This window comes from Rathayibacter sp. AY1F4, assembly GCF_002931775.1.
GTDB lineage: Bacteria > Actinomycetota > Actinomycetes > Actinomycetales > Microbacteriaceae > Rathayibacter.
Window position 1 is genome coordinate 110,080 of the sequence record NZ_PSVE01000006.1, and the last position, 57,671, is coordinate 167,750.

Here is a 57,671-nt window from a genome sequence, read left to right on the forward strand (position 1 = left end):
GTCGACCGCACTCGACACGGCCAAGCAGGCCATCGGCGGCTGATCGCCCCACCCACCCGAGCGGCCCGGCGCCTCGCGCGCCGGGCCCCTCCCCCCTTTCTCGACGGAGGTACTCCCGTGTCAACGGTGACAGCAGCACCACCCCGCAAGCAGCGCAAGCAGCCCAGCGCGCCGGTCCAGAAGGCCGCGCGGATCCGCAACTCCCTCTCGGAGCGGATCGCCCCCTACGCGTACGTCGCGCCCTTCTTCATCATCTTCATCGTCTTCGGGCTCTTCCCGCTCCTGTTCACGTTCTACGTCTCGCTCTTCGACTGGAACCCGATCGGCGAGCAGACCTTCGTCGGCATCGCGAACTTCCAGCAGCTCTTCGCCGACTCCCGGTTCTGGAACGCGCTGGTCAACACCTTCGGCATCTTCATCATCTCGACGGTGCCCCAGCTGCTGTTCGCCCTCTTCCTCGCGCACCTGCTGAACCACGCCCGCCTCCGCTGGGCGAACTTCTTCCGCATGGCGCTGCTGGTGCCCTACATCACCTCCGTCGCGGCGACCGCGATCGTGTTCGCGCAGATCTTCGACAAGAACTTCGGCCTGATCAACTGGTTCCTCGGCATCTTCGGACTGCCGTCGATCAACTTCCTCGCCACGAACTACGGCTCCTGGATCGTCATCTCGACGATGGTCTTCTGGCGCTGGTTCGGCTACAACACGCTCCTCTACCTGGCGGGCCTGCAGTCGCTGCCCCGCGAGATGTTCGAGGCGGCCTCCGTCGACGGCGCGTCCAGCTGGCAGCAGTTCCGCCACCTGACGATCCCGGCGCTGCGCCCGATCATCGTCTTCACCGTGATCATGTCGACCATCGGCGGTCTGCAGATCTTCACGGAGGCGCTCCTGGTGGCTCCCGAATCGGGCCTCACCTGCGGCGCAGGCCGGCAGTGCCAGACGCTGGCGCTCTTCCTCTACGAGCAGGGCTTCGGCCAGTTCAAGTTCGGCTACGGATCCGCCATCGGCGTCGTGCTGTTCGTGATCGTGGTCCTCGTCTCCCTCCTCAACTTCTACCTCTCCACCCGCACCCGGAAGGAGGCCGTCTGATGTCGGATGTGATCGACCAGGCCGTCCCGCAGACGCTGGCCCCCACGGTCCAGAAGGCACAGCTGCCGAAGCGGCGCGGGAAGGGCGGCGGAGTCGGCTGGCCGACCTACGTCTTCCTCGTGATCGCGGTGCTCGTCTCGATCTTCCCGCTCTACTACATGTTCGTCGTCGCGTCGGTCGGAGCGACCGCCGTCACGTCGATCCCGCCGCGCCTGTACCCGGGCACGAACTTCATGTCGATCGCCGAGAAGGTGTTCGACACCGTCCCGTTCGTCGCCTCGATGCTGAACAGCCTCATCGTGTCGCTGAGCATCGCCGTCATCTCGGCGATCCTCTGCGCGATGGCCGGCTTCGCCTTCGCGAAGCTGCAGTTCCCGGGCCGCAACGTGCTGTTCCTGATCGTGCTGCTGACCATGACGGTGCCGGCGCAGCTGAGCATCATCCCGCAGTACCTGATCGTCTCGGCGCTCGACTGGGTCGACACCCTCCAGGCGATCATCGTGCCGGGCCTGGCCAGCGCCTTCGGCATCTTCTGGATGCGGCAGCACATGTCCACGACGGTCAGCGACGAGCTGATCCAGGCGGCCCGCATCGACGGCGCCAACTCGTGGCAGCTGTTCTGGCGCATCGCCTTCCCGGTGGTCCGCCCCGCGGCGTTCGTCCTCGGACTGATCACGTTCACGGCGGTCTGGAACGACTTCATGTGGCCGTTCATCGTCCTCAAGTCGCCGGAGCTGTTCACGGTGCAGATCGCGCTGAAGCAGCTGCAGGCCAACCGCTCGATCGACGTCGCCCTGGCGATGGGCGGATCGTTCATGGCCACCCTCCCGCTGCTGATCGCGTTCTTCTTCGTCGGCCGCCGGATGGTGTCCGGGATCATGGACGGGGCGTTCAAGGGCTGATGCACGACGCTTCCCCAGCACTGCCCGGGACGGACGCCGCGCGTCCTCCCGGGCGGGACTGGCGGGACCGCGCTCTGCCTCCGGCCGAGCGCGCCCGCCTCCTGACCCAGGAACTCACCCTCGAGGAGAAGGCGGCGCAGCTCGGCTCCGTCTGGCTCACCGACTCCGCCGACGACTTCGCTCCGAAGCTCGACGACGGCCCCGCCGCGGGCGACGACCTCTTCACCGGCGGCCTCGGCCAGCTGACCCGCGTGTTCGGCACCGAGCCGGTCACCGTCCCGGAGGGCGTCCGCCGGCTCCGCGAGCTGCAGGAGCGCGTGGTCGCCGGCAGCCGCCTCGGCATCCCGGCCATCGCGCACGAGGAGTGCCTCACCGGCCTGGCCGCGTACGGCGCGACCGCGTTCCCCACTCCGCTCGCCTGGGCGGCCACCTTCCACGAGGAGCTCGTGGGCGAGATGGCGGAGGCGATCGGCTCGGACATGCGCGCCCTCGGCGTCCACCAGGGCCTCGCCCCGGTCGTCGACGTCGTGAAGGACTACCGCTGGGGCCGCGTCGAGGAGACCCTCGGCGAGGACCCGTACCTCGTCTCGCAGCTCGGCGCCGCCTACGTGGCGGGGCTGGAGGGGACCGGTGTCGTCGCGACGCTGAAGCACTTCGCCGGGTACGCCGCCTCCCGCGGCGCCCGCAACCACGGACCCGTGAGCATGGGGCCGCGCGAGCTCGCCGACACGGTGCTGCCTCCGTTCGAGGCCGCGCTGCGGCACGGCGGCGCCCGCAGCGTGATGACCTCGTACACCGACATCGACGGCGTGCCCAGCAGCGCCAGTCGGCACCTGCTGACGACGCTGCTCCGCGACCGCTGGGGCTTCGAGGGCACGGTCGTCGCCGACTACTGGGCGGTGCCGTTCCTCCAGGCCATGCACCACGTGGCGGTCGATGCGGCCGACGCGGGGCGCCTGGCGCTGCACGCGGGGGTCGACGTCGAGCTGCCGCAGACGGCGGCGTACGGCGAGCTGCCGCGCCTGATCCGCGAGGGCGTCGTCGACGAGGCCGACCTCGACCGCTCCGTCGCCAGGCACCTCCGCCACAAGTTCGAGGCGGGCCTGCTCGACGGCGGCCCGCTGGTGCCCGAGGGGGCCGAGGACGTCGACCTCGACAGCGCCCGCAACCGCGCGATCTCGTCGCGGATCGCGGAGGAGTCGGTCGTGCTGCTGCGCGACGAGGACGTCGCGGGGCTGCTGTCCTCCGGCTCGCTCGCCGTCGTGGGACCGGCCGCGGACCAGTTCCGCAGCCTGGTCGGCTGCTACGCGTTCCCCAACCACGTGCTCTCCAAGCACCCCGGGCACGACCTCGGCCTGTCGATCCCGACGGTGCTGACGGCACTGCAGGAGGAGTTCGGAGCGTCGCGCGTGCGCTTCGCGGAGGGCGGCTCGATCACCTCCGCGTCGACGGACGGCGTGCAGGAGGCGGTGGACCTCGTCCGCGGCTCCGACGCGGCGGTCGTCGTGGTCGGCGATATCGCCGGGCTCTTCGGCGACGGCACCTCGGGCGAGGGATGCGACGCGGCCGACCTCCGCCTCCCCGGAGCGCAGGAGCCGCTGGTGACGGCCGTGCTCGAGACCGGCGTGCCCACCGTGGTGGTCGTCCTCTCGGGCCGGCCTTACGCGCTCGGGGCGTTCGGAGCGGCGCGCGGACTCGTGCAGGCGTTCTTCCCGGGAGCGGACGGGGCGGCCGCGGTCGCCGGCGTGCTCTCGGGCCGCGTGGCTCCGACCGGGCGCCTGCCCGTGCAGATCCCGCGACTCCCGTCCGCGTCGACCACGTACCTGCAGCCGTCGCTCGGGCTCTCGAACCCCGGGATCACGGCGCTGGACGCGACTCCGCTCTACCCGTTCGGCTACGGGCTGACCCGCGGCGCGGTGACGTATACGGAGCTGGCGACGGCGGCGGAGCTGCCGGTCGGCGGATCGCTCGACGTGGCGGTATCGCTCCGGAACGACGGCGCCGACACGGTCGAGGTGGTGCAGCTCTACGCGGGCTACCCGACCTCGGCGGTGGTGCGGCCGGTCGCGCAGCTGATCGGCTTCGCGCGCGTGCCGATCGCGGCGGGCGAGACGCTGACGGTGCACTTCCACGTCGACGCGGCCCGGCTCGCGGCGACGGGGGAGGACGGCCGGCTCGCCGTGGACCCGGGGCCGCTGCGGCTGACGGCCGGCGCCTCGGCGGCGGACGCGGCGGTGACGGCGGAGGCGTCGATCACGGGGGAGCGGCGGCTGCTCGCCGAGCGGGCGCTGCGGACCCCCTGGTCGGTGGCGCGGGACTGAGCGGTCGGCGCCTCAGGGGGGAGGCGCCGGCCGCTCGCGGGGGCGGGCCGGCGGTGCCGGCTCGCGACCCCGCGGAAGTCGCGGTACTCGCGCGCGAGTCCTGCGACTTCCGCGGGGTCGTCCGCCGGGAGCGCGACGGCCGCGTAGCACCGCAGGCGCCAAGCGCAAGGGGCCCGCGCGAGCCGGAGGCCCGGCCTAGCGTGGAAGGAGCGGCGCCGCCGGTGGCGGCCCGCGGAGAAGACCGATGCAGAGGAGAGTCATGCCCGCCCTGACCGACACGTTCACGCTGTCCAACGGAGTCGCCATCCCGAAGATCGGGTTCGGCACCTGGCAGATCCCCGACGGCCCCGAGGCCTACGACGCGACGACCGCCGCGCTCGAGGCCGGCTACCGCCACATCGACACCGCCCGCGCCTACGGCAACGAGGCGAGTGTCGCCCGGGCCCTGCGCGACAGCGGCGTCCCGCGCGACGAGGTGTTCATCACCACCAAGCTCCCGGCCGAGGTGAAGGACTACGAGGGCGCGAAGGCGAGCTTCGAGACCACCATGGCGGCGCTCGAGCTCGACCACGTCGACCTGTACCTCATCCACGCCCCGTGGCCCTGGCAGGACATGGGCTCCGACCACCGCGAGGGCAACATCGCGGCGTGGAAGGCGATGGAGGAGATCCTCGAGGCCGGTCGCTCGCGCGCCATCGGCGTCTCGAACTTCCAGGTCGCCGATCTGGAGTCGCTGATCGCGGCGACCGACGTGGTGCCGCACGCCAACCAGATCCGCTGGTTCGTCGGCAACACCCAGGACGAGACGACCGCGTACTGCAAGGAGCACGGCATCCTCGTGGAGGGATACTCGCCGCTCGCGACGGGCGGCCTGCTCGACAACTCCGACATCGGCGAGATCGCCGCGAAGTACGACAAGTCGGTGGCGCAGCTCTGCATCCGCTACCTGCTCGAGAAGGGCGTGCTGCCGCTGCCGAAGTCGACGACGCCCTCGCGCATCGTCGAGAACGCCGACGTCGACTTCGAGATCTCGTCCGAGGACCTCGCGCACCTCGATTCGCTCGTCGACACGGAGTCCTGACCCGCGGGCGCCCGCTCCTGACGGGCCGGAGGCCGTCGCACTCGAGCTCGAGCGCGACGGCCTCCGTCGTCTCGGCGCGTCCTGCGCCGCCTCCGCTCGCGAGTGTGCAGGAGTCGTCGCACTCGACGTCGAGTGCGACGACTCCTGGCTTCTCGCCGAGGCGAGGCGGGCCGAGGCGGGGCGAGGCGGGGCGAGGCGGGCCGGGGCGGGCCCCGCCCGCCCCGCCCGGCGCCCGCGCGTCAGGCCAGGCGCAGCAGGCGGCAGCCGTGCGGCTCGAGCTCGAGCTCGACGGCGCCGCCGACGATCGGCAGGTCGGCGCTGCTCCAGACGTCGACGGCTGAGGTCGCGCCGGAGCAGCCCAGGTCGGCCAGGTGCGCGGAGTAGGACCGCGCCGACGAGCCCAGCCAGAACACTCCGCGCCACTGCTCGTCGCCGCGCCACGCCGACCACACCACCAGGTCGCCGTCGCGGACGATCTCGCGGCTGCCGTCGCTGCCGAGCAGCGCGAGGACGTCGTCGTTCGTCAGCAGCGCCAGGGTGTCGGCGGGCGTGTCCGGGAGGTGCCCGCCCATCATCAGCGGCGAGCGGAGCAGGCACCACAGCGTCACGAGCGTCCGCTGCTCCGCGGGCGTGAACCGCGAGAGCCGGTCCTCGCCCACGTGCGCGCGCACGCCGATCCGCCCCAGCGGCAGCATGTCGGCGTCGGCCCAGGCGCCGGGGCGCTGGTGCGGCGCCCAGCGCGCGGCCCGCTGGAACTGCTCGTGGAGGTGCGCCCAGTCGTCCCAGAAGTCGTCCGAGATCCGCCACATCTGCGCGGTCGACCGCAGCAGCTCGAGGTTCTCGAGCGAGAGCTGCTTGCCGGGGGAGAGGCTCAGCACCATCGGACGGCCGGTCGCGTCGATCGCGCGCGAGAGGGCGGCGATCTCCTCCGCCTGGATCGGCGGGTAGAGCACGTCGTCGAGCTTCACGAAGTCGACGCCCCACGAGGCCAGCTGCGCCATCACGGAGTCGTAGTACTGCTGCGCGCCGGGCGCGCTCATGTCGACTCCGTAGTTGTCCGGGTTCCACGGGCAGACGTTCCCGCGGTCGGCGATGTCGGCGCAGGTCGCCTCCGCCCCGAGCACCGGCAGGCCGAGCTCGGCCGCTCGGCGGGGGACGCCGCGCATCAGGTGCACCCCGAAGCGGAGGCCGAGGGCGTGCACGCGCGCGGCCAGCGCCGTGAACCCGCCCGTCGCCGCGGAGGGGAAGCGTCCGACGGCGGGCTGCGGGCGTCCCCAGTCGTCGAGCACCGGCTCCGACACCTCCTGGTAGTCGCTCGTGCCGGGATCGGGCTCGTACCACTGGATGTCGACGACGACCGTGTCCCAGCCGTGCGGCAGGAGGTGCTCGGCGAGGTACTCGGCGTTCGCGAGCACCTCCTCCTCCGTCACCGAGGCGCCGAAGCAGTCCCAGCTGTTCCAGCCCATCGGCGGGCGGAGGGCGGCCTCCGTGCGCGCGGCGATCACGAGAGCTCCAGCGTCACGGTCGCGAAGGAGTGCGCGGGCAGCGTGACGCGCAGGCCTGTCGCCGTGGTCTCGATGCCCTCGAGGGCGACGGGGCTCACCTCGTCGGCGGCGCCGGGCCGGTTGTGCGCGTCGGGGCGGTCGGCGGTGAGGAGGCGGCCGGTCGCGCCGGTCACGGTCCCGCCGCGGAAGTCGAGGGAGACCTCGAGCGGCTCCTCCAGGTCGACGTTGGTCAGCGAGACCAGCACGCGGCCGTCCTTCGTGGAGGCGGAGGCGGAGGCGACGGGGATCTCGCGTCCGTCGACCGCGTGCGTCGGGCCGGCGACCGTGGTCGGCAGCACCGTCGCGTCGTGGTGCCCCTTGTTCATCTCGAACACGTGGTATGTCGGCGTGCGGACCATCTCGCCGCCGTCCGGGTCGGTCAGCAGCATCGCCTGCAGCACGTTCACCGTCTGCGCGATGTTCGCCATCGTCAGGCGGTCGGCGAAGCCGTGGAAGACGTCGAAGTGCCAGGCCGCGACCATCGCGTCGCGGATCGTGTTCTGCTGGAAGAGGAAGCCCGGGTGGGTCCCCGGCTCCACGTCCCACCAGGTGCCCCACTCGTCGAGCACCATCCCGTACTTCTTCTCGGGGTCGTGGACGTCCATCACCGCGGCGTGCGAGCGGAGCAGCTCCTCGATCCCCTGCGCGGCCACGATCGTGCTCCAGTAGGTGTCCGCGTCGAAGTCGGTCGCGCTGCCCTTCGCGTGCCAGCTGCCGCCGATCGTGTAGTAGTGCACCGAGACCGACTCCCACGGCACGGAGGAGAAGGGGTGTCCCTCGATCTCCGGGATCACCTCCATCAGCGTCTGCGTCCAGTGGGTGTCGGCGCCGTCGGCTCCGGCCGCCACGCGGTAGAGCGGAGTGTCGTTGCCGCTCTGCACGAAGGTCCCGAACTGCCGCGCCAGGTCGGCGTAGGCGCCGGCGCGCATGTTGCCGCCGCAGCCCCAGGTCTCGTTGCCGAGCCCCCAGAAGCGGACGGTCCACGGCTCCTCCCGGCCGTGGGAGCGGCGCAGGTCGGCCATCGGCGACTTGCCCGCGCCGGTGAGGTACTCGGCCCAGTCCGCCATCTCCTGCACGGTGCCGGAGCCGATGTTGCCCGAGATGTAGGCGTCGGCGTCGAGCAGCTCGCAGAGCGCCATGAACTCGTGGGTGCCGAAGGAGTTGTCCTCCGCGACTCCGCCCCACTGCGTGTTGATCAGGCCGGGGCGCTCCTCGCGCGGGCCGATGCCGTTGGTCCAGTGGTAGCGGTCGGCGAAGCAGCCGCCGGGCCAGCGGAGGTTGGGGATGTCGAGGGCGCGGAGGGCTTCGACGACGTCCAGGCGGATCCCGCCCTCGTTCGGGACGGGCGAGTCCTCGCCGACCCAGAAGCCGTCGTAGATGCACCGGCCGAGGTGCTCGGCGAAGTGGCCGTAGAGGTGGCGGCTGATGGTGGCGCCGGGGCGGTCGAGGTCGACGGTGACGGTGCTGTTCACGGGGTGCTCCAGAGTGGTGGCGGACGGATCGGCAGCGGTGGCGGCGGTGTCGAGGACGCCGGGGTCGGCGGCGGTGCTCACGCGGTCTCTCGGACGAGCCGCAGGACGATCGCGCGGTCGGCGTGGAAGGTCGGCAGGTCCAGGCCCGCCTCGCCCAGCAGACTCCCCGAGTAGGCGGGGGCTGGGGCGTCGGAGTCCAGCGGCACCGTCGACTCCAGCCAGTGCGGGCTCTGCCAGGGCGGGCCGAGCGAGCCGGGGCGCGCGGTCTCGATCCGGTAGCGCGCCCGCGGATCCAGGCCCGGGAGGCGGACGCGGCGGCGCGAGTCCGCGGTCAGCGCGGGCGTGACCAGCGTGTACAGCGCCTCCGAGCCGTCCGGCGCGACGACGCCGCGCAGCGACGGCGCGTCGGGGTCGGAGTCGTCGCCCCCGACGACCCGGCCGGTCGCGATCAGGCCGCGGTGCTCGCGGTACGCCGCGATCCAGCCCGCCAGCACGGGCTCCTCCTCCGCGTCCAGCTCGCGGAGGTCCCACTCGATCCCGAAGTGGCCGAGGAAGGCGATCGCGCAGCGGGTGTGCAGGTCGCTGGTGCGACCGGTGACGGAGTTGACCGGCGAGGCGACGTGCGAGCCGAGCATCTCCGGCGGCACGAGCAGCCCGGTCCAGCGCAGCATCCGCGAGCGGTCCAGCGGGTCCTGGTTGTCGGAGGTGTGCACGCGGTCGGTGCGCTCGAGGATCCCCAGGTCGACCCGGCCGCCGCCGGAGGCGCAGCTCTCGATCTCGAGCTCCGGGTGCCGGGCGCGCAGCTCGTCGATCAGCCGGTACAGCGCCAGCGTCTGCTCGTGCACCGCGGCCGTCCCGGTGGCGGGGTGGCCCGCGTCGATCAGGTCGCGGTTGTGGTCCCACTTGAGGTACGCGACGCCGAGGTCGGCGACCAGGCCGTCGAGCACGCCGAGGATGTGCGCGAACGCGTCGGGGTTCGTCAGGTCGAGCACCTGCTGGAAGCGGAACCGCGGCGGCAGCTCCTCGCGGGCCCGCAGGATCCAGTCGGGATGCGCGCGGGCGAGGTCGGAGTCCTCGTTGATCATCTCGGGCTCGACCCAGAGGCCGAACTCCATGCCCAGGCCGCGGACGTGCTCGGCGAGGGGGAGGAGGCCGTCGGGCCAGGCGACGGGGTCGGGCGTCCAGTCGCCGAGGCCGGCGCGGTCGTCGCTGCGGCCGAGGAACCAGCCGTCGTCGAGCACGTAGCGCTCGACCCCGAGGGCGGCGGCGCGGTCGGCCAGCTCGGCGAGGACGGCGAGGTCCTGGTCGAAGTAGACCGCCTCCCAGACGTTGAGCGTCACCGGGCGCGGCCGGCGCGAGGAGCGGGAGACCCCGCGGAGGTGGGCGTGGAAGCGTGCGGCCGCGGCGTCGAGGCCGTGGCCGAAGCTGCCGGAGATCCAGGGGGAGGAGTAGCTCTCGCCGCTCGCGAGGCGCACCTCGCCGGGCAGGAGCAGCTCGCCGCCGCGGAAGGCGAGCCAGCCGTCGCCGCGCTCCACCGCGTGCTCGTGGTTGCCGCCGATGCCGACGTGGCAGAGCCAGACCCGGCCGTCGGCGGAGTCGAAGCCGGGGGTGCCGACCGCGACGACCGTCGTCGCGTCCAGGCCGGTGCGGCCGCGCCGCGAGGAGCGGGAGTGGGTGCCGGTGACGACGGGGTGGCGCTGGGGGATCTTCTCGGTGCCCCAGCGGCCGGAGAAGTCCAGGATCTCGCGGGCCTCGGTCGGGATCCGGAGGGCGGGGTCGACGCCGATCACCTCGAGGTGCCCGGCGCCGTCGTTGCGGACCGAGACGCGGGTCCTGAGCAGTCCGGCAGGAGAGAGAACGATCTCTAGGACGACCCCGATCCGGGCCTGCGCGTCGTGCGCCTCGACGGTCACGGCGGCGCTGCCGGCCTGCGCGACCGCGCCCTCCGCGAGGGCCTCCCCGTCCACCGAGACGGTGTCCACGGTCAGCCTCGGCGACCAGCCGGCGCCTTCCCGGTGCACCCGGAGACCCGGCAGGCCGGCCCAGCCGAAGGTGTGCTCGGGCAGGATCCCGGGCTCGTAGGGGACGTCGGAGGAGCCCTCGATCCCCGTCCGCACGGGAGTTCTTGCGAAAGCTGCGAGGTCGTCGTCGCTCGCGTCGAGTCGCGGACCCCAGTGCAGCAGCACGGGCAGGTCGCCTCCCGACTGAGTGAGGAGGGCGGACACGTCATCGGCGACGAGATGGATCACTCTCGGGGATTGCATGTCCCCATTCCTATCGTCGATCCTGGTCTGAGTACAGCGAGAGATCGATCTCGACCCCCGGTCGGATGGACCACCGCGCGGATCGACCCGCGCCGATCGACCACCGCTCGCACCGCGCACCCCACCACCCACCGCTCGCACCGCGCACCCCACCACCCACCGCCTCGACGAGGAGCACCCATGCCGCTGACCCACCCGGCCCCGCACGAGACCCGCCTGGAGCGCGGGGTGCTCGACGCGCGGCGGCGGCTCAACCGCGACTACCTCCTCTCGCTCACCGACGAGGGGCTGCTGCAGAACTTCCTGATCGAGGCCGGGATCGGCGACCAGGGCTGGCACCTGCACCCCTCGCAGGACTCGCGCGAGGCCCGCGGCCTCGACCGGCACTGGGGCTGGGAGACGCCGGGCTCGCAGCTGCGCGGGCACTTCCTCGGCCACTGGCTCTCCGCAGCGGCCCGCGAGGTCGCGGTCACCGGCGACCCGCTGCTGCGCGTCCGGATCGACTCCGTGCTCGACGGACTCGAGCGCTGCCAGGAGGAGAACGGCGGCGGCTGGATCTGGGCGATCCCGCGCGGCTACCTCGACCGCCTCGCGACCGGCCGCCCCGTCTGGGCGCCGCAGTACGCGATGCACAAGCTGCTGATGGGCCTCGTCGACCTGCACCTCGACCTCGGCGACGAGCGGGCGCTGTGGATGGCGCGGGCCGCCACGGTCCCGCTGCTGGAGTGGGTCCGCGGATTCGACGACGCCGCGTTCCAGGAGATCCTCGAGGTCGAGACCGGCGGCATGCTCGAGGTCTGGGCCGACCTCCTCGCGATCACCGGCGATCCCGTCTACACCGAGCTGCTGGGCCGCTACGACCGCCGCTCCCTCTTCGAGGGCTTGCTCGAGGGCCGCGACGTGCTGACCAACATGCACGCCAACACCACGATCCCCGAGGTGCTCGGCGCCGCCCGCGCCTACGAGGTCACCGGCGACGAGCGCTGGCGGAGGATCGTCGAGGCCTACTGGGAGCAGGCGGTCACCCTCCGCGGCACCTTCTGCACGGGCGGTCAGACCTCCGGCGAGATCTGGACGCCGCCCTTCGCGTTCGCCGCTCGCCGCGGCGAGAAGACGCAGGAGCACTGCGTCGTCTACAACATGATCCGGCTGGCCGACGTGCTGCTGCGCTGGACCGGCGACCTCGCCTACGCCGACTACATCGAGCGGAACCTCTGGAACGGCCTCCTCGCCCAGCAGAACCCGCGGACCGGGATGGTCGCCTACTTCCTGCCGCTCGAGGGCGGCGCCCGCAAGGACTGGGGCAGCCCGACCGAGGACTTCTGGTGCTGCCACGGCACGCTGGTGCAGGCGCACACGCGCCACTCCGGGCTCGTCTTCTACCGCGGCGGCGACGCCGAGCTGACGATCGCGCAGCACGTCGACGCGAGCCTGCGCCTGCCGACCGCCGCCGGCGACGCGGCGGTGCGGGTCGAGGTGCTCGACACCGCCGGCTACGTCGGCCCGGACGCCAACGCGGGTGCCGCGGGCGACGTGCACCGCCCCACCGCCTCGCGGATCCGGGTCGAGATCGTCTCGGAGGAGGGGGTCGCGCTGCACGTGCGGCTGCGGGTGCCGGAGTGGACCGTCGGCGAGCCGGGGGTCGCGGGCGACGCCGAGCGCGTCCGGGCGGGCGACGGCGCGCTCCTGATCGAGCACCCCGGCGGCCGCACGAGCGTCGACCTCGCCTTCGGCACCGTGATCCGCGCCGTGCCGATCCCGGACGAGCCGGGCACGGTCGCCTTCGTCGAGGGCCCGATCGTGCTGGCCGGCCTCGTCGACCGCGAGATCGCGCTGCGGGGGCGCCTCGAGGACGCCACCGCCCTGCTCGCCCCCGACAACGAGCGGCAGTGGACCCAGTGGCTGCGCGGCTACCGCGCCGTCGGCCAGCCCGCCGCCGTCCGCTTCCGGCCTCTGCACGAGGTCGTCGACGAACCCTTCTCGCTCTACTTCCCGGTCTCGGCCGGGAGCTGATGGACAGGATCCCCTCCGTGACCTGCGCTCCGCGCTCGTGACCGCCTCCACCGCCGTCCGGGCGATGCCCCGCGGCCGCCTCCTGCTGCCGATCTTCGCGATGCTCGTCGGCTTCGGGCCGCTCACCATCGACCTGGTGCTGCCGTTCCTGCCGACGCTGCAGGACGATCTCGGCGTCTCGGTGGCGACCGCCCAGCTGGTCGTCACTGGCGCCACCTTCGGCTTCGCGGCCGGCCAGCTCGTCTCAGGACCGCTCAGTGACGCGGTCGGCCGCAAGTGGCCGCTCGGCGTCTCGGCGGCGCTGCACATCGCGGCGAGCCTCGTCGCGGCGATGACCTCCGACACCGCCGTGCTGCTCTCGGCCCGCTTCGTCCAGGGCGCCGCCTGCACCGCCGCGGGCGTCGTCGTCACCGCCATCGTCCGCGACCTCTACAGCGGCAAGCGGCTCGTCACGATGCTCGCGAACCTCGCCGTGATCGTCTCGGTCTTCCCGATCCTGGTGCCCTCCGTCGGCGCGCAGCTGACCAAGGTGATCGACTGGCGCGGCTCCTTCCTCGCGGTCGCCGCCTGGGGAGCGGTCGCGACCGTGATCGCGCTCCTGGTGCTGCCCGAGACGCTGCCCCGCGAGCGGCGGCACCAGGGCGGGCTCGGCCCGTCGCTGCGCAACTCCTTCGGGATGCTCCGCCGGCCGCGCGTGCTGGCGCTCGCCGCCGCCTCGGCCGCGGGCTGGTCGGTCGGCTTCGCGTATCTCGCGACCGCTCCCTTCCTCTACACGAACGTCTATGCGGTCGGGCCCGACCTGTACGGGCTGCTGTTCCTGGTCACCTCGCTCGTGACGATCGCGGTCGGGCAGACGACGGGACGGGTGATCGTGCCCCGGTTCGGACCCCGGTTCGCGATGTTCGCCTCGGCGATCGTCACGGCGCTCGGCGCCGTCGTGGTCGCGGTGCTCGCGCTCACCGGCACGCAGCCGCTGCTCGTCGTCGTCGGCGCGCTGACGTTCGCGCTGGCCGGCCGCTCGCTCGGCTTCGCCCCGGTGCAGTACCTCTCGCTGCAGGGCCCGTCGAGCGAGGCGGGCAGCGTCACGGCGATCCTCGGCACGGTCAGCTTCACGGCGGCCGGACTGGTGATGCCGGTGATGGGCGCGTGGGCCGAGATCTCGCTGATCCCGTTCGCGATCCTGCTGCTGCTCGCGGGGCTGGTCGAGGGCGGCGTCGCGCTGCTGTTCCGGCCGGGCTCGCGGCGCTTCGATCCGGGGGCGCAGCGGCTCGAGGACGAGCCGGCCGGGGCCGCCCGACCGGCCGGCCCCCGCGCGCACGACGAGAAGAGCTGAGATGACCCTCCGGGAAGGGACCACCGTGGAACTGCGCTCCGGCGACTACACCCTCCGCGTCGAGGCGGGCGGCCTCGAGGTGCTCGCGGGCGAGCGCGTCCTCTACGCGAACGACCGGCCGCTGCGCGTCACGGTCAAGACCGTCGCCGCGATCAGCGAGTACTCCGGCGCGCCCTACGACGACGTCTCGCTGTCGGAGGGGGCGATCACCGCGAGCGGGACGATCACCGTCCGCTCCGGGTCGGCCTTCGCCGTCACCGACGTCTGGCGCGTCGCGGGCGACGGCTTCTCCGTGCACCGCGACGTCGAGGTGCTGGCGGCCGGCGGCGACCTCGGCTTCTCCACCGCCGTCTCGCTCGGGCTGACCGGGTCCGACGACCTCCGCGACTACGAGTGCTTCGCCCCCGGCGCCTGGTACCGCGACAACGCCTTCGGGCCCGCCGACGCGATGGGCCGCGACCCCGGCAGCGAGTACTTCTGGCGCACCGAGACGCACTACGCGCTGCCGCTGTTCGCCGCGCAGAGCCTCGCGACCGGCGAGACCGTGGCGCTCTCGCGCTGGGCGGCCGACGCGACGCTGCCGCGCCTGGACGTGGTCCGCTCGGAGAACTTCACCGACCCGGAGTGCACCGTCGGCTCGATCGGCCTGAGCCGCCCGCAGGGCACGACGCTGAACTACCTCTACTACGGCTTCGGCGTGCGGACCCCGCTCGACGTGCCGCCCGCGGGCCTGTCGATCGACTACGTCCACCCGGGCGCCGACGGCGAGCGCCCGATCGACAACCCCTACTCCGGCCTCGACTACGACGCCGCCCCGAAGGCCCTGCAGCGGGTGAACCACCCGGTCGAGGTCGGCTTCCGCCAGCGCTACGCGGTCGCGGTCGACCTCGGCCGGCACGACGATTTCGCGACGATGATGCGCGCCACCTGGCGCAGCACCTACGCCCGGCTCCGCGACGACCTGTTCGAGGTCGACAACGAGCGGCACTTCCACCACGGCATGGCGATCCTCCAGCGCCTCACCCGCCGCTACGGCGACTCCTGGGGCCTGCCGTTCGCCTGTCAGCTGCCGGACCTCGACGTCTCGAGCGTCTCCTTCCAGTTCGGCTTCGTCGGGCAGCAGCCGGGCATCGGCTACCAGCTGCTGCGCTACGGCGACCGCGAGGGCGTGCCGGAGGCGTTCGAGCAGGGCGTCGGCATCGTCGACTTCTGGGCGCGGACCGCGCTGCCCGAGTCGGGCCCGCCGCGGATGTGCTTCAACCCCTCGCTCGGCGGCTTCGAGCCGTACCCGCACTACCTGCGGATGCTCGCCGACGGCGTCGAGGCGATCCTCGACGCCTACCTGCACCTGCGCGACCTCGGCGACGAGCGCCCGCTCTGGCTCGAGTTCTGCCGACGGACCGCCGACTGGCTGCTCGAGGTGCAGGACGCCGACGGCAGCTTCCACCGCGCCTACAACGCCGACGGCTCGGCGCGGATGGACTCGCGCTCGAACACCCCGAGCGTGATCCGCTTCCTCGTGCAGCTGCACCTCGTGACGGGGGAGGGGCGCTACCGCGCGTCCGCCGTGCGCGCCGGCGAGTGGTCGTTCGCGAACATCCACCGCACGCTGGAGTACCGCGGCGGCACCTGCGACAACGCCGACATTCAGGACAAGGAGGCGGGCATCTACGGGCTGTTCGGCTTCCTCGCGCTGTACGACCTGACGGAGGAGCCGCGCTGGCTGGAGGGCGCCGTCCGCGCCGCCGACTACACGGAGACCTGGACCTACGCGTGGTCCTTCCCGGTCCGCGCGCCCTGGGCGCATCCCTTCAACCGGTACTCGATCAGCGGACAGAGCATCATCACCCTCGGCGGCGGCGCCGACGTCTACATGGCGGCCTGCTCGTACAGCTACTACCGACTGCACCTGATCACGGGCGACGAGCACTACCTCGATTTCGCCGAGTTTCTGCACCGCAACACCCGCCAGTCGACCGACGTCGACGGCAGCATCGGCTACGCGATGCCCGGCCTCGGCCACGAGAGCGGCGACTTCGCGACCCAGACCCTGCGCAGCCACCACCACTGGCTGCCCTGGTGCACCTTCGTCGAGGTCGACCCGGCCTCGCGCCTGCGCGACACCTTCGGCGTTTACGAGATCGCCGACGCGCAGCGCCTGCCCGCCGCCGAGCGGGCGGCCCGCAACCGCGTCTACGACCGCTACGGGCACTAGCGGAGCTGACCCGACCCACCGCATCCGGCGCGCGTCTCGTTCTCACGTCGACGCGGCCACACGGCGGGTCCGGCGGCCAGCGGGGACGACACCCGGTGCGCTGCTCCGCCTCCGTCGGCGGACCGGAGCTCGTTCCGCGTGCCGCAGCCGGACCCTCCGCAGCGCCCTCAGCCGCGCCACTCCACGTCGACGCGCACCGCCTCCGCACCGAGCTCCAGCCCGCCCGACACCTCGCGCCCGTCGACGCGCAGCACCGCGTCGCGCAGCGTGCGCACCCGCGTCCCGCCCGCCGGTGCCAGCCACTCCGCGCTCGGCACCCGCCGCACCCACAGCGACGCCCGCCCCGGCGACCACTCCAGCCGGTCCACGACCACCCCGCCGCGCGCGCGCAGCCCCGTCACGGCACCCCGCGCCCACGCGGACGGCAGTGCCGGCAGGACCGTCAGCGTCTCGTCATCCGATCCCAGCAGCATCGCCGCCACGAGCCCCGGCAGTCCGCCGCTGGCGTCGAGGTTGAAGATCCGCCCCGCGTCGTGCCGGGTCGTCAGCGTCGGTGACCAGTGCTCGACCGCGAGCCACTCCGCGCAGGTCAGCGCTGCCTCCCCGTCACCCAGCGCCGCCGCCGCGACGCCCACCTGCACCAGCCCGAACGCCATCTCCATCCGCCCGGGAGGAGCGGTCGGCGCCTCGGCCCGCCACGCGATCTTCGCCGCCACCGTCGCCGCCGCGGCGGCCCGCAGCCGCAGCGCGGAGGCGCCGGGGCCCTCGAAGGCCGCGTCGCCCGCGTACCAGAGCGGGTACAGCTGCGACGCGTGCCGGTGCGCGATCTCCTCCGCGAACCGCGGGTCGATCCACTCCGCCAGCGTGCCGTCCTCGGCGACCCGGTACTCCGGCAGCTCCGCGACCACCCGCGCCCAGCGCTCGTCGAGCGAGTCGTCGCCGCGGGCCCGGCCGAGCAGCGCCGTCGCCCGCGCGGCGTCCCACAGCACAGCGACGTCGATCGACGCATCGACCGCTATCGGCGAGCGCGCACCACCCGGTGTGTTCTCGGGGGAGTAGGAGGGGACGATCCGGCGCACCCCGTCGACCACGGTCGTCCCGGTCTCGGCGAAGCGCAGCACGCCCTCGGCCAGCTCCCACAGCCGGTCGTCGACGATGCCGCGGTCCCCCGTGGCCGCGACGGCGTCGGCGGCCAGGCGCAGCACCCAGCCGCCGCAGCCCGTCCAGAAGAGGTGCGGGTAGCTCGCCGCGAAGTGGTCGGCGCGGCCGTGGGTCGACATCCGCGACGGAAGGAGCATCCCCTCGGCCCCGTAGACGAGGCGCGCGTTGTCGCGGTAGTCGTCGAGGTGCGGCAGCACCAGCTCCAGGATCGACAGCGCCAGCTCGGGCGTGCCGGTCGGGATCATCCCCGCCATCGCGCCGTTCTGCACGTTGCCGTTCAGCGTGTAGTCGGCGGACCACGCCGGCCGCCAGGTGCCCTGCCAGACGCCCTGCAGCGTCGGCGGCAGCTCGCCGGTCGACGCGACGATGTTCGCGCGGCCGCTGAGGTACGCGAGCTCGACGACGCGGCGGCGCGCGCCCTCGTCGCCGGCGCGGGCCTCCGCCCAGAGGTCCTCGGTGAGCACCGCGGAGGAGGCTCCGGCGAGATCGAGTGAGGAGGCGCCGACCAGCCGGCCGTGCCCGTGGCGCTGGGCCTCGCGCAGCTCCGCCCAGGAGGCGTCGCCGCCCGTCGGCTCGCCGCCCGCACGCTCCCGGCCCGTCGGCTCGTCGCCCGCCAGCGACAGATCGACGCGGAGGAGCGCGCCCGCCCCGGCCGCGACCGGCACCGTCGAGCGGGTCACGACGCCCTCCACGTCCCACGGCGCCCCGGTCGCCGCGGTGACCGTCGCGCGGATCCGCTCGCCTCCGGTCTCGGCGCTCCCGGTCCCGGCGACGGCCAGCAGTCGCCCGACCGCACCGCCCTCGACCGTCGCCTCGACCACGGCCGACGCGTCCGGCACGCCCGTGTCGAACGAGGTCGCGTCCCCGGCGCCCAGCCCGAGCTCGACCGTGCTCTCGCCGTCGCGCTCCGACTCCACCCGCAGCCGGACGCTCTCGCCCCCGTGCGGAGCGATCAGTCGCACCGCGTGCCGCCCGCCGTCGAGGTCGGTCCACTCGACCGCGACCTCGCCCAGCAGCGGGTCGAGTAGGCGCCGGCTCGACGCGACCCCGCCGGCCGTGCGGATCGACAGCGTCGCGCACAGCCCGAGCGGATCGGTCCAGATCAGGCCGCCGTCGTAGCCGCTCGCCCGCGCCCCGCGCTCGAGCAGGTCGCTCGCCGCGTCGGCGTCCCCGGCCAGCAGGGCACTCCGCAGCTCGTCCCGCACCGGGGCGAGGTCCGGGGCGGCGGGCCGCGCGTTGACGGGGAGGAAGTAGCGCTCGTGCGCCAGCGAGACGGTGAGCGAGTCGGCCGGGCCGTGCACCACGGCGCCGACGCGGCCGCTGCCGACGATCAGGCCCTCCTCCCAGGTCGGGGCCGCAGTGGCGGTGACGAGGGTGGGCGTGCGCGACAGTGCGCCGGCGATCGGGGCGATGATCGGTTCCTTTCGGGCTCGCGGGAGTGCCTGATATGTTGCGTGAACCCTCAAATTACCTCTCCCGGTGCGACGGCGCGCGGGAGTCGAGAGTTAGGAATCCGCGATGACGCGACCGATCACCCTCTTCACCGGCCAGTGGGCGGACCTCCCCTTCGAGGAGGTGGCGCGCCTCGCGGGGGAGTGGGGCTACGACGGCCTCGAGATCGCCTGCTGGGGCGACCACATCGACGTGGCGCGCTGGGACGACGCGGAGTACGTGCAGAGCCGGAAGGACATCCTCGAGCGCAACGGCCTCCAGGTCTTCGCGATCTCGAACCACCTCACCGGCCAGGCGGTCTGCGACGACCCGATCGACGAGCGCCACCGCGACATCCTCAGCGACCGCGTCTGGGGCGACGGCGACCCCGAGGGCGTCCGGCAGCGCGCCGCCCAGGACCTCAAGGACACCGCCCGCTTCGCCGCCGCGCTCGGCGTGACGCAGGTCAACGGCTTCTCCGGCTCGTCGATCTGGAAGGGCGTGGCCATGTTCCCGCCCGCCTCCGACGAGTGGATCGCCGCCGGCTACCAGGACTTCGCCGACCGCTGGAACCCGATCCTCGACGTCTTCGAGGAGGTCGGCGTCCGCTACGCGCTCGAGGTACACCCGAGCGAGATCGCCTACGACTACTGGACCGCCAAGCGCACCCTCGAGGCGATCGGCCACCGCGCCTCGTTCGGCTTCAACTTCGACCCGTCGCACTTCGTCTGGCAGCAGCTCGACAGCGTCGCGTTCGTGCTCGACTTCGCCGACCACATCTTCCACGTGCACGTGAAGGAGTCGGTCACCAACCTCGACGGCCGCAACGGCGTCCTCGGCTCGCACCTGCCGTGGGCGAACCCGCGCCGCGGGTGGACCTTCGTCTCGACCGGGCACGGCGCCGTCCCGTGGGAGCCGGTGTTCCGCGCGCTCAACGCGATCGGCTACACCGGCCCGACCAGCGTCGAGTGGGAGGACGCCGGCATGGACCGCCTCGACGGCGCCCCCGAGGCCCTGGCCTTCGTGCGGAAGCTCAACGCGATCACGCCGCCGGCCGACGCCTTCGACGCGGCGTTCTCGACCTCGCGCGACTGACCGCCCGCCGCACGCCCGCATCCCGGAGGCCGGAAGGACCGACTGCCCGCGAGGGCCGTCCGGGCCTCCCGGCCTCCGTCGTGCTGCGAGCGCGTCCGCAACCGGGGCCGGGACGCTGCAGCGGGCGCCGAACGGGCCGGAGAGGGCGATCCGCCCTCGATCGCCGACGCGATCCAGGCCGGTCTCGGCGGCGGTCCCCCGCCCCGACCCGGCGGCTCGCCGGGAACGACGGACGGCCGGCCCCCCGCAGGGAGCCGGCCATCCGGCCTCGCAGGATCTACAGGCCCTGGGAGAGGCGGTAGTACGTCGCGTTCGAGCGGATGTCGGACTCGAAGCCGCGGAGGGTGGTCGACTCGTCGATCACCAGGAGCTCGACGCCGGCGATGCGGGCGAAGTCCTCCCACGCCTCCAGGCCGATCTGCGTCGTCATCACCGTGTGGTGCGCGGCGCCGGCGGTGATCCAGGCGGCGGCACTGGTGCCGAAGTCCGGGGCGGGCTGCCAGACGGCGCGGCCGACCGGCAGGTGCGGGAGCGTCTGGGGCGGCTCGACGTTCCGGACCGTGTTCGCGACCAGGCGGAAGCGCTCGCGGACGTCGCTCAGGGCGACCACCACGGCCGGGCCGGCGTCGGCGGTGAAGACCAGGCGCACCGGGTCCTCGCGGCCGCCGATGCCCAGCGGGTGGATCTCGAGCGAGGCGCGCTTCGACGACAGGGACGGCGACACCTCGAGCATGTGCGCGCCGAGGATGAGCTCCTCGCCGGGCGTCATGTCGTAGGTGTAGTCCTCCATCAGGCTGGTGCCGCCGGGGAGGCTGGCGCCCATGACGGCGGCGATGCGGATGAGGACGGCCGTCTTCCAGTCGCCCTCGCCGCCGAAGCCGTAGCCGTCGGCCATGAGGCGCTGCACGGCGAGTCCGGGGAGCTGGCGGAGCCCGCCGAGGTCCTCGAAGCTGTCGGTGAACGCCTCGAAGCCGCCCTCCTCCAGGAACGAGCGCAGGCCGATCTCGACCGCGGCGCCGTAGCGGAGCGACTCGTGGCGCTCGCCGCCGGGGAGCAGCTCGGGGACCACGTCGTAGCTCTCGAGGTACTCCGCGACGAGGGCGTCGATCTGCTCGGAGGTGGCGGCGTCGACGCGCTCGACGAGCTCGTTCACTCCCCAGGTGTTGATGCTGACGCCGAGGCGGATCTCGGCCTCGGTCTTGTCGCCCTCGGTGACGGCGACGTTGCGCATGTTGTCGCCGAAGCGGGCGACCTTCATGCTCTGCGAGGCGGACCAGCCTGCGGCCGCGCGCGACCAGGTGCCGATGGCCTCGGTGACGCGAGCGTCGCTCGCGTGGCCGACGACGGTCTTCCGGGGCACGCTCATCCGGCTGAGGATGTAGCCGTGCTCGCGGTCGCCGTGCGCGGCCTGGTTGAGGTTCATGAAGTCGAAGTCGATGTCCTGCCACGGCAGGGCGACGTTCGCCTGGGTGTGGAAGTGCAGCAGCGGCTTGGCGAGCGCGTCGAAGCCGTGGATCCACATCTTCGAGGGGCTGAAGGTGTGCATCCAGGTGATGACGCCCACGACGGAGTCGTCGGAGTTCGCCTCGATCATGGTGCGGCGGATGGCGTCGGAGCTCTTCAGCACCGGCTTCCACTCGACGGTCACGGGGATCGCGCCCGCCTCGTTCAGCTGCGCGACGACGGCCTGCGACTGCTCGGCGACCTGGCGGAGGGTGTCCTCGCCGTAGAGGTCCTGGCTGCCGGTCAGGAACCAGACGGTGCGGGTGGCGAGGTCGGGGATGATGCTCTGGTACACGCTCATGCGATGGCTCCGGTGGGGTTCTGTCCGTAGACGTTCTGGTAGCGGTCGAACAGGGCGTCGATCGACTCCTGCGGGATGGGGACGAGCTCGCCGCCCTGGCGCGCGAGGTGCACGGTGCGGGCGACGTCCTCGGCCATGACGGCCGCCTTGACGGCGTCCTTCGCGTCCTTGCCGATGGTGAAGACGCCGTGGTTCTGCATCAGGACCGCGCGCGAGCGGTGGCCGCTGAGGGTCGCGACGATGCCGCGGCCGATGGAGTCGTCGCCGATGATCGCGAACGGGCCGATGGGGATCTCCCCGCCGAACTCGTCGGCCATCGCGGTGATGACGCAGGGGATCGACTCGGCGCGGGCCGCCCACGCGGTCGCGTAGGTGGAGTGCGTGTGCACGACTCCGCCGACCTCGGGCATCTCGCGGTACACGTAGGCGTGCGCCGCGGTGTCGCTGGAGGGGCTGCGGTCGCTGCCGGGGGTGCCGGGGACGACGTTCCCGTCGAGGTCGCAGAGGATCATGTTCTCGGGCGCGAGGTCGTCGTAGGAGACGCCGCTGGGCTTGATCACGAAGAGGTCGGCGCCGGGCACGCGGCCCGAGATGTTCCCGCCGGTCCAGATGACGAGGCCGTAGCGGACGAGCTCGGAGTGCAGCCGCGCGACGTCCTCGCGGACGCGGGCGATCGCCTCCTCGACGGCGGGGTTCTGGGTGGTCATGCGGTGGCTCCCTGGTTCTGCGGGTCGGTGAGGGTCTCGACGGCGGTCTGCTCGACGGCGAGGCCGGCGCGGTAGCGCTCGAGGTAGGCGGAGAAGCCGGCGACGTCGTCCGCGTCGGGGGCGACGGTCTCGAAGCCGGAGTCGCCGAAGACCTGATCGGTGAGGTACGCGTCGAGCGCGACTCCGCTCTGCAGGCGGTAGGCGGCGAGCACCGCCATGCCCCACGGGCCGCCCTCGGAGGCGGTCGCGGCGACCGAGACGGGGGCGTCGAGCGCGCCGGCGAGGAAGCGCTGGGCGACCCCGGCGGTGCGGAACATGCCTCCGTGCGCGAACATCTCGTCGATCCGGACGCCCTCGCCCGCGAGGACGCGCATGCCCAGAGCCAGCGTGCCGAACACGCCGTAGAGCTGCGCGCGCATGAAGTTGGCGAGCGTGAGCCGCGAGTCGGGGGTGCGCACGACGAGCGGGCGGCCCTCGACCAGCCCGGCGATCGGCTCGCCCGCGAGGTGGTTGTAGGCGAGCAGTCCGCCCGCGTCCGCCTCGCCCTCGAGCGCCTCGGCGAAGAGGGTGCCGTAGACGGCGTCGCTGTCGGAGGGTCCGCCGGATGCGGCGGCGAATCGCGAGAACAGGCCGACCCAGCCGGCGAGCTCGCTGGCTCCGTTGTTGCAGTGGACCATCGCGACGAGGTCGCCGGCGGGGGTTGCGACGAGGTCGAGCTCGTGGTGCACGCTCTCCAGCGGGCCCTCGAGGACGACCATGGCGAAGATGCTGGTGCCGGCGCTGACGTTGCCGGTGCGCGGGGCGACGGAGTTGGTCGCCACCATGCCGGTGCCGGCGTCGCCCTCGGGCGGGCAGGCGGGGGCGCCGGGCCGGAGGGAGCCGGTGGGGTCGAGCAGGAGCGCGCCCTCGGCGGTGAGCGAGCCGGCGTCGGCGCCCGCGGGGAGCACGGCGGGCAGCAGCTCGCGCAGGGGCTTCACGGCGCCGGCCGCGCGCGCGTCGTAGAGGTCGACGACGCGCTGGTCGTAGTCGCGGGTCGCCGGGTCGGTCGGGACCATGCCGGAGGCGTCGCCGACTCCGAGGACCTTCTCGCCGGTGAGGCGCCAGTGCACGTATCCGGCGAGGGTGGTGAGGAAGTCGATCCGCTCGACGTGCGGCTCGGAGTCGAGGACCGCCTGGTGCAGGTGCGCGAGCGACCAGCGCAGGGGGATGTTGGCGCCGAACAGCTCGGTGAGCTCGGCCGACGCGGGCCCGGTGCTGGTGTTGCGCCAGGTGCGGAAGGGGACGAGCAGCCCGCCGTCCGCATCGAAGGGGAGGTAGCCGTGCATCATCGCCGAGACGCCGAGCGCCCCGACGGAGGAGAGCTGCACGCCGTGGCGCGAGGAGGCGTCGGCGACGAGGTCCGCGTAGGCGGCCTGGAGGCCCGCGTGGACGGCGTCGAGGGAGTAGGTCCAGCGGCGGTCGACGAACTGGTTCTCCCACTCGTGGCTGCCGACCGCGAGGACCACGGACGGGTCGGCCGCGTCGACCAGGCACGCCTTGATCCGGGTGGAGCCGAGCTCGATGCCGAGGGCGGTGGCGCCGCTCGTGATCACGTCGGCGGGGGTGGGCCTGCGCTGGTCCATCATGCTCCTCGCTCGGGCGATGTGACCGTTCACAAAGCCCCGGGTCAGCGTAGGCGAAACGGCTCGGGGTCGGCAAGCGAGGGGCCCGCCGGCGGGGTCCGACTGCTCCTCCTCCGCCGCAAGCCCCTTCCGCCGGGGCCGCCCGCTTGGTCGCCTGAGGCATGCGTGAGATCAGACTCGTCAGACTCGTCACCCGCCTCGAGAACGCCGCCGCCCTCGATCTGCTCGTCGGCCGGGTGAAGCGGGCCGTGAACGCGGTGGTCCGGCCGCAGCCGGTGCGGGACGTGCTGCACGGCGTCCCGGTCGGCCACCCCGTCCATCCGCTGCTCGTCCTCGTGCCCACCGGCGCCTGAGTGTCGGCGGCGGTGCTCGACCTGCTGCCGGGGAACCAGCGGGCGGCGCGGACCCTCGTCGGTGTCGGCGTGATCAGCGTCCTGCCGACCGCCGCCTCCGGCTTCACCGACTGGTCGGAGCTGCACGAGCAGCAGACCCGCGTCGGGCTGGTGCACTCGGCGGCCGACGTGGTCGCGACGGGCCTCTACGCCGCGTCGTGGCTGCAGCGCCGCCGCGGGCGCACCACGAGCGGGAAGGTGCTCGGGATGCTCGGGCTCGCCGTCGTCTCGGGCGGCGGCTACCTGGGCGGCCACCTCAGCTACCGGCAGGCGGCGGGGGCGAACCACGCGGAGGACGTGCCGCACCGCTTCCCCTCGGGCTGGCAGGAGCTCGGCGCCCTGGCGGACCTGCCGGAGCGCACGCCGGTGAGGAGGGAGGTCGCGGGCCTCCCCCTGCTCGCCTTCCGCCGGGGCGAGCGGATCGACGTGCTCTCGAACGTCTGCAGCCACCTCTCGGGCCCGCTCGACGAGGGCGAGGTCTCGGCGGACGGCTCGGGGGAGGCGTGCGTCGCCTGCCCGTGGCACGGCAGCGCCTTCTCGCTCGAGACCGGCGAGGTGCTGCGGGGGCCGGCCACCTCGCCGCAGCCGCGGTTCGAGACGCGGGTGCGCGAGGGGCGCGTGGAGGTGCTGCTGCCGCACGCGGGGTGAGGCGGGGGCGGTGCTGCTCAGGCCTGAGCCGTCGACGCCCGCTCCACCAGCACCGGCGGCACCGGGCGGTCGACGGCGGGCTCCTCGCCGCGCAGCTCGGCGAGCACGACGCCGATCGTGCGGCGGCCGACCTCCGCGAAGTCCTGGCGGATGGTCGTCAGCGGCGGCTGGTAGTGCGCCGCCTCGGGCACGTCGTCGAAGCCGACGACGCTGAGGTCCTCGGGCACGCGCAGTCCCCGCTCGGTGCAGGCGTGCAGGAGTCCGAGGGCCATCTGGTCGTTGCCGGCGAACACCGCGGTCGGCAGAAGCGCGGCTCCGAGGAGGCGGAGGCCGGCGCGGTAGCCGGACTCGGCGCTCCAGTCGCCCTCCACGACGGCGACGGGGTCGAGGCCGGCCGCGCTCATCCCGGCGGCGAAGCCCTCGAGCCGCGCCTGCGCCTCCACCCAGTGCTGCGGACCGGCGAGGTGCGCGATGCGGGTGTGGCCGAGGCCGACGAGGTGCTCGGTCGCCAGTCGTGCTCCGGCCGCCTGGTCGACGAGGAGCAGGGAGTCGGCTCCGCGGTCCGTCGCGCCGAGCGTCACCGACGGGACGCCGATCGCGAGGCTCTCGATCGCCTCCAGCGCGCGCTCCTGCGGGGCGAGGACCACGATCGCCTCCACCGACTCCCGCCGCAGGTGGGCGAGGCCGTCGGCCAGCGACTCCGCGTCCGGCGCCGCGTTCACGACCGGGACCCGGTAGCCCGCGTCGCGCGCCGCCTGCTCGATCGCGGCCATCGCGGTGGCGGTGCCGTAGAAGCTGTGGCTCTCGGCGGCGAGGATCCCGATCAGGCCGGAGCGGCTCGTCGCCAGGGCGCGGGCGGCGGCGCTGGGGCGGAAGCCGAGATCCTCGATCGCGGCGAGCACGCGCTCCCGGGTGCGCGGCCGCAGCTGGGGGCTGTCGTTGAGCACGCGCGAGACCGTCTGGTACGACACTCCTGCCCGCACCGCGACGTCGCGGATGGTCGGCGCGCGGTCGAGGGGCATGGCCACACCGTAGCGGTGCGTGCGCCCCCGCCCCCTCCCGCGAGACGCCTCCCGGGTGCGCGTCCGTCGGCGGGTCGCGTACCGGAGCGGCGTCCCGCGGGCGCGGGTCAGGGGCCGCCGAGCCAGTGGTCGATGCGGTGGTGGTCGGGGGTGAAGCCGTGGTCGACGCCCCAGAGGACGGCCTGCGTGCGGCTGGTCGCGCCGATCTTGCCGTAGACGCTGCGGATGTAGGACTTCACCGTGTTGGGGCTGAGGTAGGTGAGCGCGGCGACGTCGGCGTTGCTCTTGCCCTGCGTGATGAGCGCGAGGATCTCCGACTCCCGGTCGGTGATGCCCTCGTGGCGGCCCGGCCAGTCGAGGCCCGGTGCGCTGCCCGCCCGCCGCGGAGGATCGCTGACGACGACCTCGCCCGCGGCCACCCGCTCGAGCGCGGCCACCAGCTCCCGCGCGGGCAGGGTCTTGGAGAGGTAGCCGTGGACGCCCTGCTCGAGGGCGTCCGCGATCAGCGTCGGCGCGAAGTTCCACGTGTAGACGACCACGTGCTCGGCCCGCTCGTTGCGCACCAGCTCCGCGATCTCGTGGTGGTCCGACTCCGGCTGGGCGAACGAGTCGTAGAGGACGACGTCGATCCGGTCGGAGAGGGAGGCGTTCGCGTCGATCTCGGCGACGACCACCCGGTCGCGGTAGTGGTCGAACATGTGCGCGAGGCCTGTGAGGACGACGTCGTAGTCGTCGACGAGCGCGACGGTGAGGGGCGCACGGCGGGTCATGGTCGGACGCTACCGCACCGGTCTTCTCGGCGAGCACACCCCCAGGGGTGTACCGCTGCCTCCTCCGGGGTGGTTGCGTAGCCACCGGTCCCGCAACCGCGGAACCGACCAGCGGGCCCCCGCCCGCACAACGGAAGGACGACCGCCATGCTCGGTCTCATCATCAGCCTCATCGTCGTCGGACTCATCGCAGGAGCGCTGGCCCGGCTCATCGTCCCCGGGAAGCAGAGCATCAGCATCGGCATGACCATCGTGCTCGGCATCGTCGGCTCGTTCGTCGGCGGTTTCCTCGGCTTCCTGATCTTCCAGCACGACCCGATGGACGGCTTCTTCCAGCCCGCCGGCATCATCGGCTCGATCATCGGAGCGATCATCGTCCTGCTCGTCTACACCCGCTTCGCCGGCCGCTCCGCCGCTCGCCGCTGACCCGCAGCGCTCGGCGACGGCGAGGCCGCTGCCGACCCGCGCTCCGCGGGCGTGCAGGCAGCACGCTGACCGGCGGCCCCGGCCAGGCTCCCTCCACGGGCCGGGCCGTCGTGCTGTGCGCGGGGTGCCCGGGCGTCGACCGCGGTCTCGGACGCTGCGTCCGCGGGTGCCGACGCTCCGTCCGCGGAGCCCGCGCCGCGTCCTCCGACCTCTGTGGATCGGCGGCCGAGTCCCTGGCGGCCGCGTCGGTGGCTGCCGAGGCCGTCGCCGCAGAGTCCGCAGCCGCGCAGTCCGTCGCCGCCCAGCCGCTGCGCACCGGGGTGCGCGATGCTCGGGCGATGCCGCTCGTCGTCCCCGATTCCCTCGTCCCGCTCGCGCTCCGGCTCGCCCGCGCGAACCGCACCTTCGTCAGCGCGGAGGGAGCCCGCCGCCGCATCCGGGAGCGCGCGCTCCGTCCCGCCTCCTACGGACCGCCGCCCCGCCTCCGGCCCGGTGTGCGCGTCGACGTGGAGCAGGTCGGCTCCTGGCCGGTCTACACGATCCGCCCGCGGGTGATCCGCGGCGGCGTCGTCTACGTCCACGGCGGCGGCTGGGTGAACGAGATCGCGCCCCAGCACTGGTGGCTCGCCGCCCGCATCGCCGACGAGGCCTCGGTCGCGGTGACCCTCCCGATCTACCCGCTCGTGCCCTTCGGTACGGCGCTCGAGGCGCGCGACGGCGTCCGCTCCCTGGTGCTGCGGAGTCTGGAGCGGCACGGCGCGACCTCCCTCGCCGGCGACTCGGCGGGCGGCCAGATCGCCCTCTCGACGGCCCTCGCCCTGCGCGACGAGGGGGTGGTCCTGCCGCGCACGACCCTCGTCTCGCCCGCGCTCGACCTCTCCTGGAGCAACCCGCGGATCCCCGAGGTGCAGCCGACCGATCCCTGGCTCGGCACCCCGGGCGGTCGCGTGCTCGCCGAGAGCTGGCGCGGCGCCCTCGACCTGCTCGATCCCGTGGTCAGCCCGCTGTTCGGCGACCTGGCGGGCCTCGGCCCCCTCACCGTCTTCACGGGCACGCGTGACGTCCTCAATCCGGACGCCCACGTGCTGGCCGAGCGGGCGGCGGCCGCCGCGGTCCCGTTCGAGCTCCACGAGGCCGTCGGGCAGGTGCATGTGTACCCGCTCGTGCCCACGCGGGCCGGCCGCGAGGCGCAGCACGACCTGGTCGAGGGGCTCCGCGTGGCGGTCTGATCGGAGGCTCGCCCAGGCGTCCGGCAGGCTCCTCTCAGTCCGTCTTCCGTATGGCGGACGGCGCCTCCGCCCGCTCGTCCACGACGTCGAGGCGAGCCAGCGCGTTCGCCGTCCCCCGGCGGCCCCGCGTCGCCACCAGGCCGATCATCGCGGCCGCCGCGAGGACGAAGGCGAGCAGCGACCAGAAGCCGCCCTCGACGGCGAGCAGGGTCGACCAGCCGCCCGATCCCGCCGCCCAGCGCACGAGCCGCTGCCAGAGGAGCGGTCGCGGCTCGGGACGCAGGCGCACCACCGTCTCGCCGAGGGTCCGTCCGGACCGCAGCACGATCACCAGCTGGAGCAGCGGAGCGACGAACGGCAGGGCTCCGAGAACCACGTCCCCGGGGCTCGAGCGCGTGTCCACCCCCGCGAGCACGAGGCCGACCCCGGTGATCGAGACGAGCGCGCCCGTGATGAGGCTCAGCGCGAGAACGTCGCAGAACATGCCGAACGCGCGGCGGCGGATCGTGACCGGGCGGGCCAGCTCCGGCACCGCGCCCTCGGTCCGGCGGGTGAAGAGGAGGAGGACGGGGGAGAGGAGGGTGCCGAGCAGGGCGCCGGCCGTGTTGGCCAGCAGGTCGTCGACGTCGAAGAGCCTGTAGGCGCACGGGTAGAGGAACCAGTCGCCCGTGAGCTGCGTGACCTCGATGAGGAGCGAGACGGCGAAGCCGACGACGGTGCCGCCGATCAGCCCGGCGACGAGGCGCCCGCGCAGAGCGAGGTGTCGGACGAGCATCCCGAGGGGGACGAAGAAGACCACGTTCAGGAGCACCTGCGCGGACGCGGGGTTCGTCAGCAGCGCGCGGGGCCCGTCGATCCCGCCCTCCTTCGCGATGTCCGCGACGAAGGCGAACAGGCGCAGCTGCGGACCCGATCCGGTGCGGCAGGCGGCGGCGACCGTCGCCTCGTCGGGCAGGGGGAGGAGCGTGTAGGTGACGAGGGCGAGCGCGTAGACCACGGCGGCGAAGGCCAGCACCGCGTTGCCGATCCCGAGGACGCCGCGGCGCCGGTACTGCAGGGCGGCCCAGGGCACGAGGCCCACGAGGGCGACGGCGGAGCCGAACAGGAGGGCGAGCACGGCGGAGGTCATCCATCGACAGTAGGAGAGTGCGACCCGATCCCGACCGCTTGGCGCATCAGTCGCCTCCGCCAGCGCGATTCGTCCCTCCCCAGCGCGGGATCCGCGCACCCGTCCACGGATCCGAGCGATCCCCGCCCGCCGCCCCCACGCCCTGCTAGCGTTTCCTGGGTCGCGTCCAAGAAACGCGAGCACTCCCGACCCCTCCACGAAAGACGTCATGCCGCTGCGCCCCCGCCTCCTCGCCCTCCCCGCCGCCGTCGCGGCCGCCGCGCTCCTGCTCAGCGGCTGCACCGCCGAGACGCCCGACGCCTCCAGCACCCCCGTCGACGGCGGGACGCTGACCTACGCGTCCGGCGACGCCGAGCCCACCTGCCTCGACCCGCACGTCGGCGGCAACTACCCGCAGGCGCTCCTCGCGACGCAGGTGCTCGAGTCGCTCGTCTCGCGCGACGCAGACGGCACCATCACGCCGTGGCTGGCCGAGTCGTGGACCGTCTCGGACGACGCGCTCAGCTACGACTTCACCCTGCGCGAGGGCGTGACCTTCACCGACGGCACCGCCCTCGACGCGGAGGCGGTCGCCGCGAACATCGCGCACCTGCAGGACCCGGCGACCAAGTCCTCCACCGGCTACCTCGCCGTGGCGAAGGTCGCCTCCGTCACCGCGGTCTCGCCGACCGTCGCCCGCTTCACCCTGACCGCGCCGGACAGTGCGCTGCTCGAGTCGCTCGCGCAGCCGTGGACCGCGATCGAGTCGCCCGCCGGCATCGCCCGCGGCGAGGAGGCCAACTGCGAGGCGCCCGTCGGAACCGGCCCCTTCGCCGTCTCGGAGTGGGTCAAGCAGGACCACGTGACCCTCACCCGCAACGAGGCCTACGACGCCTCGACCGGCCCGACCGGGGACGGCCACGAGGGCCCCGCGCACCTGGCGAGCATCACCTGGCGCTTCATCCCCGACTCCGCCACCCGCTACGCGGCGCTGCAGTCGGGCGAGGTCGACGTGCTCGACAACGCCCAGCCCGACACCCTGAAGGCCGCGACCGGAGCGACCGACCTCGTCGAGCTCGACGCGCCCCGGCCCGGCTCGGTCAACCGCCTCGAGCTCAACTCCGGGCAGGCGCCGTTCGACGACGAGTCCGTCCGCGAGGCGTTCGTCCGCGGCGTCGGCGTGAACGACGCGATCGACTCCCTCTTCTTCGGCACCGCCGAGCGCTCCTACTCCCCGCTGTCCAGCCGCGAGGCGACCGCGTACTCCGACCCGTCGCTCTTCGAGGACGCCGGCTCCGACTCCGAGGCGGCCGCCGCCGAGGACCTGCTCGAGAAGGCCGGCTGGGTGGACTCGGACGGCGACGGCATCCGCGAGAAGGACGGCACGCCGCTGACGCTGCGCTTCCCCGTCAGCACCAACCAGTCGATCCCGGCCGAGCAGTCGCTGTTCGAGCAGATCCAGGCCTCGGCGAAGACCCTCGGCTTCGACGTGCGGATCAGCCTGCTCGACCTGTCGAGCTGGTACACCGCGCTCGCGTCGAACGAGTACGAGCTGGTGAGCGCCCCGTACACGAAGGTCGGACCCGACGTGCTGCGGATCCTCTACTCCTCCTCCGGCATCACCCCCGCGCCGAGCGGCTACTTCGCCAACCACGCGCAGATCGCCGACCCCGCCCTCGACTCGCTGCTCGAGCAGGCGAGCGCCACGACCGACGAGGACGCCCGCGCCGACCTGTACGAGCAGGCGCAGCGGATCGTCCTCGAGGGCTACTGGATCCTGCCGCTCTACGACCAGCAGAACCACTACCTGCACCGGTCGGCCGTCCAGGGCCTCGTCGCCCTCGACACCGTGTCGACCCCCTGGTTCGCCGACGCCTGGGTCTGACCCGGCTCCGGAGAGCCGCCTGCACCGATCGATGAGCGGACGCATGGTCGAGTAGTCGCCGCAGCGGCGCACCGAGACCCCGCGATCGGGATGGCCGGATCACGATGCGACCGCTCCGCGGGCTGCTCGATCAGCAGGTATCCGTCCTCCATGCTGGTCGAGTAGTCGCCGACGGACGCGCATCGCGTGCTCCGGAGGGAGCGGGCCTCGACGAAGCCCCGCCCCCTCCACCGCCCCGACCAGAGAGGACGCCCGCCCGCATGATCCGTCGCGTGCTCCTCCGCCTCGGTGGCGCCCTCGTGGTGCTGTGGGCCGTCGCGACCGCCGTCTTCGTCCTCATCCGCCTCGTCCCCGGCGATCCGGCGGAGGCGATCCTCGGCGGTCCGGGCTCGCAGGCGTCGCCCGAGGCGCTCGCCGCGGTGCGGGAGCAGTACGGCCTCGACCAGCCGCTCCTCGTGCAGTACCTGGTGCAGCTCGGCAGGCTCGCGCGCGGCGACCTCGGCACCTCCTACTCCCTGCGCACTCCCGTCGCGCAGATCCTCGGCGCGCAGCTGCCCGGCACCCTCCTGCTCGCCGTGCTCGCGCTCACCGCCGCATGGTTCCTGGCGCTCGCGACCGCCCTCTGGTCGACCCGGGGCGGCCGCCTCGCCGCCGCGGTCGGGTCCGGCCTCGAGCTCACGGCAGCCGCGCTCCCGCACTTCTGGCTGGCGACCGTGCTGATCGCCGTCTTCGCGACCGCGCTGCGCTGGCTGCCCCCGGTCAGCACAGGGTCGCCCGCCGGGCTGGTGCTGCCGACGCTCACCCTCGCGATCCCGCTGGCGGGCTTCCTCGGCCAGGTGATGCGCCGCTCCCTCCTCGACGCGCTGGAGTCGCCGTTCGTGCTCGCCGCTCGGGCGCGCGGCGAGGGCGAGCTCGGCGTCCGCGCCCGCCACGCGCTGCGCCACGCGGTGCTGCCGGGCGTCTCACTCTCGGGCTGGGCGTTCGGCTACCTGATCGGCGGGGCCGTGGTGGTCGAGACGATCTTCGCGAGGCCGGGGCTCGGCCGGACGCTCCTCGCGGCGGTGACGGTCCGCGACGTGCCGGTGGTGACGGGTGTCGTGCTGGTCACGGCGCTGGCGTACATCGTCGTGACCCTCGCCACCGATCTGCTGACGCGCGTGATCGACCCGCGGCTGGCCCGGCGGGAGGTGGTCGCGTGAGCGAGCTCGAGCTGCGCGCCGCCCGCCCGCTCCGCCGGGGTCCCTCCCGCCTCCGCGCCGGCGAGGTGCTGGCCGCGGTCTTCGTCGTGCTGCTCCTGCTCGCCGCCGTCGCGCCCGGGCTGCTCGCCCCCTCCGATCCGCTCGCCGTCGCCCCGCGCGACGCCTTCACCCCACCGGGTGCCGCGCACCTGCTCGGCACCGACGAGTCCGGTCGCGACGTCCTCAGCCGCCTCATCGCGGGGGCCGGCGCATCCCTCCTGATCGGCGCCAGCGCCACCGCGATCGGCCTCGTCCTCGGCGCGGTGCTCGGGGTGGTCGCGGCGTTCGGCGGCCGCGTCGTCGACGGCGTGATCGGCCGCGTGCTCGAGGTGCTCTTCGCCTTCCCCGCGCTCCTGCTCGCGCTGCTCGTGATCGTGGTCACGGGTCCCGGAGTCGTCCCCGCCACCATCGCGGTCGGCCTCTCGACCGCACCGGGGTACGCCCGCATCCTGCGCACGCAGCTGCTCGGCATCCGCGACTCCGGCTACGTCGAGGCGGCGCGCGTGCTGGGGCACGGACCCGTCCGCATCCTCGTCCGGCACGTCCTCCCCAACACCTTCGGGCCGCTCGCCGTGCTGGCGACCCTCGGCGTCGGCCAGGCGATCGTCTGGGCCTCGGCCCTCAGCTACCTGGGCCTGGGCGCCGAGCCGCCCGCGCCGGAGTGGGGCGCGATGCTCTCGGCGGGCCGCACCTACCTCGCGAGCGCGTGGTGGCTGACCGTGTTCCCGGGGCTGGCGATCGTGCTGACCACGATCGCGACGACGGTCCTCGGCGGGCGTCTGCGGGGTGCGCGGTGAGCGCGGTCGTCGTCGAGGGGCTCCGGGTCGCCTTCGACGGAGTCGAGGTGGTGCACGGGGTCTCGTTCCGCGTGGAGCCGGGGGAGTGCGTCGCGATCGTCGGCGAGTCCGGGTCGGGCAAGAGCGTCACCGCGCGAGCGCTGCTGGGGCTGAGCGGAGGCGCCGTGACCGGGAGCGTCCGCGTCGGCGGGACCGAGGTGGTCGGAGCGGGCGAGCGGGAGCTGCGGCGGCTGCGCGGCGGATCCGTCGGCTTCGTCCCGCAGGACGCGCTGCTCTCGCTCGACCCGCTGCGCCCGATCGGCCGCGAGATCGGCGACGTGCTCCGCCTCCACGGCCGCCTCCCCGCGGCCGAGCGCGCGCAGCGGACGGTCGAGGCCCTGGCGAGCGTCGGCATGCCGGAGCCGGCCGAGCGGATGCGGGAGCGCTCCGGCGACCTCTCCGGCGGGCTCCGCCAGCGCGCCCTCCTCGCGGCGGCCGTGGCACTCGATCCGCCGCTGCTCGTCGCCGACGAGCCGACCACCGCGCTCGACGTGACCGTCCAGGCCCGCGTGCTCGAGCTCTTCGCCGAGCAGAAGGCGCGCGGCCGGGCGCTCGTCCTGGTCTCGCACGACCTCGCGGTGGTGGCGGGCCTCGCCGACCGCATCCTCGTGCTCGCCGACGGCCGCGTGGTGGAGGAGGGGACCGCGGCCGAGGTGCTGCGCGCGCCCCGCAGCCCCGAGGCCCGCGCGCTCGTGGCCGCCGTCCCCGCCGGGCGCCCGCGCGGCTCCCGGCTCACCGACCCGACCGCACCGGCGACCCCGCCCGAGACCCCCGGCGAGGTCGTGGTCGCGGCCCGCGGACTCGCCGCCCGCTTCCCGCTGCCCGGCGGAGGAGTGCGGGTCGCGGTCGACGACGTCGACCTCCGGCTGCGGCGCGGCGAGACCGTGGGGCTCGTCGGCGAGTCCGGGTCGGGCAAGAGCACGGTGGCCCGGCTCGTGCTGGCGCTGCGGCGTCCGGACGCGGGCGCCGTCGAGCTGTTCGGCGAGCCGTGGTCGGCAGCGACCGAGCGCTCCCGCCGTCCCCGCCGCCCGCGGATCGGCGCCGTCTACCAGGACAGCCTCTCCTCGTTCGACCCGCGCTGGAGCGTCGGCCGCCTCCTCCGCGACGCCGGCGCCGCCTCCGTGCCCGCGCTGCTCGAGAGCGTGGGGCTCGACCCCGCCCTGGAGCGGCGCTCGCCGCGGACCCTCTCCGGCGGTCAGCGCCAGCGCGTCTCGATCGCCCGGGCGCTGGCGACGCGCCCCGACGTGCTGATCTGCGACGAGCCCGTCTCGGCCCTCGACGTGTCGGTGCAGGCGCAGATCCTCGACCTGCTCGACGACCTGCAGCGCCGTCACGGCCTCGCCCTCCTCCTCATCTCGCACGACCTCGGCGTGATCGCCCACATGAGCGATCGCATCGCCGTGATGCGCGAGGGCCGGATCGTCGAGGCGGGGCCGGCCGCGTCGCTCCTCGCCGCACCGCAGGAGGAGTACACGCGCCGCCTGCTCGCCGCCGCCCCGCGCCTCGAGCGCTGAGCCGTCCGCGGCGGCGCGCCCGCCCGCAGCGCCGAGACGCCGCGCTGCCCGCCGGGACACCGCCTCAGCAGCGGTGTCTCGAAGCGCCCCCGCGCAAGCCCGCGCCGCGAATCCGCCGCACCTCCACTACGTGTCGGACCTGCGGCGTAGCGTTGCCGAGGTGATGCGCCCGACGACCCAGACCCTCGGCCAGCTCCGTGCCTCCGGGCACGTGCAGAAGAGCCTCCGCACCGAGATCCGCGACAACCTGCTCGACGCCCTGCGCGAGGGCCGCGACCCCTGGCCGGGCCTGCACGGCTTCGCCGAGACGGTCATCCCGCAGGTCGAGCGCGCCGTCATCGCCGGCCACGACATCGTCCTGCTGGGCGAGCGCGGCCAGGGCAAGACCCGCCTCCTGCGCACCCTCGTCGGCCTGCTCGACGAGTGGACGCCCGTCATCGAGGGGTCCGAGCTGGGCGAGCACCCCTACGAGCCGATCACCACGGAGAGCCGCCGCCGAGCGGAGGAGCTGGGCGAGGACCTGCCCGTCGTGTGGAGGCCCCGCGAGGAGCGCTACGTCGAGAAGCTGGCCACCCCCGACACCAGCGTCGCCGACCTCATCGGCGACGTCGACCCGATGAAGGTGGCCGAGGGCCGCAGCCTGGGCGATCCGGAGACCATCCACTTCGGCCTCATCCCGCGCAGCCACCGCGGCATCGTCGCGATCAACGAGCTGCCGGACCTGGCCGAGCGGATCCAGGTCGCCATGCTCAACGTGATGGAGGAGCGCGACATCCAGATCCGCGGCTACGTCCTCCGCCTCCCCCTCGACGTCCTCGTCGTCGCGAGCGCGAACCCGGAGGACTACACGAACCGCGGCCGGATCATCACGCCGCTGAAGGACCGCTTCGGCGCCGAGATCCGCACCCACTACCCGACCGCTCTCGTCGACGAGGTCGCCGTCATCCGGCAGGAGGCGGACCTCGTCGCGACCGTGCCCGATGCGCTCATCGAGATCCTCGCCCGCTTCACGCGGGCCCTGCGCGAGTCGAGCTCCGTCGACCAGCGCAGCGGCGTCAGCGCCCGCTTCGCCATCGCCGGCGCCGAGACCATCGCCGCCGCCGCCCTGCACCGCGCCACCCGCCGCGGCGAGGAGGAGGCGGTCGCCCGCCCCATCGACCTCGAGACCGCCGTCGACGTGCTCGGCGGCAAGATCGAGTTCGAGTCGGGGGAGGAGGGCCGCGAGGACGAGATCCTCGACCACCTGCTCCGTCAGGCCACCGCCGAGACCGTCCGCGCCCACCTGCGCGGCGTCGACCTCGGGCCGCTCGTCGAGGCGGTCGAGAACGGCGCGATGATCACGACCGGCGAGCAGGTGACCGCCCGCGAGTTCCTGGCCGGCCTGCCGCTGCTGGGCGAGGCCCGCGTGTACGACGAGGTCGCCGAGCGCCTCGACGCCGTGGGGGAGGGGCGCCGCGCCGGAGCGGTCGAGCTCGCCCTCGAGGGCCTCTACCTCTCGCGCAAGCTGAGCAAGGAGACGGGCGGGGGCGAGGCCGTCTATGGCTGATGCTCCGCGCGGCAACCGGCGGCTTAAGCGCGACGCGCGCTACGCGAAGTACGACGGGGGACCCGATCCGCTCGCTCCTCCGGTCGACCTGAAGGAGGCCCTCGACGCGATCGGCGAGGACGTGATGGGCGGCACCTCGCCCGAGCGCGCCCTGCGCGAGTTCCTCCGCCGGGGCACCCGCGACCGCGAGGGCCTGGACGACCTGGCCGCCCGCGTCGCCGAGCGGCGTCGCGAGCTCACGCAGAGGAACAACCTCGACGGCACGCTCCGCGAGATCCGCGAGCTCCTCGACAAGGCCGTCCTCGCCGAGCGCAAGCAGCTCGCCCGCGACACGCAGATGGACGACGGCGACCGCGCGCTCGCCGAGATCCAGCTCGACAGCCTCCCGCCCTCGCCGGCCGCGGCCGTCTCGGAGCTCCGCGACTACCGCTGGCAGAGCCCCGAGGCGCGCGCCGACTTCGAGCGGATCCGCGAGCTCCTCGGCCGCGAGATGCTCGATCAGCGCTTCGAGGGGATGAAGCAGGCCCTCGAGAACGCGAGCGACGAGGACCGCGCCGCGATCGACGCGATGCTCCGCGACCTGAACGAGCTGCTCGAGGCGCACGCGCGCGGCGAGGACACCCCCGAGCAGTTCGACGCCTTCATGGAGCAGCACGGCGAGTACTTCCCCGAGGGACCGGAGTCGGTGGACGAGCTGATCGACGCGCTCGCCGCCCGCGCGGCCGCGGCCCAGCGGATGCGCAACTCGATGACCGCCGAGCAGCGCGCCGAGCTCGACGCCCTCGCCCAGGAGGCCTTCGGCACGCCGGAGCTCATGCAGTCCCTCGGCCGCCTCGACGAGACCCTGCGGGGGCTCCGTCCCGGCGAGGACTGGGGCGGCTCCGAGCGGATGGACGGCGAGCAGGGGCTCGGCCTCGGCGACGGGACGGGCCTGTTCCAGGAGCTGGCCGACCTCGACGCCCTCGCCGACCAGCTCGCGCAGACGGACCGCTCCTCCCTCGACGACCTCGACCTCGACCTGCTGGCGAAGCGCCTCGGCGAGGACGCCTCGGTCGACGCGCAGACGCTGAAGCGCCTGGAGCGGGCCCTGCGCGACTCCGGGACCCTGCGCCGCGGCTCCGACGGCCGCCTCGCCCTCAGCCCGAAGGCCATGCGCCAGCTCGGCAAAGCGCTCCTGCGCGACATAGCCGAGACCGTCTCCGGCCGTCAGGGCGCCCGCGACGTCCGGCGCGCGGGCGCGGCGGGCGAGCGCTCCGGAGCGACGCGCTCGTGGGAGTTCGGCGACACCGAGGCCTGGGACATCCCCCGCACGGTGACCAACGCCCTCACCCGCACCGCCGGCGAGGGCCGACCGGTCGGCTCCGGTGTGCGCATCCGGATCGACGACGTCGAGGTGCAGGAGACGGAGGCGCGCACGCAGGCCTGCGTCGCGCTCCTCGTCGACACGTCGTTCTCGATGGCGATGGACGGCCGCTGGGTGCCGATGAAGCGCACCGCGCTCGCCCTGCACACCCTGATCAGCAGCCGGTTCCGCGGCGACGCGCTGCAGCTCGTCGCCTTCGGCCGACGCGCCGAGGTGATGGACGTCGAGCAGCTGGTCGGCCTGGACGCGGAATGGGACAAGGGCACGAACCTGCACCACGCGCTGCTGCTGGCCAACCGGCACTTCCGCAAGCACCCGAACGCGCAGCCGGTGCTGCTCATCGTCACCGACGGCGAGCCGACCGCGCACCTCGAGCCCGACGGCGGCGTCTTCTTCGACTACCCGCCGGACCCGCTGACCGTCGCCGTCTCGGTCCGCGAGCTCGACGCGTCGCTCCGCCTCGGCGCGCACACCACGTTCTTCCGCCTGGGCGACGACCCGGGCCTCGCGCGCTTCATCGACTCGCTCGCCCGCCGGGTCGGCGGCTCGGTGGTGAACCCGGAGGCGGAGGACCTGGGAGCGGCCGTCGTCTCCTCCTACCTCGGCGCTCGCGGCGCGGGTCCGGGAGGCGGCGGAGCGCCGGGCGAGGAGCTGTTCGGCCGCGGCTGGAGCTTCTGAGCCGTTCAGGATGCAGGAGGGATCCGCTCCCGCGCCTGAGGATCAGCGCGTCTCCGCCGCTCCGGAGGCGTTCGTCCTGAGTTCTGACCGCGCCCGGCTCAGAACAGCGGCCAGGGCACCGCGGGCATCCCGCCCCGCGGGCCCGGGAAGCGGCCGAAGGAGCCGAGCCGCTCGCAGCGCTTCGCGAACGCGGCGACCTCGTCCTCGGTGAGCAGCTCCGAGAGCGCCTCGCCGAGCGGTCCGTCGATCTGCGCGCGCAGGAGCGTCAGCGCCGTCAGCTCCTCCTCGAGCAGCGGTTCGCCGATCCAGCCCCAGAGGACCGTGCGCAGCTTGTGCTCGGAGTGGAAGGTGAGGCCGTGGTCGACCCCGTAGCGGTGGCCGTCGGGCAGCGCGAGCACGTGCCCGCCCTTCCTGTCCGCGTTGTTGGCGACCACGTCGAACACGGCCATCCGGCGCAGCGCCGTCGAGTCCTCGTGCACGAGGGAGATGTCGCGGTCCTCCTCGTCGCTGCCGTCGAGGACGTGCCGCCATCCGTCGGGCACGGCGTCGGCGGCCACCAGGTCGACCGCGTCCTGGTCCGGATCGATATCCTGCCAGAGCTGGACCATGCCCGGCCCGAGCGGACCGTCGCGGAGCCACGTGCGCGGCACCACGTTCCAGCCGAGCGCCTCCGAGACGAGGTAGGCGGCGACCTCGCGGCCCGCGAGCACGCCGTCCGGGAAGTCCCACAGCGGCTTCTCGCCCGAGATCGGCTTGTAGACGACGGACGTCTCGCCGAGCTGCGCGAGGAACGTCGCGTTCGAGGCGATCGTGATCCTTCCGGCCAGCTCCAGCTCGCCGTCGAGCCCGCCCGGGTCGCTCATGCGAGCGGGCAGTCGTGCCCGTCGGGATCCATCGGCTCGCCGCAGCGGGGGCAGAGCGGACGTCCGGCGCCGACGACCTCGAGGGTGCGCTTCGCGAAGGCGCGCGCCGTTCCGACCGGGATCTTCACCTGCAGCATCTCGGTGGGCTCGGGCTCCTCCTCGGAGTCGTCCTCCGCCTCGGTCAGCGGGTAGGCCTCGATCACGATCTGCGCGGTGGACGGGTCCCAGCCGAGGCTGAGCCCGCCGACGCGGAACTCGGGCTCCACGGGCTGGTCGAGCGGGTCGTTGTCGACGAGCTCCGGAGGAGTGCCGGCGGGGACGCTGACCGGATTGCCCTGGGCGGTCATCAGCTGGTCGAGGATCTCGTCGATCTTCTCGGCGAGGAGGGCCGACTGCTGCTTCTCGAGGCCGACGCTGACCAAGCGGGGCCCGGTCTTGGCCTGGAGGTAGAAGGAGCGCGAGCCGGGTGAGCCGACGGTTCCCACGACGACGCGATCGGGCCAGTCGAATCCGTGCACGATCGGAGGCATGCCCCCAGTCTACGAGCGCCCGCCTCCGCAGTGGCTGCGCGCGTCGGCCTCGGGCGGCCAGCCGATCGAGCAGCCGTCTCTTCTGCTGATCGAGCCCCCCGCGGAGCGGGCGCATCGAGATCCACCGCCGCCGAGCACCCGCATCCCTGCCGCTCGATCGAGCCTTGAAGCGGCCCTCCGGAACCCCGCCTACTCGTGCCCCGCCCCGCCCCCCACGGCGGCGTCCGCCACGGGGGCCGCCTTCCGCAGCCAGCCCAGGTCCCCGGCGTCCGTGTTCATCGAGACGACCTCGGGCCGCCCCGCGCCGTAGCGGATGATCGACACCGACGCCGGTCCGACGCTGAGCCTCTGGAACAGGTCGAGGTGCATGCCGAGCGCGTCCGCGAGGATCGCCTTGATCGTGTCTCCGTGGCTGACCGCCGCCCACACCGCGCCGGCCCCGTGCTCCTCCGCCACCGCCGCGTCGTGCCGGCGGATCGCGGACACGGCCCGGGCCTGCATCGCGAGCATCCCCTCGCCGCCGGGGAACACCACCGCGGAGGGCTGGTTCTGCACCGTCGCCCAGAGCGGCTCCGTCGCGAGATCCCGCAGCGAGCGCCCCGACCAGTCGCCGTAGTCGCACTCGGTGATGCCCTTGTCGATCACCGTCGCCGGCGATCCCGTCTGCCGCTCGAGGACGAAGCGCGTGGTCTGCCGGCACCGCTCGAGCGGGCTCGACACCACGGTCGCGAGCTCGACCGCCGCCAGCCGCTCCCCGGTGCGCGCCGCCTGCGTGCGTCCGACGTCGTCGAGCCGCACTCCGGCGGTGCGTCCGGCGAGGATCCCCGCGGTGTTCGCGGTGGTGCGTCCGTGCCGGACGAGGAGGAGCGTGGGCATGGGGCCAGCGTAGGCGGCCGTGCTCCGCCCCGCCCCGTCGGACCACCGGGGCCGCACCGGCGCGTTCCGCGCGACTCCATCGCGGGACGGATGCCCCGACCGCAGCGCCTGCCTAGGGTGGAGGAGCGGCCGCCCACCGCGGCCCGGAAGGGACACACATGGACGGGACGACGCCCCCCGGCATTCCCCAGGACGGCACGGACACCGAGAGCCCCGCCGCGCGCACCGCCGCCGACGGCACCGACTCCGCGCACACCGACTCCGAGCACACCGACTCCGCGACCCCCGCGTGGGCCGCCCCCGAGGCCTCCGGCCGCCACGGCGAGGTCGCTCTGCGGATCCGCGGCCTCCGCAAGCGCTTCGGCGACAAGGAGGCCGTGAAGGACATTGACCTCGACGTCCCCGCCGGCTCCTTCTTCGGGCTCGTCGGCCCCAACGGCGCGGGCAAGACGACGACCCTCTCGATGGCCACGGCCCTGCTCCGCCCCGACAGCGGCGTCGTCACGATCCACGAGGTCGACGTCTGGAAGGACACCCTCGAGGCGAAGCGGCTGATCGGTGTCCTCGCCGACGGCGTCAAGCTGTTCGACCGCCTCACCGGTCTCCAGCTCGTCACCTACTACGGTCTGCTCTGCGGGCTCGAGCGCTCCGTCGTCGTCGAGCGGACCGACGACCTCCTCGCCCTGCTCGGCCTCGATCCGGCCGACCGCACGCTCGTCGTGGACTACTCCGCGGGCATGACCAAGAAGATCGCGCTCGCCTGCGCGCTCGTGCGCGCCCCGCGCCTCCTGGTGCTCGACGAGCCGTTCGAGTCGGTCGACCCGGTCTCGGCGGCGAACATCCGCGACATCCTGACCGGCTTCGTCGCGTCGGGCGGCACGGTCATCGTCTCGTCCCACTCCATGGACCTCGTCGAGCGGATGTGCGACCGGGTCGCCGTCATCGCCGACGGCCGCGTGCTCGCCTCCGGCACCCTCGAGGAGGTCCGCGCCGGCTCCAGCCTCGAGGAGCGCTTCGTCGAGCTGGTCGGCGGCCGCACCCACCAGGAGGGACCGGCATGGTTGCGCATCTCCTGAGGCTGCGGCTGCTCCTGCTCCGCAACTCGCTGACGCGGAACGTGTGGCAGCTGATCGGCGTGATCCTCGGCGGTCTCTACGCGATCGCAGTGCTCGGCCTGGTCGCGGCCGGCCTGGTCGCGCTCGGAGGCACGGACCCGGCGTTCGCGAACGTCGCGATCGTCCTCGGCGGCTCCGCTCTGATCCTCGGCTGGGTGCTCGGGCCGATCTTCCTGTCCGGCTCCGACCAGAGCCTCGACCTGCCCACCCTCGCGACCTTCCCGATCCCGCTGCGGACCCTCCTCCTCGGGCTCGCCGCCGCGGGCCTCGCGGGCATCCCCGGCGTGGTGACCTCGCTCGGCGCGCTCGCCTCCGCCGCCGCCTGGTGGAGCCGTCCGATCGGCATCCTGCCCGGCCTCGTCGCCGCGGTGATCGGCGTCGCGACCTGCGTGGTCGCGTCCCGCCTGATCGGCGCGCTCACCACGGGCCTGGGCTCGAGCCGCCGCTACCGCGAGGTGATCGGCGGCGTCGTGCTCGTCGTCGTCATCCTGCTCGGACCGCTCTTCTTCGGCCTGACGAACGTGATCCGCGACGGCCTGGACGTCCTGCCCGTGATCGCGGGCGCCCTCGGCTGGTCGCCGCTCGGCGCGATCTGGGCCGTCCCCGGATCCGTCGTCGCGGGCGACTGGGTCGCCGCGATCGCGCGCCTGCTGATCGGGCTCGCGACGCTGGCCGTCCTCGTCTGGGCGTGGGCCCGGGCGCTGCGGCACGCGCTCTCGGAGCCCGCCGCGTCCGGCGCGCACTCCGCCTCCGGATCCGCGGGCCTCGGCCTGTTCGGGCGCTTCCCCGGCGCCCCGACCGGCGCCGTCGCCGCGCGTGCCCTCGGCTACTGGTGGCGCGACCCGCGCTACAGCCGCGGGCTCCTCGTCATCCCCGCCGTCGTCGTCCTCGCGGTGTTCTACTCCGCGATCGGCAGCGGCGGCGACACCTTCGTGCTGCTCTCGGCCGTGCTCGTCGGCCTGATCTTCGGCGTGACCCTCTGCGCCGACGTGTCGTACGACGGCACCGCCTGGGCGGCGCACGTCAGCTCCGGAGTGACGGGGTCGGCCGACCGCGCCGGTCGCGTCGTCGCCGCCGCGATCATCGGCGTCCCTGCGGTGGTCGTCGTGGCGGTGGGCACCGCGCTGTACGCGGGACGCGCCGACGCGATCCCGGCCGTGCTGGGCATGGCGCTGGCCCTCGTGCTCAGCGGGTTCGGAGTGTCGAGCGTCGCCTCGTCGCTCGTCGTCTACCCCGTGCCCGGGCCGGGGGACAGCCCGCTGAAGACGCCGCCGGGCTCCGGGATGATCTCGAGCGTCGTGATGCTGGGGAGCATGGCCGCGACCGGTCTACTGGCGCTCCCGTCGATCGTCCTCGGCGCGATCTCGCTCATCGGCGGCGACCCGGCCTTCGGCCTGATCGGACTGGCGGCCGCCCTCGTGCTGGGCACCGTCTTCGCGCTGGTCGGCATCCGCGTCGGCGGTCGGATCGTCGACCGTCGAGCGCCGGAGCTGTTCGCCGCCCTCGTGACGATCGGCTGACGCGGGTGGCGGGGCGCGGGTGGGCGGTTCCCGCCCGCTCCCCGTCTCCGCCCCGCTCACCGCCCCCGGTCACCGCCTCCGCGAGTGCGCGGAAGTGGTCGCACTCGAGCTCGAGTGCGACAACTCCTGCACACTCGCGGGGGCCGGCGAGGACCGCGCGCGCCCACGAGTGGCCGCGCGCCCGCGAAGGCCCGCACACAGGAGCCGCGGCAGAATGTGGACATGCGCAGCCTCGAAGTCCTCCTCGATCCGGAGTCGGAGGCTCGCGTCCGCGGCCAGTGGGAGGCGCTCGAGGCGGCCGGCATCCCGAGCCTCGCGCTGCACACGTCCGCCAGCAACCGCCCGCACCTCACCCTGGTCGCCGGGCCCGAGCTGACCGCCCCGGAGCCGGGCGCGCTCGGTCCGCTGCCGGCGACGGTCGACCTGGGTGCTGTCCTCCTCTTCCCGCACGCCGGGCGCTTCGTCCTCGCCTGGGGAGTGGTCCGCTCGCCCGCCCTCGACGCGCTGCACGACCGGGCCACGCGCCTCGTGCCGGGCGGCGTCGACACCTCGCTCCGGGACGCCTGGACGCCGCACATCAGCGTCTCGCGCCGCCTCCGCGCCGAGCAGCTCGGCGACGCCGTCCCCCTCCTCGGCGAGTCGTTCACCGCCGGCCTCGCGGGCGTCCGCTTCTGGGACGGCGACACCCGAACCCTCACCGACCTCTGATCCGGGCGCCGCAGAAGCCCCCCGACGCTCCTTGCAGCCGCCTCCCCAGGTCCCTCCCTGCGGCCCTTCTCCACAGTTCCCCGGACCCCCGGGGCGGCGTCGGAGGCGGCGGGTAGAGTTCCCCGGGTGACAGAGCCCACCGCGACAGCCCTCCCCGCCCCGCCGCTCGCCGACCCCTCGGCGGAGTCCCGCGGCGGCGTCCGGAGCGACGCGGCGAGCGGCGCTGCGGGCTCCGGATCCTCCGAGGCGCAGGCGATCCTCGAGAAGGTCTTCGGCTACGGCTCCTTCCGCGGCGAGCAGCAGGCCATCGTCGAGCAGGTCATCGGAGGCGGTGACGCCGTCGTCCTCATGCCCACCGGCGGCGGCAAGTCGCTCTGCTACCAGATCCCCGCCATCGTGCGCCCCGGCACCGGCGTGGTCGTGTCCCCGCTCATCGCGCTGATGCAGGACCAGGTCGACGCCCTCCGCGCGAACGGCGTCCGCGCCGAGTTCCTCAACTCCACCCAGGACGCGGGCGAGCGCAGCCGCGTCGAGCGCGCCTACCTCGACGGCGAGCTCGACCTGCTCTACGTCGCCCCGGAGCGCTTGGGCAACGAGGGCATGAAGCAGTTCCTCGCCCGCGGCCGGATCGCCCTCTTCGCGATCGACGAGGCCCACTGCGTCAGCCAGTGGGGCCACGACTTCCGCCCCGACTACCTCGCGCTGGGCGAGCTCGCCGAGCGCTGGCCCGACGTCCCGCGCATCGCCCTCACCGCGACCGCCACCGAGGCGACGCACCGCGAGATCACCTCGCGCCTGCACCTCGGCGCCGCCCGCCACTTCGTCTCGAGCTTCGACCGCCCGAACATCCAGTACCGGATCGTCAACAAGGTCGAGCCGCGCAAGCAGCTGATCGACTTCCTGCGGCGCGAGCACGCGCACGACGCGGGCATCGTCTACGCCCTCTCCCGCAAGAGCGTCGAGGCGACGGCCGAGGCGCTGCGCTCGGCGGGCTTCGACGCCGTCGCGTACCACGCGGGCCTCGACGCGCGGGTGCGCGCCGCCGCCCAGTCGCGGTTCCTCCGCGAGGAGGGGGTCATCGTCTGCGCGACCATCGCCTTCGGCATGGGGATCGACAAGCCGGACGTGCGGTTCGTCGCGCACATCGACCTGCCCAAGTCGGTCGAGGGCTACTACCAGGAGACGGGTCGCGCCGGCCGCGACGGACTGCCGTCCACCGCCTGGCTCGCCTACGGCCTGCAGGACGTGGTGCAGCAGCGCCGGATGATCGACGAGTCGCCGGGAGACCTGGCGCACCGTCGGCGGATGTCCGCGCACCTGGACGCGATGCTCGCGCTCTCCGAGACGGTCCAGTGCCGACGGGTGAACCTGCTCGCCTACTTCGGCCAGGAGAGCACCGCCTGCGGCAACTGCGACACCTGCCTCGAGCCGCCCGCCTCCTGGGACGGCACCGTCGCGGCGCAGAAGTTCCTGTCGACGGTCGTCCGCCTCAAGCGAGAGCGCAACCAGCAGTTCGGCGCCGGTCACATCATCGACGTCCTCCGCGGCAAGACCACGCCGCGCACCACCCAGCACCAGCACGACGGCCTGGCCACCTGGGGCATCGGCGCCGAGCTCAGCGACACCCAGTGGCGCGGAGTCGCCCGCCAGCTCCTCGCGCAGGGCCTGCTCGGCGTGAACGACGACGGCTTCGGCACGCTCGTGCTCACGCCCGCGTCCGGCTCCGTCCTCAGCGGCGAGCGGAAGGTCGAGCTGCGGCAGGAGCCGGAGAAGCCGGCCCGCTCCAGCGGATCCTCCCGCTCCGGGCGGTCCACCGTCGCCGAGCTGTCGGGCGAGGCTCAGCCGCTGTTCGAGCGGCTCCGGGAGTGGCGCGCCGCGCAGGCCCGCGCGCAGGCGGTGCCGGCCTACATCGTCTTCAACGACGCGACCCTCCGCGAGATCGCGACCGCCGAGCCGGCGACGATGGACGCGCTCAGCATCATCGGCGGCGTCGGCCAGAAGAAGCTGCTCACCTACGGCGAGGCCGTGCTCGCCGTCGTCGCGGGGGAGAGCCCCGAGATCGCCGTCCCGGAACCCGGCGAGGAGGCTCCCGCTCCCCGCCGCGCGCCGGCCGCCCGTGGCGGGTCGTCCCGCTCGCAAGGGGCGAAGCCCTCGTTCGGCCGCGAGTCGTCCGGTCCGCCGGTGTCCGCCGCGCAGCCGCCGGAGGACGACTGGGTGCCGCCGGACGAGCCCGACTGGGAGCCCGGCTGGGACAGCTACTGATCCGTCGCTGAGGCGCGCGGTTCACCGCCCGACGGAGGCGGGCGCCGGCGCGGGCGATCGTGTTCCGGGCTCCGCGTCGACGATCGTGCCCATCTCGTCACCGACGCGAGCGTCCTCGGCCCGACGCACCGACGAGCGCCCTCAGCCGTTTGCGCCCGTCGACGCCATCCACCCGCCGAGCAGCGTGCAGCAGAACGACACCGCGAGACCCGCCACCGGCACCCAGAACGCGATGCGCCGCCGCACCAGCAGCACGATCGAGACGACCAGCGCCGCGACGAACGGGACCCACACTCCTCCTGCGGCGAGGACCATCCCGCCCTCGATCAGGCCGATGTCGCAGGCGTTCGATCCGCCGCACGAGTCGCTGGCCATCGCGAAGAACAGCCCGAAGAACGACAGCAGCAGCGTCACCGCGGAGGCCACGAGGATCAGCACGATCGTCAGCACCAGGTCCCAGACGCGGACCGGGCGCCGATGCGGCACCCCGGATCCCGGCGCGGCCGGAGGCCCGGGAGGCGCTGCCGCGACGTCCACGGGCGGCGCACCCGGAGTCCCGAGAGACGCGGGCGAGCCGACCACGGGCGGCCCGGCCGCCGGCTGTCGGGCGGGCGGAGGGGGAGGCAGCGGCGGCTCGCTCATGCCGAGAGACTAGCGACGCGTCCTCCGATGAGGCGCCCCTCCTCCGCTGGGGTCCGCAGGGACAGCCCGTTCAGCACACGGACGGGCCGTCCCCTCCTCCGCTCCCGTCGGCAGGGACAGCCCGTCCAGCGCACAGACGAGGCGCCCCGCCTCCGCCTGGTCGGTTCCGACAACGCGCTTCCGCCTCCGCCCGGCGCCGTTTGTGCCCGGGCGACGGAACGTTTCCGCCGCGCCGCCGCGCGACCTACCGTGCGAGGACCGCCTCCGCTGCCGCGCCCGTCGGCGCACGACGCACCGGGAGCGGCCCGAACCGCAGACGGTCGAAGGGACACGAACACCATGGTCAGCACCGCTCCCCACCCCCGCTCCGCCGCCGACGCCGCCGACCGGGCGGCCACCGGGCGCACGCGGGCCCGGCGCTCCCGCTCGGGCTCCATCGCGCCCACGCCGCCGGTGGACTCCCTCGGCTCCGAGGTCGACGCGCGCCTGGACGAGGACGGCGCCCCCGCCGTCGACGTCGCCGCCCTCGGCGAGACCCTGCTCGGCGCCTGGCGCGAGCAGCGCCTCGCCAGCCGCGCCCTGACCGCCCGCCCCGAGCTGCACCGCACCGACGGCCTCCCGATGAAGGAGCACCGCCTCCGCGTCTCGGAGCAGATGCGCGTGCTCGCGGCCGAGGGCGGCGTGCACCGCGCCTTCCCGGTCGACCTCGGTGGCGAGGCCGATCACGGCGGCAACATCGCCGGCTTCGAGGAACTGGTCACCGCCGACCCCTCCCTGCAGATCAAGTCCGGCGTGCAGTGGGGGCTCTTCGGCGCCGCGGTCCTGCACCTGGGCACCCGCCCGCACCACGAGAAGTGGCTGCCGGGGATCATGAGCCTCGAGATCCCGGGCGCCTTCGCGATGACCGAGACCGGGCACGGCTCCGACGTCGCGTCGATCGCCACGACCGCCACCTACGAGGACGGCGAGTTCGTGCTGCGGACGCCGTTCCGCGCGGCCTGGAAGGACTACCTCGGCAACGCGGCGGTGGACGGGCGCGCGGCGGTCGTCTTCGCGCAGCTGGTCACCCGGGGCGTGAACCACGGCGTCCACGCCTTCTTCGTCCCGATCCGCGACGAGCAGGGCGCGTTCCTGCCGGGCGTCGGCGGGGAGGACGACGGCCTCAAGGGCGGTCTGAACGGGATCGACAACGGCCGCCTCCACTTCGACGGCGTCCGCGTCCCGCGCGAGAACCTGCTGAACCGCTACGGCGACGTCGCCGCCGACGGCACCTACTCCTCGCCGATCGCGAGCCCGGGCCGCCGATTCTTCACCATGCTCGGCACGCTCGTGCAGGGCCGCGTCTCGCTCGACGGAGCCTCGGTCGCCGCGGCGAAGATCGCGCTGACGGTCGCCGTCACCTACGGCGATCAGCGCCGCCAGTTCACGGGCGGCGGCGAGCGGGAGGAGGTGCTGCTCGACTACCAGCGGCACCAGCGCCGCCTCCTGCCGCGCCTGGCCACCACCTACGCCGCCGCCTTCGCGCACGAGAAGCTGCTGAAGGCGTTCGACGAGGTCTTCTCCGGCGCGAACGACACCGAGCAGTCGCGGCAGGACCTCGAGACCCTCGCCGCGGGGCTGAAGGCGCTCTCGACCTGGCACGCTCTCGACACGCTGCAGGAGGCGCGCGAGGCCTGCGGAGGCGCGGGCTTCCTCGCCGAGAACCGGCTCACGCAGCTGCGCGCCGACCTCGACGTCTACGCGACCTTCGAGGGCGACAACACCGTGCTCCTCCAGCTGGTCGCCAAGCGCCTGCTGACCGACGTCGGACGCCGCTTCAAGGGCGCCCAGCCCGCGGAGCTGGCGCGCTACGCCGCCTCGCAGGTCGCGGGGGCGACCGTCGACAACTCGGGTCTGCGCCGTCTGGCCCAGGTCGTCGCCGATCGCGGATCGACGGCCCGCTCGGTCGGCCAGCTGCGGGAGGACCAGCGCGAGCTGCTCACCGGCCGCGTCGAGAGCATGGTCGCGGGGATCGCCTCACGGCTGCGCCCGGCGTCGAAGCTGCCCTCCGACGAGGCGGCACGCCTGTTCAACGCGCACCAGAGCGAGCTCATCGAGGCGGCGCGCGCGCACACCGAGCTGCTGCGGTGGGAGGCGTTCACGGAGGCGCTCGCCGGCGTCGAGGACGCGGGCACGCGCACCGTCCTCACCTGGCTCCGCGACCTGTTCGGCCTGAGTCTGATCGAGAAGCACCTCGACTGGTACCTCATCCACGGGCGCCTGTCGTCGCAGCGAGCGATCGCGGTGACGTCCTACATCGACCGCCTGCTCGCGCGCATCCGCCCGCACGCCGCCGACCTGGTCGCGTCGTTCGGCTACGGGCCCGAGCACGTGCGCGCGGCGATCGCGACCGGCGCCGAGGCGGAGCGCCAGGAGGAGGCGCACGCCTGGTACGAGGCCGCCCGCGCCTCCGGCACCCTCCCCACTCCGGAGAAGCGCCGCTGACCCCTCCGCGAGACGCCGCTCCGGTACGCGACACGCCGCGCGAGGCGTACCGGAGTGGCATCCCGCGGAGACAGGACGGGCAGGGGCGCGTCAGGACGCGAGGAACGCCAGCGCCTGGTCGCGCTCGGCGCGCAGCTCGAGCACGGACTCGTCGATCCGCGCGCGGGAGTGCGCGTCGATCTCGAGCCCCTCGACGATCCGCCACTCGCCGTCGACGGAGCGGACCGGGAACGAGGAGATCAGCCCCTCCTCCACCCCGTAGGAGCCGTCCGACTCGACGGCGGCCGAGGTCCACGACGTGCCGTCGACCCAGTCGCGCACGTGGTCGATCGCGGCGGAGGCGGCGGACGCGGCCGAGGAGGCTCCACGGACCTCGATGATCTCGGCGCCGCGCTTGGCGACCCGCGGCTCGAACTCCGTGTGCAGCCACTCGGCGTCGACCAGCTCGGGCACCGGCCGTCCGCCGACGGTGGCGTGCGTCGCGTCGGGGTACTGCGAGGCGGAGTGGTTGCCCCAGATCGCGACGCCCTCGATCGCGTCGACGGGGGCGTCGAGCTTCGCGGCGAGCTGCGCGAGCGCCCGGTTGTGGTCGAGGCGCGTCATCGCGGTGAAGCGGCCGGCGGGGATGTCCGGGGCGCTGCGCCGCGCGATCCAGGCGTTGGTGTTGGCCGGGTTGCCGACGACCAGCACGCGGATGTCGGAGGCGGCGTGCGCGTTCAGCGCGTCGCCCTGAGGTCCGAAGATGCCCGCGTTCGCGGCGAGCAGATCGGCGCGCTCCATGCCCGCGCTGCGCGGCCGGGCGCCCACGAGGAGGGCGACGCTCGCGCCGTCGAACGCGGCGGCCGGGTCGTCCGTCGCCTCGATCCCGCGGAGGAGGGGGAAGGCGCCGTCCTGCAGCTCGAGCGCCGTGCCCGCGGCCGCGCGGAGGCCGGAGGGGATCTCGAGCAGGTTCAGGCGGACGGGGACGTCCGGCCCGAGGAGCTGACCCGAGGCGATGCGGAACAGGAGCGCGTAGCCGATGGCGCCTCCCGCTCCCGTGACCGTGACCGTGACCGGAGTGCGCTGCTGGTTCATGCGCCGAGCGTATTCCCGTCGGCTGGGGGAGGGGGAGGAGTCAGCCGGACGGCGGGCCCTCGGCGGGAGGCGCCGTCGACCCGCGGAGCACGAGCTTGTTGCGCAGCCGCACGTGCGGCTCGGCCACGCTCCCGCCGTCGATGAGCGTCAGGAGCGCCCGGGCGGCAGCGCGCCCGACGCGGTGCAGCGGCTGCCTCACCGTCGTGAGCGCGGGGACCACCCGGGAGGCGTCGGGCACGTCGTCGTAGCCCACGACCGACAGCCGCCCCGGCACCGAGAGGCCCAGCGCCCGGGCCGCCTCGATCACGGCGATGGCGGAGGCGTCGTTCGCGGCGAAGACCGCCGTCGGCCGGTCGGGCAGCAGCAGCAGCTCGTGGGCGGCGACGAGGGAGGGGTCGTGCCGGTAGTAGCCGACCCGTACGAGCGCGGGGTCGTAGGGGAGGCCGGCGTCCGCGAGCGCCCGCTGGTAGCCGGCGCCGCGCCGGTGCGACGACTCCAGGTCGGGGCGGCCCGCGACGAAGCCGATGCGGCGGTGGCCGAGCCCGATCAGGTGGCTCGTCGCCAGCTGCGCTCCGCCGAAGTCGTCGGTCGCCACCGAGTGCAGCTCGGTCTGCGCGGTCAGCGGATCCACGACGACGAGCGGCAGGTCCGACGAGGGGATCACGCCGGAGGGAGTCACCAGGATCGCCCCCGCTACGTGCGCCTCGGTGAGGCGCCGCAGGGACTCCTGCTCCCATCCCGCCCGGCCCCGGCGGCTCGCCCCGCTGCCGGCGAGGAGGTCGAACCGGGTCCCCCGCAGCGCCGTCGCCACTCCCTGCAGCACCTCCGTGCCGAACGGCTCGAAATCGCCCAGGAGCACGCCGATGACGCCCGAGCGCTCCGCGCACTCCGTCGTCACGACCTCCTGCTCGGCCTCCGCCGTCGCCGCCCCTGCGGACATCCTCGTCCCCTCCCGCCGTCCCCGCCCGGCCGCGGCGGAACGCGGTGATCTCCTCGCTGCGCTGCTCCGGACGGTTGAGAACACGTCCTTGCAATCGGGAATGTTCCCGGTAACATTGCCCGCAAGACTAGCTGAGGGAAAGCTCAGCAGTCGAGAGAGACGAGTGTCGGGCAGCCTTTCTCCCCTCAGTGCTGAGGGGGTCGAGAGCTGGAGCTCGCGTGGCCACGCTGTGGAAGCCGCCGCGCACGAGCCGTCCGCCGCTCTCCGCGCGTCCTGCGCTCCAGGCGCGGCCGAACGCCCCTCGGGCTGCGCCGCGCTCCGTCCTCTCGCGGCCTCGGGCCGCGCCACCACTCCGCGCCGTCCGGCGCTCGACCTGATCGGCGACGATGCCGATCGAGTGAGGAACACCATGTCCACGCGACGCACCCCCCGACCCCTCTGGCTCGTCCGCTCGGGCGCCGCTCTCGCCGGCTGCCTGCTCCTGTCCGGCGTCGCCGCCGCGGCCGCGGCCGCCGACACCGAGTACGGCTCCGACGACGTCGACGTGAACGTCAGCATCGAAGAGCTGGAGCAGCCCGGCGCCCTCTCGATGTCGATCGACGGCACCTCCGCCACGCTCGCCGAGGAGGGCTCCACCCCGACCGTGCGCGCCTTCACGGGGCAGCTGCCCGACGTGACCGTGACGGACACCCGGACCGTCGACGAGATCCCGGCCGGAGCCGGCTGGTACGTCCTCGGCTCGGCGAGCGCCTTCACCGGCGACGCGGACCAGGAGGACATCTCCTCCGACCACCTCGGCTGGACGCCGGTCCTCGTGGACGGCGGCGAGTCGGGCCTCGTGTCCGAGGGCGACCCGGTCGACACGATCCTCGACGAGGGCGCCGACGCCGTGGGCCTGTTCGACCAGGAGCTGCTCGCGCTGTCGCTCGACTCGCAGGAGACCGCGACGGACGGGTCCTGGACCGTGTCCGCGGGCCTCACCCTGAAGACCGAGGCCGACGTCGCCCCCGGCGACTACTCCTCCGTCCTGACGCTGTCGCTGTTCGAATGACCCCGATGCGCGCAGTGACCTCCACGGCGATCGGCGCCCTCCTCGCGGCGGGCCTGCTCGCCTCCGGCGCGGCTCCGGCGACCGCGGCCGGCGCGTGGTCGCCGAAGGCCTCGTACACGTCGACGGACCGCGGTGACGGCACCTACTCCGTGCCGCTGCTGAACGCCGACGTGCCCGACGTCAGCGTCGAGCGCGTGCCCGCGGCCGAGAACGACGAGGGCCGCGACATCTACTACATGATCAGCACCACGATGCACCTGAGCCCGGGCGCCCCGATCATGAAGTCCTACGACCTCGTCAACTGGGAGATCGTCAACTACGTCTTCGACCGGCTCGAGATCGGCGACCGCTTCTCGCTCCGCAACGGGCAGAACTCCTACGGCAACGGCCAGTGGGCCTCGTCGCTGCGGTACCACGACGGCCGCTACTACGCGGTCTTCAACACCAACAATCTCGGCGGCTCCTACCTCTACTCGACCGACGACATCGAGGACGGAGCCTGGACCCGCACGGCCCTCGGCCGCGCCTTCCACGACCCGTCGCTCTTCTTCGACGACGCGGACGGCGGCACGCCGTACATCTTCTACGGCTCCGGATCCACCAGCGCCGTGAAGCTGAGCGAGGACCTGACGACCGTCGTCGCCGAGTACCCGAACATCCTCCGCACCTCGGACTACCCGGGAGCCGGCTACCTCGGCGGCCTGTTCGAGGGCGCGCAGGTGCAGTACATCGACGGGCAGTACTACATCGTCATCATCACCTGGCCCTCGGGCCAGGGCCGCCAGGTGGCGCTGTTCCGCTCCTCCGAGCTGCTGGGCCGCTACGCGACCGCCGACGGCAGCAACCCCTACGAGGGCAAGGGCGTGCTGAACTCCAGCGGGTTCGCCCAGGGGAGCCTCGTGCCGATCGCGAAGGAGGACGGCTCGACCGCCTGGCACGGCATGTTCTTCCGCGACAGCTTCCCGACCGGCCGCATCCCCGGGCTCATCCCGGCGACGTGGAAGGACGGCTGGCCGACGTTCGGGACGAACGGCTCGGTGCCGGTGGGCGGGAGCTTCCCGAAGCCGATCCGCCTCAGCCCCGAGGAGGAGCTGTTCGAGCGGCAGAAGAGCATCGTCGTCTCGGACGACTTCGACAACGACGCCCCGGCGAAGGCCTACCAGGACGAGTCGTGGACGATCCCGCCCGCGCCCGCCTACGACGCGTCGCTGCTCGGCGTGCAGCTGCTCCAGAACCCGGGAGCGGAGTCGGGGACGGCGCCGTGGGCCGGCCAGTTCGGCGCGACGCTGTCGGCCGACACGACCGACCCGGCGTCCGGCACCGCCGCGCTCCGCGTGGGCACCCGCACGCTCAACGGCTCCGGCCCGAGCCAGGTGCTCGCGAACAAGCTGCAGCGCGGCGTGACCTACACCGTGTCCGCGAAGGTGAAGTACACGACCGGCCCCGCGTCGGTCCGCTTCAACCTCTGCGCCGACTTCGGCGCGGGACCCGTGACGATGGCGTCCGCCGCCGTCACGCAGGGGCAGTGGACGACGATCACGGGGACCTACACGGTGCCCGAGACCGCGAACGTCGGCAGCGTGAAGTTCGCCGTCGAGACGCCGTGGGGCAACCCGCAGCCGGCGTCCTCGAGCACCGAGTACCTGCTCGACGACGTCTCGCTCGTCGGCGCCGCCCCCACCCTCGAGCGCCCGACGGCCGCCGAGATCGAGCCGAACGGCTCGACCCTCGCCCTCCCCTGGCAGTGGAACCACGCCCCCGACAACCGCTACTGGTCGCTGACCGCGCGCGAGGGCTGGCTCCGCCTCACCAACGGGAAGGTGCTCAGCGGAACGGCCGCGCACACGCGTCTCTCGGGCTCGCCCGAGATGACGTACCTGGAGGAGGCGCGCAACACGCTCTCCCAGCGCATCGTGGCTCCGAAGCAGTCGGCGGAGGCGGCGTTCGACGTCTCCGGGATGAAGGACGGCGACGTCGCCGGACTCGCGGCCTACAACCGCGGCTTCTCGTACGTCGCGGTCAAGCGCGTGGACGGCGTCACCACCGTCGGCGTCGTGAACCGCAGTCAGCCGTTCGCGACCACGTTCGACCAGGCGGCCGTGGAGTCCTTCCTCCCCGGCACCACCGCCGCCCTCGGCGACGCCTCGCAGGTGCGCCTGAAGGCCGACCTCGAGCTCTCGGCTCCGGCCGGACAGCTCTGGACGACCTTCTCGTACAGCCTCGACGGGACGAGCTGGACGAAGCTCGGCAGCCGCGTCGGCCCGCAGACCCTCGACGGTCAGCTCACGCACTTCATGGGCCACCGCCTCGGGCTGTTCAGCTACGCGACGAAGACCGCCGGCGGCCACGTCGACGTCGACGAGTTCCTCCTGAGCGACACCCTCTCCTCGGAGGGGAAGGCGCTCGACCGCTCGCAGCTCGACGCGGCCGTCGCCCACGCGGCGACGCTCCGCTCCGACGACTACCCGGCCGACGCCTGGTCCGACCTCCAGTCGGTCCTCGCGAAGGCGCAGGCGGTCGGCACCGCGGGAACGCAGAACCAGATCGACGCCCCGGAGCGCGCGCTCAGCTACCAGCTGGCCCGCCTCGGGACGCTGAAGGAGGCGTCGCTCGATGTGACCGCCGCCGCCGCGACCCGCTGCATCGCGGGGAAGGTCGTCGTGACCGTGCGGGCGACGAACGCCGACGACGTGCCCGTCGCCCTCCGGATGGAGAGCGCCTCCGGCACGAAGACGGTCGCCGCGCTCGCACCCGGCGCCACGACGAGCCACGCCTTCACCACGCGGGCGGCCTCGGTCCCCGCCGCCGAGGTGGTCGTGACCGCGACCGCCACCCTCGACGGCGAGCCGGTGACGACCACGGTGAGAGCGCCCCATCCGGCCGCGACCTGCGGCTGAGCACTCCGGGGGCGGCCCGCGCGGCCGCCCCCGCCCCCGAACGCGTCAGCGGCACCCGTCGCCGACGATCTCCTGCACGACACGATCAAGGAGGATCCGTGAGATCACCACAACGAGAAGCCGCTCCGAAGGGGCGGTTGCGGCTGAGGCTGCTGGCCACGGCCGCACTGACCGCGCTCCTGGTGGCACCCTTCGCCGCCCAGACCTCGTCCGCCGCTGAGGCGGAGCTCATCGTCAACGGCGGCTTCGAGAGCGGCATCAGCAGCTGGTTCGTCAACAACGGCAACGCCGCCGACGCCGGCGCCATCGCGACGACCACGGACGCGCGCACCGGCACCGCCGCAGCGCTCGTCACCGGCCGCACGACCACCGGCGCGGGCGCCATGCAGGACCTCAGCGGCAAGGTCGTCGCCGGCCAGACCTACCAGGTCAAGGCGCAGATCAAGTACGAGAACGCCGCGAGCCCCGCGACCAAGCAGTTCTTCGCCACCATGCACTACGGCGGAGGCACCTACACGAACCTCGCGAGCGTCACCGCCACGAAGGGGCAGTGGGCGACGATCAACGGATCGTTCACCATCCCCGCCGGGCAGAGCGTCGCCACCGCGCGCCTCTTCTTCGAGACGCCGTGGACGGCGACTCCGTCGGCCGCGCCCGAGACGCACCTCATGGACTACAAGCTCGACGACGTCTCGCTGGTCGGAGCGGCGCCGCCCGCGCCCGCCTCGCGCACCATCGAGGTCGTGGGCAAGATCCCGGGCGACCACAACCCGCTCATGGGCTGGAAGTTCGGCGCCGACGGCTTCGGCTTCGTCGAGAACGGCCGCGTGTACATGTACATGACGAACGACACCCAGGGCTACGCTCCGAACCCCGCCACGGGCGTCTCGGCGGGCATCGACTACGGCAAGATCAACCAGATCACCGTGATCTCCTCGGACGACCTCGTCAACTGGACCGACCACGGCGAGATCCAGGTCGCCGGCTCCACCGGAGTCGCGCCCTACACCGGCAACTCGTGGGCTCCCGGCATGGCGAAGAAGACCGTGAACGGCGTCGACAAGTACTTCCTCTACTACGCCAACGGCGGCGGCTCCAGCAACGTGATCACCGGCGACTCGCCGGTGGGCCCGTGGACCAGCCAGCGGACCTCCACGCTCATCAACGCGTCCACCCCGGGCGCCGAGGCGGTCGCGTGGAAGTTCGACCCGGCACCGCTCGTCGACGACGACGGCCAGGGCTACCTGTTCTTCGGAGGCGGACCCGCCTCGACCGCGCTCCCCGCGGCCGAGCGCTTCAACAACCCGAAGAACATCCGCGTGATCGAGCTCGGCGACGACATGATCTCGACCCAGGGCACCTCGGCCGTCGTGGACGCGCCCGTCGCGTTCGAGGCGGCCCAGGTGTTCAAGCGCCAGGACAAGTACTACCTCTCGTACTCGTCCCACTTCGGCGGCAACGACTTCGGCGGCAACCAGACCCGCGAGCCCGGCTACCCGGGCGGCGGCGAGATCGGCTACATGATCTCGGACGACCCGATGTCCTGGCCCAAGGAGAACTACGCCGGCGTGATGTTCCCGAACCAGAGCCGCTTCTTCGGAGCCGGCACCGGCGGCAACAACCACCAGTCGGTCTTCGAGCTGGGCGGCAAGTACTACTTCACCTACCACGCGCCGACGCTCAACAAGCGGATCAACGGCGACACCACCCAGGGGTACCGCAGCCCGCACATCCAGGAGCTGCAGTTCAACGCCGACGGCACGGTGCAGCAGGTGGTCGGCGACTACAAGGGCGTCGACCAGGTGAAGGACTTCGATCCGTACCGCACCTTCCCGGCCGAGACCATCGGCTGGAGCAAGGGCATCGCGACGGCGCCGCTCGGCACCCCCGCCGCGGGCGCGACCCAGAACCTCGTGCTGAAGGACCTCGACAACGGCGACTGGACCGCGCTGTCGGCCGTCGACTTCGGGGACACCGGAGCCGCGACGTTCACCGCGAAG

The 57,671-nt window shown here is 73.5% G+C and carries 43 protein-coding genes (2 of these 43 only partly in view); 27 read left to right on the forward strand and 16 right to left on the reverse strand.

All coding sequences use genetic code 11. The features are described 5' to 3' along the window. The 5 genes from C5C59_RS05420 to C5C59_RS05440 all read left to right on the forward strand — a co-directional run. On the forward strand, positions 1-43 hold the end of the coding sequence (locus tag C5C59_RS05420) for an extracellular solute-binding protein (protein WP_104238438.1). It extends 1,232 nt beyond the left edge of the window; 43 of the gene's 1,275 nt are visible here — the last part of the coding sequence; its start codon lies off the left edge, out of view; its stop codon occupies positions 41-43. An 83-nt stretch (positions 44-126) separates the two neighbouring features. Then, the gene (locus tag C5C59_RS05425) at positions 127-1,089 is read left to right on the forward strand and encodes a carbohydrate ABC transporter permease (RefSeq protein ID WP_104224677.1); all 963 of its coding nucleotides are present in this window, start codon (positions 127-129) and stop codon (positions 1,087-1,089) included. Further along, complete coding sequence (locus C5C59_RS05430; RefSeq protein ID WP_104238439.1) at positions 1,089-1,991, forward strand: carbohydrate ABC transporter permease; 903 nt, start codon at positions 1,089-1,091, stop codon at positions 1,989-1,991. The genes C5C59_RS05425 and C5C59_RS05430 overlap by 1 nt, the downstream gene beginning before the upstream one ends. Then, the gene (locus C5C59_RS05435) at positions 1,991-4,312 is read left to right on the forward strand and encodes a glycoside hydrolase family 3 N-terminal domain-containing protein (protein ID WP_104238440.1); all 2,322 of its coding nucleotides are present in this window, start codon (positions 1,991-1,993) and stop codon (positions 4,310-4,312) included. The genes C5C59_RS05430 and C5C59_RS05435 overlap by 1 nt, the downstream gene beginning before the upstream one ends. A gap of 259 nt (positions 4,313-4,571) precedes the next feature. Next, positions 4,572-5,393 carry an aldo/keto reductase gene (locus tag C5C59_RS05440; protein WP_104238441.1) on the forward strand — a complete coding sequence of 274 codons (822 nt, stop codon included), beginning with the start codon at positions 4,572-4,574 and terminating at the stop codon, positions 5,391-5,393. 239 nt (positions 5,394-5,632) lie between these two features. Here the strand turns inward: C5C59_RS05440 and C5C59_RS05445 are convergent, their stop codons facing one another. The 3 genes from C5C59_RS05445 to C5C59_RS05455 all read right to left on the reverse strand — a co-directional run bounded on the left by C5C59_RS05445 (position 5,633) and on the right by C5C59_RS05455 (position 10,673). After that, positions 5,633-6,898: a glycoside hydrolase family 27 protein gene (locus tag C5C59_RS05445; RefSeq protein WP_258062604.1), complete on the reverse strand. Its 1,266-nt coding sequence runs from the start codon at positions 6,896-6,898 to the stop codon at positions 5,633-5,635. Further along, positions 6,895-8,409 (reverse strand): alpha-N-arabinofuranosidase, encoded by a 1,515-nt coding sequence (locus C5C59_RS05450; protein ID WP_104238453.1) that lies wholly within the window; start codon positions 8,407-8,409, stop codon positions 6,895-6,897. The genes C5C59_RS05445 and C5C59_RS05450 overlap by 4 nt, the downstream gene beginning before the upstream one ends. Before the next feature lie 77 nt (positions 8,410-8,486). After that, positions 8,487-10,673, reverse strand: coding sequence for an alpha-galactosidase (locus C5C59_RS05455; RefSeq protein ID WP_104238442.1), 2,187 nt, complete (start codon positions 10,671-10,673; stop codon positions 8,487-8,489). 180 nt (positions 10,674-10,853) lie between these two features. Here C5C59_RS05455 and C5C59_RS05460 point away from each other — a divergent pair, with 180 nt between their 5' ends. From C5C59_RS05460 to C5C59_RS05470, 3 genes are read left to right on the forward strand one after another with little or no spacing between them, the layout of a single operon-like run. Continuing rightward, a complete protein-coding gene (locus tag C5C59_RS05460; protein ID WP_181134832.1) occupies positions 10,854-12,686 on the forward strand; it encodes a beta-L-arabinofuranosidase domain-containing protein in 1,833 nt (610 codons plus the stop codon). A 37-nt stretch (positions 12,687-12,723) separates the two neighbouring features. Then, the gene (locus tag C5C59_RS05465; protein ID WP_104238444.1) at positions 12,724-14,019 is read left to right on the forward strand and encodes a multidrug effflux MFS transporter; all 1,296 of its coding nucleotides are present in this window, start codon (positions 12,724-12,726) and stop codon (positions 14,017-14,019) included. Between the two features lies 1 nt (position 14,020). Then, positions 14,021-16,234, forward strand: coding sequence for a hypothetical protein (locus C5C59_RS05470; protein WP_219812442.1), 2,214 nt, complete (start codon positions 14,021-14,023; stop codon positions 16,232-16,234). A gap of 167 nt (positions 16,235-16,401) precedes the next feature. Here the strand turns inward: C5C59_RS05470 and C5C59_RS05475 are convergent, their stop codons facing one another. After that, the gene (locus tag C5C59_RS05475) at positions 16,402-18,861 is read right to left on the reverse strand and encodes a glycoside hydrolase family 95-like protein (RefSeq protein WP_104238445.1); all 2,460 of its coding nucleotides are present in this window, start codon (positions 18,859-18,861) and stop codon (positions 16,402-16,404) included. Between the two features lie 52 nt (positions 18,862-18,913). Here C5C59_RS05475 and C5C59_RS05480 point away from each other — a divergent pair, with 52 nt between their 5' ends. Further along, positions 18,914-19,921, forward strand: coding sequence for a sugar phosphate isomerase/epimerase (locus C5C59_RS05480; protein WP_104226056.1), 1,008 nt, complete (start codon positions 18,914-18,916; stop codon positions 19,919-19,921). Positions 19,922-20,198: 277 nt separating this feature from the next. Here the strand turns inward: C5C59_RS05480 and araA are convergent, their stop codons facing one another. From araA to C5C59_RS05495, 3 genes are read right to left on the reverse strand one after another with little or no spacing between them, the layout of a single operon-like run. Then, on the reverse strand, positions 20,199-21,725 hold the full coding sequence (gene araA / locus C5C59_RS05485) for an L-arabinose isomerase (RefSeq protein WP_104238446.1): 1,527 nt from the start codon (positions 21,723-21,725) through the stop codon (positions 20,199-20,201). Beyond that, positions 21,722-22,432 carry an L-ribulose-5-phosphate 4-epimerase gene (locus C5C59_RS05490; RefSeq protein WP_104238447.1) on the reverse strand — a complete coding sequence of 237 codons (711 nt, stop codon included), beginning with the start codon at positions 22,430-22,432 and terminating at the stop codon, positions 21,722-21,724. The genes araA and C5C59_RS05490 overlap by 4 nt, the downstream gene beginning before the upstream one ends. Next, positions 22,429-24,054: a xylulokinase gene (locus tag C5C59_RS05495; protein ID WP_104233642.1), complete on the reverse strand. Its 1,626-nt coding sequence runs from the start codon at positions 24,052-24,054 to the stop codon at positions 22,429-22,431. Before C5C59_RS05495 ends, C5C59_RS05490 begins: the two co-directional genes overlap by 4 nt. Positions 24,055-24,215: 161 nt before the next feature. Between C5C59_RS05495 and C5C59_RS17705 the strand changes: the two genes are divergently transcribed. Together C5C59_RS17705 and C5C59_RS05500 are read left to right on the forward strand one after the other, a co-directional pair. Further along, complete coding sequence (locus C5C59_RS17705; RefSeq protein ID WP_308470712.1) at positions 24,216-24,407, forward strand: hypothetical protein; 192 nt, start codon at positions 24,216-24,218, stop codon at positions 24,405-24,407. A 12-nt stretch (positions 24,408-24,419) separates the two neighbouring features. Continuing rightward, a complete protein-coding gene (locus C5C59_RS05500) occupies positions 24,420-25,094 on the forward strand; it encodes a Rieske (2Fe-2S) protein (RefSeq protein WP_308470713.1) in 675 nt (224 codons plus the stop codon). Positions 25,095-25,111: 17 nt separating this feature from the next. On the opposite strand, the gene C5C59_RS05505 is transcribed toward C5C59_RS05500, so the two are convergent. Together C5C59_RS05505 and C5C59_RS05510 are read right to left on the reverse strand one after the other, a co-directional pair. After that, positions 25,112-26,116 carry a LacI family DNA-binding transcriptional regulator gene (locus C5C59_RS05505; protein WP_104238448.1) on the reverse strand — a complete coding sequence of 335 codons (1,005 nt, stop codon included), beginning with the start codon at positions 26,114-26,116 and terminating at the stop codon, positions 25,112-25,114. A gap of 107 nt (positions 26,117-26,223) precedes the next feature. Beyond that, entirely contained in the window at positions 26,224-26,886 is a 663-nt protein-coding gene (locus tag C5C59_RS05510) for a response regulator transcription factor (protein ID WP_104225041.1), read from the reverse strand. A 147-nt stretch (positions 26,887-27,033) separates the two neighbouring features. On the opposite strand from C5C59_RS05510, the gene C5C59_RS05515 reads away from it, so the two are divergent. Further along, entirely contained in the window at positions 27,034-27,312 is a 279-nt protein-coding gene (locus tag C5C59_RS05515; protein WP_104225042.1) for a GlsB/YeaQ/YmgE family stress response membrane protein, read from the forward strand. A gap of 248 nt (positions 27,313-27,560) precedes the next feature. After that, entirely contained in the window at positions 27,561-28,541 is a 981-nt protein-coding gene (locus C5C59_RS05520; protein WP_258062605.1) for an alpha/beta hydrolase, read from the forward strand. 34 nt (positions 28,542-28,575) lie between these two features. Here C5C59_RS05520 and C5C59_RS05525 read toward each other — a convergent pair whose 3' ends face one another. After that, on the reverse strand, positions 28,576-29,670 hold the full coding sequence (locus tag C5C59_RS05525) for a VanZ family protein (RefSeq protein ID WP_181134833.1): 1,095 nt from the start codon (positions 29,668-29,670) through the stop codon (positions 28,576-28,578). A gap of 208 nt (positions 29,671-29,878) precedes the next feature. On the opposite strand from C5C59_RS05525, the gene C5C59_RS05530 reads away from it, so the two are divergent. The 6 genes from C5C59_RS05530 (at position 29,879) to C5C59_RS05555 (ending at position 38,709) form a co-directional block, all read left to right on the forward strand. Next, positions 29,879-31,534, forward strand: coding sequence for an ABC transporter substrate-binding protein (locus C5C59_RS05530; protein WP_104238830.1), 1,656 nt, complete (start codon positions 29,879-29,881; stop codon positions 31,532-31,534). A 260-nt stretch (positions 31,535-31,794) separates the two neighbouring features. Further along, positions 31,795-32,733, forward strand: coding sequence for an ABC transporter permease (locus C5C59_RS05535; RefSeq protein WP_104238831.1), 939 nt, complete (start codon positions 31,795-31,797; stop codon positions 32,731-32,733). Beyond that, complete coding sequence (locus C5C59_RS05540) at positions 32,730-33,569, forward strand: ABC transporter permease (protein ID WP_104225046.1); 840 nt, start codon at positions 32,730-32,732, stop codon at positions 33,567-33,569. Before C5C59_RS05535 ends, C5C59_RS05540 begins: the two co-directional genes overlap by 4 nt. Beyond that, entirely contained in the window at positions 33,566-35,122 is a 1,557-nt protein-coding gene (locus tag C5C59_RS05545; protein ID WP_104238832.1) for an ABC transporter ATP-binding protein, read from the forward strand. Before C5C59_RS05540 ends, C5C59_RS05545 begins: the two co-directional genes overlap by 4 nt. Before the next feature lie 163 nt (positions 35,123-35,285). Beyond that, entirely contained in the window at positions 35,286-36,668 is a 1,383-nt protein-coding gene (locus C5C59_RS05550; protein WP_104238833.1) for a magnesium chelatase, read from the forward strand. Beyond that, positions 36,661-38,709: a VWA domain-containing protein gene (locus C5C59_RS05555; protein ID WP_104238834.1), complete on the forward strand. Its 2,049-nt coding sequence runs from the start codon at positions 36,661-36,663 to the stop codon at positions 38,707-38,709. The genes C5C59_RS05550 and C5C59_RS05555 overlap by 8 nt, the downstream gene beginning before the upstream one ends. A gap of 98 nt (positions 38,710-38,807) precedes the next feature. Here C5C59_RS05555 and C5C59_RS05560 read toward each other — a convergent pair whose 3' ends face one another. The 3 genes from C5C59_RS05560 to C5C59_RS05570 form a co-directional block, all read right to left on the reverse strand. Then, a complete protein-coding gene (locus tag C5C59_RS05560) occupies positions 38,808-39,572 on the reverse strand; it encodes an SCO1664 family protein (protein WP_104238835.1) in 765 nt (254 codons plus the stop codon). After that, entirely contained in the window at positions 39,569-40,102 is a 534-nt protein-coding gene (locus C5C59_RS05565) for a DUF3090 domain-containing protein (protein ID WP_104238836.1), read from the reverse strand. The genes C5C59_RS05560 and C5C59_RS05565 overlap by 4 nt, the downstream gene beginning before the upstream one ends. A 189-nt stretch (positions 40,103-40,291) precedes the next feature. Next, positions 40,292-40,978 (reverse strand): histidine phosphatase family protein, encoded by a 687-nt coding sequence (locus C5C59_RS05570; RefSeq protein WP_104238837.1) that lies wholly within the window; start codon positions 40,976-40,978, stop codon positions 40,292-40,294. Between the two features lie 158 nt (positions 40,979-41,136). Here C5C59_RS05570 and C5C59_RS05575 point away from each other — a divergent pair, with 158 nt between their 5' ends. The 4 genes from C5C59_RS05575 to recQ all read left to right on the forward strand — a co-directional run bounded on the left by C5C59_RS05575 (position 41,137) and on the right by recQ (position 46,583). Continuing rightward, positions 41,137-42,054 (forward strand): ABC transporter ATP-binding protein, encoded by a 918-nt coding sequence (locus C5C59_RS05575; RefSeq protein WP_104238838.1) that lies wholly within the window; start codon positions 41,137-41,139, stop codon positions 42,052-42,054. Next, a complete protein-coding gene (locus C5C59_RS05580; protein WP_104238839.1) occupies positions 42,036-43,613 on the forward strand; it encodes a transporter in 1,578 nt (525 codons plus the stop codon). Before C5C59_RS05575 ends, C5C59_RS05580 begins: the two co-directional genes overlap by 19 nt. Positions 43,614-43,835: 222 nt before the next feature. Continuing rightward, positions 43,836-44,321 (forward strand): 2'-5' RNA ligase family protein, encoded by a 486-nt coding sequence (locus C5C59_RS05585; protein WP_104238840.1) that lies wholly within the window; start codon positions 43,836-43,838, stop codon positions 44,319-44,321. A gap of 126 nt (positions 44,322-44,447) precedes the next feature. Next, positions 44,448-46,583: a DNA helicase RecQ gene (gene recQ / locus C5C59_RS05590; protein WP_181134834.1), complete on the forward strand. Its 2,136-nt coding sequence runs from the start codon at positions 44,448-44,450 to the stop codon at positions 46,581-46,583. 141 nt (positions 46,584-46,724) lie between these two features. Here the strand turns inward: recQ and C5C59_RS05595 are convergent, their stop codons facing one another. Continuing rightward, positions 46,725-47,225: a DUF6264 family protein gene (locus tag C5C59_RS05595; protein WP_219812463.1), complete on the reverse strand. Its 501-nt coding sequence runs from the start codon at positions 47,223-47,225 to the stop codon at positions 46,725-46,727. Between the two features lie 339 nt (positions 47,226-47,564). Between C5C59_RS05595 and C5C59_RS05600 the strand changes: the two genes are divergently transcribed. Next, positions 47,565-49,709, forward strand: coding sequence for an acyl-CoA dehydrogenase (locus C5C59_RS05600; protein WP_104238843.1), 2,145 nt, complete (start codon positions 47,565-47,567; stop codon positions 49,707-49,709). A 90-nt stretch (positions 49,710-49,799) separates the two neighbouring features. On the opposite strand, the gene C5C59_RS05605 is transcribed toward C5C59_RS05600, so the two are convergent. Beyond that, the gene (locus C5C59_RS05605; RefSeq protein ID WP_104238844.1) at positions 49,800-50,783 is read right to left on the reverse strand and encodes a malate dehydrogenase; all 984 of its coding nucleotides are present in this window, start codon (positions 50,781-50,783) and stop codon (positions 49,800-49,802) included. Positions 50,784-50,823: 40 nt separating this feature from the next. Continuing rightward, on the reverse strand, positions 50,824-51,723 hold the full coding sequence (locus tag C5C59_RS05610; RefSeq protein ID WP_181133517.1) for a substrate-binding domain-containing protein: 900 nt from the start codon (positions 51,721-51,723) through the stop codon (positions 50,824-50,826). 409 nt (positions 51,724-52,132) lie between these two features. Here C5C59_RS05610 and C5C59_RS05615 point away from each other — a divergent pair, with 409 nt between their 5' ends. The 3 genes from C5C59_RS05615 to C5C59_RS05625 all read left to right on the forward strand — a co-directional run. Continuing rightward, complete coding sequence (locus C5C59_RS05615) at positions 52,133-52,774, forward strand: hypothetical protein (RefSeq protein ID WP_104233676.1); 642 nt, start codon at positions 52,133-52,135, stop codon at positions 52,772-52,774. 5 nt (positions 52,775-52,779) lie between these two features. Then, positions 52,780-55,671, forward strand: coding sequence for a family 43 glycosylhydrolase (locus tag C5C59_RS05620; RefSeq protein WP_258062606.1), 2,892 nt, complete (start codon positions 52,780-52,782; stop codon positions 55,669-55,671). 98 nt (positions 55,672-55,769) lie between these two features. Beyond that, positions 55,770-57,671, forward strand: partial view of a family 43 glycosylhydrolase gene (locus tag C5C59_RS05625; RefSeq protein WP_219812464.1) — the 5' portion only. Its footprint extends 519 nt past the window's final position; the window shows 1,902 of its 2,421 coding nt (coding positions 1-1,902); the start codon lies at positions 55,770-55,772; its stop codon lies beyond the right edge, outside the window.

Coding starts and splice junctions, on each gene's coding strand:
- C5C59_RS05605 (WP_104238844.1), bottom strand. CDS start 50,783: ATGAACCAGCAGCGCACTCCGGTCACGGTCACGGTCACGGGAGCGGGA.
- C5C59_RS05505 (WP_104238448.1), bottom strand. CDS start 26,116: ATGCCCCTCGACCGCGCGCCGACCATCCGCGACGTCGCGGTGCGGGCA.
- C5C59_RS05495 (WP_104233642.1), bottom strand. CDS start 24,054: ATGGACCAGCGCAGGCCCACCCCCGCCGACGTGATCACGAGCGGCGCC.
- C5C59_RS05575 (WP_104238838.1), top strand. CDS start 41,137: ATGGACGGGACGACGCCCCCCGGCATTCCCCAGGACGGCACGGACACC.
- C5C59_RS05435 (WP_104238440.1), top strand. CDS start 1,991: ATGCACGACGCTTCCCCAGCACTGCCCGGGACGGACGCCGCGCGTCCT.
- C5C59_RS05585 (WP_104238840.1), top strand. CDS start 43,836: ATGCGCAGCCTCGAAGTCCTCCTCGATCCGGAGTCGGAGGCTCGCGTC.
- C5C59_RS05480 (WP_104226056.1), top strand. CDS start 18,914: ATGACGCGACCGATCACCCTCTTCACCGGCCAGTGGGCGGACCTCCCC.
- C5C59_RS05560 (WP_104238835.1), bottom strand. CDS start 39,572: ATGAGCGACCCGGGCGGGCTCGACGGCGAGCTGGAGCTGGCCGGAAGG.
- C5C59_RS05595 (WP_219812463.1), bottom strand. CDS start 47,225: ATGAGCGAGCCGCCGCTGCCTCCCCCTCCGCCCGCCCGACAGCCGGCG.
- C5C59_RS05490 (WP_104238447.1), bottom strand. CDS start 22,432: ATGACCACCCAGAACCCCGCCGTCGAGGAGGCGATCGCCCGCGTCCGC.
- C5C59_RS05460 (WP_181134832.1), top strand. CDS start 10,854: ATGCCGCTGACCCACCCGGCCCCGCACGAGACCCGCCTGGAGCGCGGG.
- C5C59_RS05510 (WP_104225041.1), bottom strand. CDS start 26,886: ATGACCCGCCGTGCGCCCCTCACCGTCGCGCTCGTCGACGACTACGAC.
- C5C59_RS05570 (WP_104238837.1), bottom strand. CDS start 40,978: ATGCCCACGCTCCTCCTCGTCCGGCACGGACGCACCACCGCGAACACC.
- C5C59_RS05565 (WP_104238836.1), bottom strand. CDS start 40,102: ATGCCTCCGATCGTGCACGGATTCGACTGGCCCGATCGCGTCGTCGTG.
- C5C59_RS05530 (WP_104238830.1), top strand. CDS start 29,879: ATGCCGCTGCGCCCCCGCCTCCTCGCCCTCCCCGCCGCCGTCGCGGCC.
- C5C59_RS05580 (WP_104238839.1), top strand. CDS start 42,036: ATGGTTGCGCATCTCCTGAGGCTGCGGCTGCTCCTGCTCCGCAACTCG.
- C5C59_RS05515 (WP_104225042.1), top strand. CDS start 27,034: ATGCTCGGTCTCATCATCAGCCTCATCGTCGTCGGACTCATCGCAGGA.
- C5C59_RS05550 (WP_104238833.1), top strand. CDS start 35,286: ATGCGCCCGACGACCCAGACCCTCGGCCAGCTCCGTGCCTCCGGGCAC.
- C5C59_RS05470 (WP_219812442.1), top strand. CDS start 14,021: ATGACCCTCCGGGAAGGGACCACCGTGGAACTGCGCTCCGGCGACTAC.
- C5C59_RS05620 (WP_258062606.1), top strand. CDS start 52,780: ATGCGCGCAGTGACCTCCACGGCGATCGGCGCCCTCCTCGCGGCGGGC.
- C5C59_RS05455 (WP_104238442.1), bottom strand. CDS start 10,673: ATGCAATCCCCGAGAGTGATCCATCTCGTCGCCGATGACGTGTCCGCC.
- C5C59_RS05555 (WP_104238834.1), top strand. CDS start 36,661: ATGGCTGATGCTCCGCGCGGCAACCGGCGGCTTAAGCGCGACGCGCGC.
- C5C59_RS17705 (WP_308470712.1), top strand. CDS start 24,216: ATGCGTGAGATCAGACTCGTCAGACTCGTCACCCGCCTCGAGAACGCC.
- C5C59_RS05600 (WP_104238843.1), top strand. CDS start 47,565: ATGGTCAGCACCGCTCCCCACCCCCGCTCCGCCGCCGACGCCGCCGAC.
- C5C59_RS05610 (WP_181133517.1), bottom strand. CDS start 51,723: ATGTCCGCAGGGGCGGCGACGGCGGAGGCCGAGCAGGAGGTCGTGACG.
- C5C59_RS05615 (WP_104233676.1), top strand. CDS start 52,133: ATGTCCACGCGACGCACCCCCCGACCCCTCTGGCTCGTCCGCTCGGGC.
- araA (WP_104238446.1), bottom strand. CDS start 21,725: ATGAGCGTGTACCAGAGCATCATCCCCGACCTCGCCACCCGCACCGTC.
- C5C59_RS05440 (WP_104238441.1), top strand. CDS start 4,572: ATGCCCGCCCTGACCGACACGTTCACGCTGTCCAACGGAGTCGCCATC.
- C5C59_RS05430 (WP_104238439.1), top strand. CDS start 1,089: ATGTCGGATGTGATCGACCAGGCCGTCCCGCAGACGCTGGCCCCCACG.
- C5C59_RS05525 (WP_181134833.1), bottom strand. CDS start 29,670: ATGACCTCCGCCGTGCTCGCCCTCCTGTTCGGCTCCGCCGTCGCCCTC.
- C5C59_RS05535 (WP_104238831.1), top strand. CDS start 31,795: ATGATCCGTCGCGTGCTCCTCCGCCTCGGTGGCGCCCTCGTGGTGCTG.